Genomic DNA, 41,730 nt, shown 5'->3' with positions numbered 1-41,730 from the left:
AATAAATTAAAGTCAATCATTCAACAAATATAATTAATTCTATCATTGATTACTTTAATTAAATCACCAAAACAATACGCCACATAAATTATATTAATATCACATAAAATGACATAATTTAATTTTATCATGAAAAATTCTGATAAATCTCACACATCGATAAACCGAATGAATACCATCAGAAGCTACATTAGAAACCTCTAAATCCAGTCGCTAAACCTACCGCGTAGAAGCTGTGAAATGGATAAATACCAAAACAAATGGATAAATCCCCCTTACCCCTTGTAAATCATTGGCTTTCATTTATAAATTCAACTTTTGGGTGAACATCTCCATAACCTTTCATTAAAGCCCAAATTCTGCGATTAGTATCAACATCTTGAGATAAAATGGTGACATTTTGGTTATATTATTTAGATCGAACTCTTGTGTTGAATGAAAATCCCAGCCATCACATATCCATCACACAAATATAATAACTATCGCTTAGGAGTTGAGCTATGCACTGTTCTTTCAATATAAATAACAATAATGAGAGCTTGCAACTGATCTACAATGAAGAAAAAATATACATAAAAAGAGACAGTAATAAGATATCAGAGGAAACTCTTAATAGTAAAGAGAGTTTTGTTTTCAAATATCTTATTGAACACTCGTCAATATCAAACCCTCAATCTGCACGAGATGTTGAAGAATCTTTTAAATTACACTTTGACGAAGAGTTTAGCTTATACGCGTTAAAAAACATTATTGCTTCTATAAGAAAGAAATATCGAAGCTTATGCAAAAAAGCGAAGGTAGATAATAATAGCGAACTTATCTCTAACCTTTATAAGGTAGGTTACTTTATCGATCTCGATAAAAGCTCAACCAACCGTATCGCACCAAAGTATGACATCAACCAGTTCAAGCCCAGCCAGTTCGAGATGTTGAAACTGATGTTCAACACCTATCATCGAGAACTGATCAAGGCTCTGATAGCCGTGTTCACCATCTCTTCCTTTTTCCTATTCGTTGTCTACTTTTTCCAAATCCTTTATACGACGAAGATTGCGAATGAATACAGTGAGAACACCAAACACATTGCAGCAGAAGTCATGGACTACGGTTGCGATAGCCACGGGGCTGTGCACTCGCTAAGGCACTCGCTCAACCTTGACTCTGTCGTCATGACCACACCTTATGGCTCCTGCTATATCTCGAAAACACGTTCTAAGATGATAGAGCTCAATCAAGTAGACGACTTCTACGATAGTGCTGACTTTGCCTATTCCCGCTTCATAGATACCGAGCACGACATTGAGATGGTTGCTCGAATATCTAAGCGCTCTATCGAAGCTCGATACAACAACTCGCTATTGCCTCTGTTAGTCGATTCTATCTCCATCCAGAAGAATGGTAACTACATCTTAAACCTTGGCGAAGAGAGTAAATCGATCTATCAAACCTCCCTACCAACGGGTGCAACCATCACCTTCTACAGTGACGACATTGTTGCGCTGTGGATTGCGCTTTCTCTGATACTCGCCACCCTGCTTTATCGCTCCTATATTCTGGGCTTTGTGATCTACCTGTTTCGTTGGAAACACATCTCCTTTGAAGAAGAACCGATCATCAACACCGAAGATAACAGCGTCCTCTATTACGAGTTGCTATCGCGTGTGCGTAACGTTGGCGTTTTAAGCTTCATCAACACCATGAGACGCACCAATTTACTCACCTTTCATACTATTTTACTCATCGAGACAGTCAGAAAAGCGAAGTTAAACAACAGCCATGAGATCTATGGTGTCAACGTGTGTCCGAGTGCTTTGGTAGGGTCGAACTTCGCAAGGCTCAGAGAGCATTTAGCCGCGATGGAAGCGAATGAGTTTGTCGTAGAGATTACTGAATATTCGAACATTGGCTATGGGTGTGAGGTTATCGATAACATTAAGGATATCAAAAAGCTTGGTATCACTATCGCTCTGGATGACTTTGGTACGGGCAATAACAACATCGAAATCATCAATGTTATCTCTCCGGCCTATCTAAAACTGGATCGTTGCTTTGTTAAGGATATCGAGTCAGGAGAGCATCATCAGGGTGTATTGCTCAATATCTCGGAGATTGGACGCCTATCAAATATCACAATGATTTATGAAGGTGTCGAGACGCGTAGGCAGCAATATATCTTGTGTCAGTTAGGCTACAACTTACATCAAGGTTACCTGTATAGCCGGCCTAATGACTCAAAGGAGCAATAGGCCCAGCCTAATAGAAATCTTGATCAGCAACCATTCCCTATTCAAATAATCATCGCTTATACAGCTGCTTGAGAGCCCACAAGGATGTAGGCTTCAAGTGCCCTCCCCACCAAACGTGCTTTATCTAAACATAAAAATACCCGATGCACTTTCATAAAATCCTTGCCAACTCGAATAAATAGGTTAGTGTTATACACATGTATATCACCATGCAGTTTTAATTATGACCGAATGGAAAGACGACCAGCCGATCTTTAGGCAGCTTGCCGCCAAGATCAGTGACCAAATTCTTCAGGGTGTTTGGCTAGAGCTACAAGCATTGCCCTCTGTGCGTGCGGTTGCCGCCGATCTCAAGATCAACCACCTTACTGTCATGAAAAGCTACCAGTTACTGGTGGATGAAGGCTTGGTAGAGAAAAAACGCGGCCAAGGCATGTATGTGGCCGAAGGGGCACTTCAAAAATTGAAAGAGTCCGCACACCAATCATTCATCAACACACAGATCCCAGCCATCGCTGAGACGCTAAGCATCATTGATATGAGTGTCGAAGAACTCGTGAAACAGCTAGCACAACATATAAAGGACAAGTCATGAGTACGTTACTTTCCGTGAAAAACGTAACCAAAACCTATTCAAATCAAGTGGGTGTCGAGAACATCAACTTTGAGTTAAAACCGGGGCAAGTGCTTGGATTGCTGGGCCATAATGGCGCAGGGAAATCGACACTGATCAAATCACTGCTTGGTGGACACAGCTATCAAGGTGAGATAGAGGTTAATGGCTACCACCCTATCCACCAGCATGCAGAACTCATGCTGCACTTGTCGTACATCTCAGATGTTAACGTGTTACCCGAGTGGATGACCGTTAAGCAACTGCTTAGATACACCCAAGGTGTACACCCTAGCTTCAACAAGCAAAAAGCAGAACAGACGCTAAGCAGCACCAACATCAAGCTCTCTTCGACTATCAAGCAGCTTTCTAAGGGAATGAAGGTACAACTTCACCTTGCGATCATCATCGCGACTGACACCCAAGTGTTGATCTTAGATGAGCCTACACTTGGCCTAGATTTACTGTACCGCGATACTTTTTATCGCCATCTACTTGAGTGGTTCCACGACGGCGAACGCGCCATGATCATTGCAAGCCATGAGGTTTCAGAGATTGAACATTTATTAACGGATGTTCTGATTTTAAAACAAGGCCATTGTGTGCTGCAAAAGAGCATGGAAGACATCGAAAATGACTATTTCATTATCGAAGTCGCAAATAACCATTCAAGCGAGATACAGAAACTCAACCCACTGACCTCGCAATCAGGGCTAGGCACTACTAAGTGGTTATTGGAAGGTCAATACAAAGCGCAAGTTGAATCACTGGGTAACATCTATAACGTTGGTCTCGCAGATCTATTCCTTGCAACACAGACGGAGAAGGCATAATGCATCCAAGTTTTTACATGCTAGAAAAAGAACTCATCGAGCACAAAATTAACACTCGATTGCCTCTGTTTGTCGCGTTATGTGGTTTCTTACTGTTCGTTAGTCTGTTCTTCAATGGCGCAGCGCAGCATGAGTTTTTCTTCGAAATGCAAGTGAACGGTGACGTGAGCGACATCCACAGAGAGTTCGCACAAGACCTCAACTCAGTGATCTACTTTGGCGCGGGCCTTATTTCACTGATCCTATCAACGCTTTACATCCCTAAAACGCTGCGTAAAGAGCGCCAAGAAGGCAGTTCGATGTTTTGGAGAAGTATGCCGGTATCTAACGCAATGACTCACGGTGTGAAACTCGGCTTCGGTTTAGTGGTGATTCCGGCTATCTGTGCATTGTTAGTACTGTTCGCAGATTTTCTATTCTGGATATTGAACGTCTCAAGTGAACAACAACTGGCGCTATTGGTTGAACAACAATCTCTGTTTTATGTGCTGAGCAACTGGGTCGTGTTTTTTGGACGAATGATGTTAGTTGCACTGGTTTTATTGCCACTGGCAACCGTCACTCTAGCGATTTCGCAGCTGGTAAACTCTCCATTGCTTGTCATTTTCATCTCAAGCTATGCGATTAAGTTCCTCTCTGTCGCAGTGTTTGGGTTCTATGGCATCAATGACTTCCTATCTCTCATCGCGTCATTACCAATGAATGTACTCATAGCAAGCAACCCATTAAGTGCGATTGCAGAAGCGCCGATTTTATCTTTAGGTATTTACGCACTGATCGGTGTTGGTGGCTATCTACTGAGCCTAAAGCTAAATAGAACGGACGATGTGAGCTTAAAGACGCTGTTCCAACGTTAGAGTCTATCCTAAGCACGAGCCTTTATCGGGCAGTCACATCAGATATCAAAATCTAAATCAAAGCTTCTGAGAAATCGGGAGCTTTTTTATTATCAAGACGTTAACGAGTACAGGGATGCGATAACAAGGAACAAGGAACAAGGAACAAGGAACAAGGAACAAGCTTTAGTTTGGGGTAACAGGTTTAACAAACGAAGATAAACTTAGAGGAGGTATTAATGAGCTGACATTGAATTGCATTGTTGTTAATGCCTGCCAGCTCTTTGGGGATGATTTCGTTAGTCGCCGACCAGATGAAGGTCCTTGAGAGTGCTAATGAAATCAGTTTGTTGCGTTTTACATTTGATTAAGCTTTTCAGCTTTTAAAGCTCTACGATTAAAGCTTATTTCTTTGATGCTTCTTTTGACGTGTCTTTCCAGTATTGGATACGAACGCGATGAAGCTGTGCTCTTCTCATTTTTTTCATAAGGGATATTTCCTTTTCTTTAACTGCTCTTCATGAGCTATTTTTATTGCCAACCATTCGAATCTAACGGTGTTTGATGCCCAGTTCAATGATACAAATCACAAAATATATAGAGTTTTTAGTACCATTTACATCAAAGTATGACCTAGATATCAACTATGGCTCAATTCAATCCTATGAGCCGCTGTTCAAAATTAAGGTTAGTTCTCTCAGATGACAAATTCATTTCAGTATCAATACAGTTCAATGATACTAATTTAATAGACCGGACCAACGCTGATTTAGTTCCAGTGTCTTATCATTTGTTGATTACATCACCTTTAAAGTTACGGTGTAACTAAAAAATACATTCAATGTGAACTAATAATCGCCACATTAGCCTATACGTTACAACATCAAAATGGGATTATGTTTGTAACGGATAGAGCTTTTGATAGAAAAAAGCCGTAATGGACCAAATTAAATAGACGTAATTAAATGGACGTAATTATGAGTAAAGTAATTCTGCAAGGGCATATTCTAGTGCCAGACAACGACCTAGAAGCAGTGACACATGCCTTGGTTGTGCACAAAGAACTGACACTAGAAGAACCTGGTTGTATTGTGTTTCGAGTCAGTCAAAGCACGCTTCAACCTAATCGCTTTGAAGTGTATGAAGAATTCACTAGCCGAGAAGCATTCGAAATGCACCAACAGCGAGTAAAAGCCTCTGAATGGGGTGAAATCTCCCAGAACGTGACACGTCATTACCAAGTCACTGATGTTCCGACATCATAATGATACATCCGCTAGCCAAACGCATCGTCACGTTGATCAAACAAGATCCCTTACGAATGAAGGTTTTAGACTGTGTCGCTCAGTTGGATTTGCCGCAGTGTTATGTCGCTGCGGGCTTTGTGAGAAACCTCGTTTGGGATCACCAGCATGGTTATGCCTCCCCGACTCCATTCAATGATATTGATGTGATCTACTTTGATCCCATTGATACCTCTTACGAATCGGATCTTAGATACGAGGCTCAGCTTAAACAACGGTTCCCCGAACTGAATTGGCAAGTTCGCAATCAAGCCTACATGCACACTAGAAATGGGGATGAACCTTACCAAGGCTCATTGGATGCGATGAGTTATTGGCCAGAGAAAGAAACCGCCGTCGCCGTGAAACAAAGCCTCCATGGAAACATCGAGTGTATTTCTGCCTTTGGCTTAGAGAGTTTGTTTGATTTGCAAATCACACCCAATCCAAAGCGTAGCCGAGATATCTTTGATCAAAGAGTGCAATCCAAAGGTTGGCTAACCCAGTGGCCCAAGTTAACGATGAGTCACAGTTAACTAGCAGTCGAATTCAAACGCTAAAACCATTGACTAAAAGTCCAATCAGATCGAACATGCCCCACTTATTAGCTTATTAAGTTAGTAATTAACCAACTCATCAACCACGCGTGGCGACTAGCTGCTACGCTCTCTCGTCATACTGAGTAACGACCATGAACCAACAATACATGCTGCAAGCACTCGAAGCTTCGCGCCAAGCCTTACCTGATTGCCAACCAAACCCGCCAGTAGGCTGCGTTTTGGTGAAGAACGATAAGGTGGTGTCTGTTGGGTACACGCAAAAAGTCGGCGGAAACCACGCCGAGGTTGAAGCACTGAATAGTTATAACGACAAAACGGACGGAACAATGGAGGGGGTTACCGCTTACGTAACTTTAGAGCCATGCTCTTTTGTTGGCAGAACTCCCGCTTGCGCCAATACATTGGTTAAAGCAGGTGTAAAACACGTAGTCGTGGCGATGCTAGACCCAGACCCTCGCAATAATGGTCGTGGTGTTGCGATCCTTGAATCGCACGGTGTGAAGGTAGATGTGGGGTTATGCCAAGCGCAAGTGAGCACCTTTTTAGCCCCTTACCTTGGTAAGTCCTAGATCTTAAACAGCCAGTATTAGTTCAATTTCACTCGATAAAGCGGATTGACTGGCTTATCGACAAAATACGACCAAATATGATCGTAGACGGCATGTTGGTTGGGGAACGGCGCTAACGCTTTTGCTTCTTCTAAATTACACCAGCGGTACTCGGTGTGTTCGTCATTCAGTTCAATCGCTTGGTTGGGTGGGCATAGCACCGCAAACACAGGGATTAGCTGAATCACATTCACGTGCGCCTCATAAAACTGCTCCAGAAACTGCGCGTTATACAAAGCTTCCACTTTAATTTGGGTCTCTTCTTCAAACTCGCGCACGATAGCCTGCCAGCCTGTTTCACCCGCTTCAATCGAGCCTGCGACGTGACACCAAAACTCACCTTTAACACGCTTCATTAATAGCATTTTCATTTGTCCGTCGCTCTCTGAAATAGCGACACCGGAAACAATCGAAGTATTGAGTGGAATCATAACGTTACCTTAGTTTTAATAAGAGGGCGGCAAGGCTACCACCCTTGGTTTGTTAAATTGTCTTCTATGATTAAAAACGAGAAGTTACTCATCAATTAATGGCGTTCAAGCCATAACTCATGGGTTCAGTGTTAACCATCTCGCTTAGCTATCCTGTAATAGAACCATTTCTTATTTGAGGCGCTTTTCGATAAAGAGTAGAATCGCCGCCTTGTACTGTGTTTAACGTCTCTAAACATACACAGTAGACTCACAACCATTTATCACCACGATATAAGTATTAATACGACTATGCACTCATCAAAACCAACGCACGACTCAGAAAACAGCCACACACCTGAGCATTGCTTCACTCGTTTTCAACAGCCGATCGAGTCATATTCGTTGCCTGAGCGTTTCACATTCCCGTTCTACTACGAACCGCACCCACTGTGTGAAATCGCTTCTCATCAGCTTCAACAATATCTAGAAACTCAAACCGACTGGCAGCATGACTTCGGACTGGATTCTGACGCTGGTCGCGGCAAAATGTTTGGTGTGTTATTGGTGAAAAGCCCTGAAGGTGAATTGGGGTACTTCTCTGCTTTTTCAGGGAAAATCGCCGACCAAAACCTACTGCCTCACTTTGTACCGCCCGTGTTCGACATGCTCAGCAGCGACAGCTTTTTCCATCAAGACACAGCCGACATGATGGCTGTCAACGCTGAGTTTAAAGCGCTGCAAGCAAATACTGAATACCTTGAATTGTGCGAGCAACTGGCACAGCAAAAAGCGCAAGCCGAGCAAGAGATTGAAGCTCAACGTCTATTGATTATTGAAGGCCGAAAAACGCGTAAAGAACAACGTGAACAAGGTAAAGAAAACCTTGATGAGCAAGCTTTCGAACAGCTAAATAATGAGCTAAACAAAGCCAGTGTTGCCGACAAGAACCAGCAGAAGTACCTAAAACTTAACTGGGAACAGACCCTGCAAGTGTTGCAAGCTAAAGTTGATGTGTTCAACACTCAACTGGCTGAGCTAAAAGAGCAAAGAGCACACATTTCTCATCAGCTTCAACACAAGTTGTTTTCACAATACGCTTTCCAAAATGCGGAAGGAAACGTTGAAGACCTTAACCAAATCTTTGAAAACACGCCAAACAAGATACCACCAGCTGGCTCTGGTGAATGCGCTGCGCCTAAATTGCTGCAATACGCGTACTTACATGGTTACACGCCACTGGCATTGGCTGAATTTTGGTGGGGCCGCTCTCCAAAGTCGGAAATCCGCAAGCACAAGAAATACTACGCTTCTTGTCAGAGTAAATGTGTGCCGATTTTAGGCCATATGATGAAAGGCCTAGAAGTCGATCCAAACCCATTGCTAGAGAACCCAGCAGAAGGCAAAGAGCTGGATATTCTGTTCCAAGATGAGCACATCGTGGTAGTACACAAGCCAGCAGGTTTTCTATCCGTGCCGGGTAAAACCATCAAAGATTCCGCCTACACACGTGTTCAAGAAATGCATCCCGATGTTGAAGGCCCATTTGTGATTCATCGCTTAGACATGGCGACCTCTGGCATTCTAATCTTCGCTCTCACACGACGTGCGAACAAGAGCTTACAGAAGCAGTTCATTACTCGTGAAGTCGAAAAGCGTTACGTGGCAATGATTGAAGGCGTTCTAACAGAAAATGAAGGCTATGTTCGACTACCATTACGTGGTGATTTGTATGACCGCCCTCGTCAAATTGTCTGCTTCGAACACGGCAAGCCAGCAGAAACCAAATGGGAAGTGATTGAGCGAAACGGGCAAACCACTAAGGTTTACCTGCATCCTAAAACAGGGCGTACACACCAGTTGCGTGTTCACTGTTCACACCAAGAAGGCCTTAACATGCCTATCGTGGGTGATGGCCTATATGGCAATAAAGCCGACCGATTGCACTTACACGCAGAAAGACTTGCGCTGCACCACCCAGTCACCAAAGAGTGGATGGAATTCCAGTTCGACGCTGAATTCTAAAATCTCTCATTAGTACCGAGCTTTGATAAGGAGTCACAACCGCTTGTGGCTCCTACCTCTTTTGGGTATATATCCACGCTTATTGCACTACATCAAGATTCACTTTGTTGTGAAGAGTAGCATGCCCACCTTCTTCTCTCCTTGAGGCCTTTGATATGTCATCAGCTGCTTTGAATTTACAACCTAACAAACTGACTTCCCCATTAATTGCGACTCAAGCACCGAGCTTGAAGCCACTTACATCCAAAAAGCCAAACTTAAACTCGGCAATGCTTAACTTAATTGAAGAAGTTAAAAACGAACTCCCACTTTACGAGTCAGAGACGTTTATCTGTGGTCCAAAAGGAAATTGCTCGGGTTGCTCTAAGAAACTACTTGAGATGGTCGACAGCGAGTTAATGTATTGGGAGCACAGTATTTCCATTGGCCAAGGCCCTAACTTCGAAGAACTGCGCCGCTTTGGTAAACTATGCAGCAGCGTTCGACGTGGTTTAGAGCGTAACGGTTTAGTCGAAAAACGCCCAAAGAAAAGATAACAAGCCAAGTCGATAATCATTACAATGTGTCGCTGGCGATTACAAGCTACACTGCTACTAACTGATTGAACTCGTTAGCTATAAAAGCAATAATGTTTTGTAATACAATTCAGTGCACAGACCGACTTCGTAGATTCGAACTCATTAGAGATAAGTTCATCGTTACTTTCACCATATTCTTGAACGACTCTATCCTTCTTGTCTGACGTGCCTTAGCCTTCTGTATAGCAATATCACACCAATTAAAAACCTATTTTGGACAACGGAGAGCCACCTTGAAGAGACCACAACCAGTACTGGGAAAGACCGGTATGCTATTTTTTCTCGTCATAATAAGTGCTTTCCCTCCATTGACCATCGACCTTTACCTACCTGCGCTTCCGCAGATGGTCGACGTGTTTAATACTGACCGATCAATGGTCAACCTAACCCTGAGCAGCTACTTCGTTACTTACGCTATTGGTCTTTTATTTTGGGGGCCGCTCAGCGAGAAATTCGGTCGTAAGCCGATCCTATTAATTGGATTAGCGGGTTATATGGTCGCGAGCATATTGTGCGCGATGACCAATAGCATCGAACAGTTAATTGGTGCTCGTGTATTCCAAGCCTTTGCTGGTAGTGCTATCACCGTTATCGCTACCGCCATTGTCAAAGATCTTTATGATGGCCGAGAACGTGAAAAGATCATGGCGACTATCATGTCACTGGTGATCATCGCGCCAATGGTTGCGCCTGTATTTGGTGCCTTTCTACTGAAAATTGCGTCTTGGCGAATGATGTTCGTCACCCTCGCCATTTTTGGTGCATTTGCGTCAGTATTAGCTTGCTGCTATCGAGAAACGCTCGAAACCAAATACCAAGGTTCAATGTTCCGCTCCTGGGGAAGAATGGGCGTGGTCATGAAAAACAGCTCGTTCCTCAAGCTACTGGTCATTTTCTCTATCATACCGATGGCATTAATGGGCTTTCTTGCAGCGGGTTCTTATATCTACATCGATCACTTTGGATTGACCGAACAACAGTTTAGTTACGCGTTCGCATTCAATGCACTGTGCGCCTCATTTGGTCCAACAATTTACATGAAGTTGTCCTACCGAATGCCGGTTCAAAAGGTCATCTCAGGATGTTTTGCTTTATTAGCGCTTGCGGGAATCTTCACCCTAACCATTGGCGACCTGTCCCCTTGGTTCTTCATGTTCATCGCTGCACCAGCGACATTAATGGCGATCATCATGCGAGTACCGGGGACCAACTTGATGTTGAATCAACAAGATCATGACACGGGCTCTGCCGTCGCACTGATACAGTTCTTCAGCATGATTTGTGGCTCGCTTGGCATGGTATTAGTTTCAATCCGCCCAGAGTCACTGATTGAAAACCTAGGCTTTATCCAATTATCCATCGGTACGCTAGGCGGCCTGATGTGGCTAATGGTCAGAAACAAAGAGTTCGTGACTAATAAGCTGAATTAAAGCTCTCAAGCCTAATTGTCATTCACACTACAATAAACTTGAAAACCGCTATAACGAAATTAGAAACCGTCTACATAGGCGGTTTTCTTGTATTTGAAGACGTACATTGAATTTTCAAGCCATGAGTTTCACGCACAAAAAAGCTCCTATTAAGGAGCCTTCTTATCAGAGCCAGTGAGCACTCAGTTTGGTCAATTATTACTAAGCTTGAGCCACTTGACGTGCTGGGTGTTTAATAAACACAGCTACCACAGCAACGACTGCAAGCGCGAAACAGTAGTAAGAATTAGCCACGATATCCAAAGGCGATAAGTTAAATACCGAACCTAATAGCAATACCTGTGCACCGTAAGGCAATACGCCTTGAATCACACAAGAGAAGATATCCAATAAGCTGGCAGAGCGACGTGGAGAAACGTTATTTTCTTCAGCTAATTGGCGAGCCACACTACCAGACACAATAATCGCTACCGTGTTGTTTGCAGTACATAGGTTCACCATTGATACCAAGCCCGCAATACCCAACTCACTCGCACGGCCATTCGCTTGCTTAGAGTGTGAAGAGCCAAACGCACGAATCACACCACTTACCAAGCTAGTCAGGAACGCCAATCCACCTTGGCGACGCATTAGCTCACTCAAACCACCAATCAGCATCGACAGTAAGAAGATCTCCTGCATGTTGCCGAAGCCTGCGTAGATATCTTGAGCGTAATCCGTCATACCGTAGTTCTCAATAGAACCTAGGCTCACTCCACCCGCTAGCAAGATACCAATCGTCAACACAACGAACACATTCATGCCCGATACCGCAAGGATTAGGATAGTGATGTACGGAAGGACTTTCAGCCATTCAATTGGGCCTGTTTCAGGAACTTGAGTTGCTGTGCTGTTGAAAGCAAAGATAACAATCGCGATAAGTGCAGCAGGAAGTGCTATACGGATGTTCTCTTTAAACTTGTCTCTCATCTCACAGCCTTGCGAGCGAGTCGCGGCAATCGTGGTATCTGAGATGATAGAAAGGTTGTCACCAAACATAGCGCCACTTAGCACTACGCCAGCGGTTAGAGGAATACTCATACCAGCTGAGTCAGCAATGCCTAGTGCAACAGGAGCAACCGCAGCGATAGTACCCATAGAGGTGCCCATTGCTGTCGCAATGAACGCCGAAATAAGGAAGATGCCCGGTAGGATCATGCTCGTTGGGATAGCCGATAGACCAAGGTTTACCGTCGCGTCCACGCCACCAGAAGCTTTAGCCACAGCAGCAAAAGCACCCGCCAATAGGTAGATCATACACATTGCGATAATGTCTTTGTGACCCACGCCACCTAAGAACTGCTCAATCGCACGGTTCAATTTATCTTTGCTCAATAGCAACGCTAACATCACAGCAGGCAGAGCCGCAATCGGAGCTGGAAGTTGATAGAAAGCAAAATCGACGCCTTGTAGCGACAGGTATGTACCCACGCCAATAAACAGCGCAAGGAAAACGATCAGAGGGATAAGCGCCACTGCAGAAGGGGCAATTACCGCGTTAGAATTTTTTGAATTGGACATGGAACGACAACACAATAGAACAGGAAGGTGAGCAGACTAATGTCACACTTAGAACTTGTCAACGTCTAGACGTCTAAACGCCTAATTTAATGCAAAGTAATAAGAACCCTATTGAGCATCACGTAATAAAAAAGGCTATTTACTCATCAGTAAACAGCCTTTCGATAACAGATAGTGCGCCGCTAGAAGTTAGCGTTTCTGCTTGAACGTTACTTGGTATTCACCAATGCCTTCGTAGTGGAAGGTCGTTGGTTTATCGAATTCCATTTCCACGATACCGCAGTAAGAGCCCGTGATAATGGCTTCACCCGCTTGGAAATCAACACCACGACGTGTCATGTAGTTAATCAGCCAGTAAATTGGGCTTGGTGGCAGTGTATTCGGGTGCTTACCGTCGAATGCTTGAACTTGCTCGCCTTGAGTCACTTCAATACTGATCTCTGCAGAAGTGAACGCTTTTTCGCGATCAATCTCAGAGCCAATAAATAGACCTTGGTTTACTAGGCCATCGGCCAGCTTTTCATAGAACTCAGCGCCGCTGTCATCCGCAAAACGAGACTGCATTAACTCAAGTGCCATGTGGCAAGAACCAATCGCTTCGTTGATTTGCTCTTCGCTGTAGCCTTCTTGGCTTGCAGGCAGGCTCTTAGCAAGCGTAAATGCGATTTCAGGCTCAACGCGTACTACGCCGTTGTCAGCAAACAGTTCACAAACTTCGCCTTGTTGAACGCTGCCCGAGAAGATTGGCGCAACAACAAACTTGTCTTCAGCCAGAGGAAGTAAGCACTTCCAACCGCCGACTTTATCGCTTTTCAAATCGATCATTGAAGATTGGATCTTTAGCGCATCTTCCAAGTTATTCGGACGGTACTGTTCGTCCAATCTTGGTGCTTTGGTGCCAGCAACACGACGACTCAACAGTTCTTCAGCTGCTTGTTTAAATACATTTGTCATATAATACCACCTTTAGTTTTATGACCAGTATAATATCGGATTTCTTAAAGCTTGAATAGACAATTCAACAACGGTGCTACACCGAAAATTCAGCCATCAATTTTCGCATATTCTAGACGCAAACAACTGAAACTATTTTGATTTAAATGTAAAAAAGCCAGTAATTTGATTACTGACTTTTCGATGTATTACTGATGTTCAGGCTTTACTGCCCTTTCAACGTCTTCTTCAAATTCTGCATGAAGTTTCTGAAGTGAGGCATGAAATCAACAAACAGAGGGTGTTTTCTATCTTGCATCATCAATGGGCCTAACAAGCGAATGCTCACTCCTAGTCGCGCTGCTGATTGCTCGTCTAAGCCGCTGTCATGTTTGATCTTCTCAACAATCGCGAACATATCTTCTCTGTCTTCAATTTCAAACTGCATGGTTTGAAGTTCACGATCTTCTTTGATGTTCACTTCTTCGATAGTGATACGGTAGTTATTGTGTTTGCCTGTGAATGCTTTCATGTGGACCTCCTAAAATGCTTAAAAAGTGTTTTGGTTAGCTCTTCATGAATCGTTCGAGCTTAGGTTTAACCGTCATCGACATCACGACCATGATCGCAAGGCCAATGGGAAGTGCGGCAATAAATCCATTAAACCATCCACTGGTAAACGCCGATGTATCCGAAAATCCAATGTTATTTGCCGCTGTTACAAATGCCATCATGGACTCCATTATGAATGCCATGATCAGTCCTACGATCAGGTTGCGAACTTTCTCGCTATAAGTTGTGAACACTCTAGCAACGGCTTTGGTGACTAAAGCCATCATCACCGTGCCCATTGGCATCATGATCACGACAACAAGGGCTAACGAAGAAAGCCAGTTGCCAATAAATTCCTCGCCGAATCCGACATTCATGTAAGTCATCACAGCCGTTAAACTGCCGCCAATCGTCAGCATTAAGCTCATCATGACCAAAACTTTGTATAAAACCGGTGTGCCTTTTTGCTCAGGAAGAGTTGGCGTTAGAGTTGCTTGAATCGTCATATCTATTTCCTGTCTTGAATTTACGAACAATTAAGTTGATAATGTCAACTATAAATACAGTAGTTGATAATGTCAACTATATTTCTAAGGATAGTTTATGTCTGATAACACATCGCTAGAATCAATCTTTCGTCTAGTGCACTCTTTGAAACGTCAAATGAGCGAACAGATTGAGAGCTTAGACTCAGAGATCGCACCTATGAACATTCGTGTCATGAAGATCATTACTAAGAAGTCTCCATGTACCGCTATCGATATCGCACACTTCCTAGATCGTGATAAAGCACAGGTCACTCGGCTCATTAATGCCTTGATCAATCAGGAACTTGTGAAGAAGTCTCCGAACCCGGAAGACAAGCGCAGCCAGTTATTGGTTCTGACTGATAAGGGTCAAGAGATCATGAGTAAGGTCTCGGATATCGATCGAGACATGCTGAAGAGAATGACCAAAGGCATGACCGAAGACGAGTTAGAACAATTCAGAAAAATTGCGAAGAAAATGGCGCAGAACTTAGAAAGCTGATCTTAAAAATAAAACGAAAAAACGCCACCGAATCGTAAGATCGGTGGCGTTTCGTGTATAAGTTGGGTTGTACAGCTTAGTGGTTTAGCTATGTCTATTTGGATGACAGCTCTAATTCGATGCTAGTTTCCACCATGCCTGAACAGGTACAGGCTCTGAGATCACCAAACGTTCACCCATCACCGGGCTTACCATTTGTACATCTCGCTCTTTGCTTATCGCCAGTGCTTGTTCCATTGGGTCTTGCCAATCATGCATAGAAAGGTCGAAGGTACTGTTGTGGATTGGCATCATCACCTTACCTTGCAGATCAATGTGTGCCTGAACACTCTGTTCTGGGAACATATGAATATCCGCCCAAAGTGAGTTATACGCACCCGTTTCAACCATGGTTAAATCAAACGGCCCAAAACGGTCGCCAATCTCTTTAAAGCCATTGAAGTAACCAGAATCACCGCTAAAGAAGACTTTCTTGTCTGAAGCGTTAATAACCCAACTGCCCCACAGTGTTTGGTCACGATCAAGCAAGCCACGACCAGAGAAATGCTGTGTCGGTGTCAACGTGAACTCAATGTCTGAGGCCGTTGCCGATTCCCACCAGTTCAATTCGATGATCTTCTCTTTATCCACGCCCCACTTTTCCAACAGTGCGCCCACTCTTAATGGCACTAAGAACGTCCCTACTTTGTCGGCTAATACCTTCACGGCACCTTTGTCTAAATGGTCGTAGTGATCATGGCTGATCACTACCACATCGATGTCAGGTAGATCTTGCAGTGAGATTGGGGTTGGGTGAAAGCGCTTTGGCCCCATCCATTGCACTGGTGATGCTCGATCACTGAACACAGGGTCAGTCATCACTAGCTTGCCATCTAGCTTCATCATCACACTTGAGTGACCTAAGCGGTACGCAACGTCTTCTGTCTCTTCGATCAATTGCTCGGCTGTCATCGGAATCAAAGGCAATGCAGCACGTGGCACTGGCTCGTTTCTTTCCACAGTCACGTATGCTTTCAAGATTGAAAAAATATCAGACATACCCGATTTGTATTCCAACTCACTGTTAGCAAACTTCTTTGGAAGCTTATCTAGATTGTCGTTTGATTGTGAACCTGTGCTTACGATAGCGACCACGGCAAGTACTCCTAAAATCGGTAATAGATATTTTTTCATTGGTATCTCTTTAACCGTTGGGATAGACCCAACACATAAACTACACCGACTAGTTTATATGCCAAAACCAAAAAGTAAACCACCGAGTGTAATTTTTAATTTATCTAGACGTAAGCGTGTCAAAGTCGATTTTGGAAAAACCAATTTTGGCAACGAGTTAACTTAGTTATTTAGCTAGTAAGAAAGGTTAATCAGCAGACCATACATTCTTGAAATCTGGCCATCCCCAGTTGGTAATGGCCACGTTTTTCAAAATGCCTTGAAAACGCACGGTTTGTAGGTGATGGAACATAGGCACTAGCCAATAATCAGAAATCAACGTCGATGCAACAGGCTCCAACTCTGCCAAGTAATTCGGCAGTTCAACTGAGGCTTTGTGATGATCTAAGCGCTGTTTAAGCCAATCACTGTTCATCTCTCCGAGCGCGGAATGCAATACAGGGTCATTCATCAACCACGAAAACAGCGAAGATGGCGCATTATCATCGAGATTCAGGTTACACAATACCAAATCTTCTTTTAAATCGCCCCGCTGAGAAAGCAGCGCCAACTCTCGAAAGCTATAGGTGTTCACTTCAACTTCCACTCCATGTCGTTTAAGGATGTCCGACACGGAAATGGCACACCGATAAAGGGCATAGTAGTTATATACCGCAATGCTCAATTTCTTAGGCAACTCGCTCTCTCTGGAAGGCGTTCGATACAGCTTCTGCCAACTTGGCAATATGTTCTGAGCCAAAGAGACACTGAATAATCCTTGGTTTTGCTCCAGTTGCGCCAAAATAGCCTGAGGGTTTGCAAGGGCTGATAGGTACTTACGTTGCTCGTCGCTTAACGGATTCACTGCTGAGTTTTGATTGAACAGAACAAACAAACAACCATCTTCGATTCGACTACGAAGCCCGTCAGTTTCAGCCGAGACTAGCTCAGTGTCGCTTTTCCCTAATTGGTGAAAACAGGCGGAGTCTTCATAAGGTGACACCTGCATCTGGCTATCATCGAATCGAGCACTACCTGTCATCGACTCTTCAAACTGCCAAATAGTCACTTCATCGGTTAAAGAGCGACACCCGTAAAAGTGTTCGAATGCCGAGAGCTTGATGCGCTCACTATTGGTTTCAACCACTCTGAAAGGGCCAGTACCGATCACAGCATGAGACATTGAGCTCAATGGTAATGGTTCACGCATCACTTGCTCGGCGGGTTGAATCGAATACTTAACACCAGCAAGCAACCCCGCAAAACCTGTGTCCGCTTGGGTTAATTTAAAACTGATCCTTAATGGCTGCTCACTGTAGATGGAAGCGACATGATCTAACTCAGCTTGATAGAAAGGCAGAGCTTGTAGAGCAGTAAACAAAGCAACCAGCTGCTTGGCATCTACTGGCTGACCATCATGAAAAGTCAGACCGGGGCGCAGATAGAAAGTCCAAACCAGTTGCTCTGTGTCATATTCCCAATGGTGAGCTAATTCAGGCTTTAAATCACCTTTACCATTACACGTCACTAGGCAGCTAAAAACCTGTCTTATCAAAAATCGTTCGCTACTGCGGTGTATATGGTGCGGAAACAAATCCTCAAACTTACGCTTATAGGTTAATTGAACGTGCAGCAGCCCTTCACGCATGGTCGCGCCGGAAGTTTCTTGCAGTAAAGAAGCAAACACAGCGCGGTCATTATCCAATATGGAAAGTGCTTTTTCGTACTTGCCCTGCTCTATCAGTTTACTTGCAACATGCTGCGCCAACTCTGAACTGCTAAAACGCAGTGTTAAGTTAGAGCGTTGATTCCTGCCAACTTTTGGCTCCCACACCACCCATTCAGCTTGATGCATCTTACCAAGTAAGGTTCGAGCGTGACGCAAGCTTGTAAACAGCATATCCGCTACTTCGGCTAGGGTGACTGAATGAGAAATGTTTGGCTCGAACGACTCTAGCCGCGTGTAGTAACGCATCATTTTTAGATCAGACAAATAATGAACCTTTTAAAGATAGCTCTTCCTAATTAAGCCCATTATAAAACACATTCATCAAAAAGTAGTGTAATGCGACCAAAACAGGAACAACCAATAAAAATAACATCTGTTTTTTAGTTCCTCTTAATTATCCATAATGAACGGGTCAGCAACAAACCATAGGTTGTAAATAAAGCCTAACCAGAGAGAGTAATGACCATGAGAAAATACTATCTTAACAAGCTAAAAAGCACCTGCAGTAAGCTCGAAAGAGAAGCACTACGAACACTTATAGATCTATGTAACTGGCGTTATTAGTACACTTTTTAGCACCGAGTAAACGCGAGTTGGGTACAACCTAATATGCTCCTACCCCCAATATGAGTTAGGTCTCAACTCGCTTTTCCATTCCAATTCCCCTCTCAAGCCTGCTGTACCAATAGCTCACACAATCGATAAATTTCCGTTGTCGACTCGACAAATTTAATTCGTTTTCTTAGTTGAACGAAAAGCCTTAAGGTTCGCCCCGAAGCAAGCAAGGAGCCTCAGAAAAAACTGAAAGCTCAGCTAACAACTAATTTATTTGCAGTTACCAATCAGGTATTAACTAAGGAAACGCCATGCGTATCGCAATTCTTTCTCGCAACGAAAATCTATACTCTACCGCTCGTCTAAAGCAGGCTGGAGAAGCACGTGGTCATCAGGTCGATGTTATCGACACGTTGCACTGTGATATAGATATCGCGAGTAACAATCCGAAGATTCGCTACATGGGTGAAGAGCTACCTCAATACGATGCTGTTATTCCACGTATTGGCGCTTCCATTACCTTTTACGGAACTGCGGTTGTTCGCCAATTTGAAATGATGGGCACTTTTTGTATCAATGAGTCAGTAGCAATCAGTCGCTCTCGCGACAAACTGCGCTCACTACAACTGTTGTCTCGTAAAGGTATTGGCTTACCAAAAACAGGTTTCGCTAGCCGCCCAGACAAGATTCAAGACCTGATCAAAAACGTAGGCGGCGCGCCACTTGTGATCAAGCTTCTTGAAGGCACTCAAGGTATCGGCGTTGTACTAGCAGAAACAAACAAAGCAGCAGAAAGCGTTATCGAAGCGTTCATGGGCCTAAAAGCGAACATCTTGGTTCAAGAGTTCATTGAAGAAGCAAATGGCGCAGACATCCGTTGTTTTGTTGTTGGCAACAAAGTAATTGCTGCAATGAAGCGTCAAGCTGGTGAAGGTGAATTCCGCTCTAACCTGCACCGTGGCGGCACTGCTCAGCTGGTTAAACTAACCAAAGAAGAGCGCGCAACAGCAATCAATGCAGCGAAAATCATGGGATTAAACCTATGTGGTGTAGATATCCTACAATCTAAGAACGGCCCAGTAGTAATGGAAGTAAACTCTTCTCCAGGCCTAGAAGGCATCGAGAAAGCAACGGGTAAAGATGTAGCAGACATGATTTTCGAATTCATCGAGAAGAAGGCAAAACCAAACGCTAACCGTACTCGTGGCAAGGGCTGATTGAATACCGATAACTCATGATTGGAAAGAAAATGAACAATAAAATGATCATAGGGAATACCGAAGCACTTTGCTTACCAGAGTTAGGGATAACTGGACTACATACACGTGTTGATACAGGGGCTAAAACCTCTTCTCTACACGTAGACAATCTACTATGTGTTAAATCAAATGGTGAGAAATTCGTAGAGTTCGACCTTCACCCAGACGTTTATCACCTAGAAGAGACGGTGCGCTGCAAGGCGAAACTGAAAACAAGTAAGAAAATTAAATCATCTAACGGCGAAGTTGAACACCGTTGCGTGATTGAAACCATGCTAAGAATCGGTGGTCAGGAATGGCCGATCGATATCACGCTAAGCAACCGTCAAGACATGACTTACATGATGTTGCTTGGACGTCAAGGCATGAGTGACAAAGTGATTGTTGACCCTGCGGGTGAATTCCTGCTGACTCACTAATCCGAGTCATCGTAACCGCTCCACAGGTTATAACTAAAGCTACTCACAACGATATAAGGCCAGTCTCATGACTGGCCTTATTGCTATCTATTTTTCTATTTCTACTTTCAGCTCTGAATACACGACTTTGCATTCAAGCTTCTGATCTATTTCTTCGATTTACCATGAGATTGAAAACCAAATCGCCCAATCGATAAAAGTAATTTCTTGGTTTTGATTTTCGTCACTCGCCAATGTGTAACAGGCCTTCTTGGGGCACTCATCAACAGGTGTTCAAAAGCCTTCTGACTGAAATCGACTTGCCCACCATGCGCCACCAGCAAGGTATCGAGCTGCATGTCATAAATGCGCGATACAGACGCTCGATACTTATTAGGGTGAAAGATAGGAAACGGCGGAATCAGCTTCTTCTTAACCTCGACCATTAAATCGGCCACATAAGCCACGCTGTGTGATGGGCAATAGACCGAGAGATCACGGTCGGTATGGCCCGGTGTTTCAAGAACCAACCAATCATCAAACCCTGGAATACTATCCCCATCAGACAGCTTGTAGTCCGGCTTTAACTTTCTTGAATACCATAGGTTTGCTTTAGGCTTGCCTAAGCGATTCGCCATCCACCTAGCAAGCGCTAAGTCGGTCAGGTGCATCAAAATGCCATCGATGCCGTGATACCAATCTTTGTCTCGGTTTGCTGCCACCAAGTTACAGCTCGTGAGCTTTCTGAGCTCGTGCGCTGCCCCTGCATGGTCAGGATGCATGTGTGTAACAACCACAGTATGTAGGTCGCTAAATTCACGGCCAAGCTCATCTTCAATGAAAGCCCTAAGATGAGGAATATCCGCACGGCACGCACCATCAAGTAACAGCAACCTATCTGGGTACTCTACGAGATACATGTCTTGGATATAGCCTTTGATGGTATGCAGCTGCAAACCCACTCCTTGTGATAATTCAACTGGTCAGACCTACACCATAGCAAACTCACATTTATTTGTAACAAATTTGTTAACTATAAAATCACATCAAAGTACCATGCTCTTCCGCTCTTTTATCGTGACGACAAAATACGTGATTTGTTGACCTAAGTTATTAGGACTATATATGCGCCTCTAATTTATTGTCTGAGTGCTATACATGAACCAACTAATCGATGCTCTTTCTACCCAAGGCTACTTTGTTTGGGATGACTTCTTAACTCATGAAGAAGTGGTGGCATTGAGGGATTGCATTCCAGAGAACTGGAAAAAGGCTAGGATTGGCCGTAACGATGAAGTAACGCGAGAGTCGACCATTCGTAGTGACAAGATTCAATGGGTGCGCCGCGATATGGGTCAGCCAGCATCTCTGTTCCTAGACAAAATGGAACAAATTCGTTTAGCGGCAAACCAAGCGTTCTTTTTGGGTCTGTTCGAGTACGAAGCGCACTTTGCTAAATACGAAAAAGGCGACTTCTACCAGAAGCACTTAGACTGTTTCAAGGGCAATGAAAACCGCCGCCTGACCACTGTGTTCTATATGAATGATGAGTGGACAGAAGAAGACGCTGGTGAACTTGTGGTTTACGACCTAAAAGACAACCACATCGCGACCATTCCACCAAAGTCAGGCCGCTTATTTGTGTTCTTATCTGAACAGTTCCCACACGAGGTACTGCCGACAAACACAGAGCGATTCAGTATTGCAGGTTGGTTCCGTATTAACGGCGTGAAAGACAACCAACTCGATATCGCACACTAGAACAAAGCCGATTATAACAAGCTCTAGCTTATTCAAAGCCTCTCCTTCGAGAGGCTTTTTTATGGAACAAATATTGAGCGAGTATTGAACAACATACCTCTTAAAAACCGCACGCAATAAATATTAAAACCATCAATAACTTTTCTCCTAAATGAAATCGAAATGAATCTTTCATATCAGTGAAACGGTTTAGCCACTTAAGTGAAATACGCCCTGTTCAAGATAGCTTCAAACGACACCCCTACCGTCTCGTTAACACTCTAATCCAATACCTCGACATCGATTTCATCCAAAAGGAAACGAAGATGAATAAGCTAATTTTGGCAGGCGTTCTTTCTGCGACAGCGGCAATGCCAGCGTTCGCAACGACTCAAGTCACTTGGTGGCACGCAATGGGCGGCCAGCTTGGAGAAACAGTAAACAAAATTGCGACTGACTTTAATGCGTCACAAGATGATTACGAGATCACGCCAATCTACAAAGGTTCATACACAGAGACCTTAACAGCCGGTATCGCGGCATACCGAGCAGGTGAAGCACCCAATATTCTGCAAGTCTTCGATGCAGGCGCAGCAACCATCATGAACGCGAAAGACGTCGCGAAACAGGTACAGGATATTCTGGTTGAGTCGGGTTACAACTTTAATTCAAACGACTACCTAGCGGGCGTTCGTAACTTCTATGCCGACAACCAAGGCAAGATGGTTGGTATGCCTTTCAACAGTTCGACACCGGTTCTTTACTACAACAAAGATCTTCTCGCGGAAGTGGGTGCAGACGCGCCTAAAACTTATGAAGAACTAGAAGTGGTCGCTAAGAAACTGAAGGCTGAAGGACACATCGCGTTTTCTCAATCTCTGACGCCGTGGATCATGTTCGAGAACTTTAAGTCTCGCCACAACCTGCCAGTCGCAGATCAAAACAACGGCTACGATGGCTTGTCCACTAAGATCATGTTCAACACCAAAGACATGATGATGCACGTTAGCAAGATGAAAGAGTGGTCAGATCTAGGTTACTACAAGTATTACGGCAGCGACTGGGATGCAAACCAAACCCCTTTCGAGCGCCAAGAAGTGGCGATGTGGATGGGTTCTTCAGGCTCATTCGGTGGCTTACGTAACCGCGTACCTTTCGAACTCGGCACCACATACCTTCCATACTGGAAATCGGTTAACCCAGACGCAGGCTTAACCTTCATTGGCGGCGCAGCTCTGTTTGCACTCAATGGCCATGACCAACAACAAGACAAAGGTGTCGCAGCGTTCTTTGATTACCTGACTAAGCCTGAAACTCAAGTCTACTGGCACAAAACCACTGGTTATGTACCTGTAACAACGGCTGCCTATGAGCTAGCGAAAGAGTCTGGCTACTACAACGAACAACCAGATGCAGAAGTGGGCGTTAAGCAGCTAAGCCTAAAATCGGGCGAATGGACTAAGGGCTACCGCTTAGGTTACTACCCTCAAATTCGTGAAGTGATGCATCGTGAGTTCGACAATATCTTCGCTGACCGCTCTAGCGTCGAGAATAGCCTAGATAAAGTCGAAGATGAGAGCAGCAAACTGCTGAAACGCTTCGCTCGTACGATGAACTAATTTAGCTTTTTAACCAAAGCAGATTACTGAGCTAAAGGCTTAATAAACCAAAGCCGTTCATTGCTCCTCACCATTTGTCACTGCGTCATTAAAAACGTAATGGCAAGGTGTGAGGAGATTCTTCACTAGCGCCATTTCTTGCTCCAAAAACTACAACTCAACTGGATGCATTCCTTTGCTATAGCGCTAGTGCTCACCGTAACTAACAGTGATAACAGTCACTAATTTTTGGGGATTACCCTGTGGAACGACGTCAGCAATTCTTTCACTCTCCGCTGCCTTACCTATTTTTGGCGCCTCAGATACTCATCATTGCGGTTTTCTTTATCTACCCAGCGGCAAAGGCAGTTTACCTGTCCTTCATGCTAGAAGACCCTTGGGGCACCTCTTCCATCTTCGTGTGGTTCGAAAACTATCAGATGCTATTCGAATCGAGCGAGTATCTGAACTCGATTGGCTTCACATTAATGTTCGCAATCGTGGTCTCTTTCTTATCGCTTGCCTTAGCGCTGCTGCTCGCGGTTAAAGCCGACAACATCATTCACGGACAAGGCGCTTACAAGGTCACTCTTACTTGGGTTTACGCGGTTGCTCCTGCGATTGCAGGCGTAATCGGTGCTTTCTTGTTTAACCCACACATTGGCGTGTTTACCGAGATATTTGCGGTTATAGGCTGGGACTTTAGCTTCCAAACCGACCCTTTAGATGCCACGTTTGCTCTGATTTTGGTTTCGGTTTGGAAACAGGTTTCGGTGAATTTCATCTACTTTCTGGCTGGGCTTCAATCGATCTCTTACGCCGTAAAAGAAGCAGCGATGCTGGATTGTATCAGTGACTCGAAACGTTTCTGGACCATCACTTTCCCACTACTCGCGCCAACTGGATTTTTCCTACTGGTCATCAACCTCACCTACTCGTTCTTTGAAACCTTTGGCGTAATCGACACCATGACCAATGGAGGCCCGGGGGGCGGCACAACGTCGTTGGTGTACAAGGTGTATCGAGATGGTTTTGTTGGCGCAGATTTAGGCGGCAGCTCTGCGCAGTCAGTTGTGTTGTTGCTACTGGCACTCACTCTTACATTTATCCAGTTTCGCGTTGTAGAAAAGCGTGTTCACTACTAGCCCACCACAGCTAGGTTTTAACGCGACAGGAGTTATTTATGAAAAGTAATAAGGTCTATGACCACCTAATTCTAATTGCTGGGATGCTGTTCATGTTGGTCCCTATCTGGCTAATCTTCGCCAGCTCGACGCATAACCCGAACACCATTGTCAGCGAAGGCCTGCAATGGGTACCAGGCGATAACTTTACGGCCATTTATAGCGAAGCTTGGAACAAAAGCATGGGCTTCAGTGGCGAAGTCACCGCCAGCAAAATGATCGCCAACTCGATGATCATGGGGCTAGGTTTTGCGATCGGTAAGATCATCATTTCGATGATGGCTGCGTATGCTTTGGTCTACTTCAGACTGCCTTATGCTACAGCTTGGTTCTGGTTAATCTTCGTGACGCTTTTGCTGCCATTAGAAGTGCGCATTATCCCTTCCTATGAGGTTGTCGCTGGGCTTGGGCTTCTTAATAGCTACACAGGTTTAATTCTGCCTTTGATCGCCTCAGCCACCGCGACGTTCTTTTTTAGGCAGTTCTTCAAAACCATCCCCGATGAATTGTTAGAAGCCGCTCAGCTAGATAACGCAGGTCCATTTCGATTCTTTGTCGACATCTTATTGCCACTGTCTAAAACCATGATTGCCGCAATCTTCATCATCATGTTTGTGGTGGGTTGGAACCAATATCTGTGGCCAATCATGATGACCACGGACGAAGGCTACAACACCATCGTGATGGGCATCAAACAAGTACTCAACAACATCAATGAAACCAGTTTACCGCGCTACGACTATGTTTTTGCCATGGTGATTTTAGCTATGTTGCCACCCGTTTTAGTGGTGGTTGTATTTCAACGTTGGTTTGTAAAAGGGCTAGTAGAAAGTGAAAAATAATAACGACAAAAATCAAATGAACGATAACCGCATTCAATCACTCGCTGAGTACAAGATGTCTCACCTGCATTCTCACCAAGCTATCCACAAAAATACAGAGGACACCCCGATGCCAAAGTTAAAACAAACGTTAGGGCACACCCAAGCCACTCACAACCATACGCACAAAGCACCTACCATGTTAGGCATCAAAAACTTGGTAAAGACTTATGAGAACGGTCATCGTGCAGTGAAAGATGTCTCGCTTGATATCGAAAAGGGTGAATTTCTTGTGTTGGTTGGCCCATCGGGTTGCGGCAAGTCTTCTATCCTACGTTCAATAGCGGGGCTGGAAAGTATCTCTGGCGGAGAGATTCACTTAAGTGGCCGCCGTGTTGATAACGAAAAGCCAGCTCAACGAGATATCGCAATGGTCTTTCAAAATTACGCACTCTACCCTCACATGACGGTATACAAAAACCTCGCTTATGGTTTAAAGAACCGAGGTGTCAGCCAACACGTAATTGAAGAAAAGATTGAGAAAGTCGCCAAGACACTAAAGATCGAAGAATACCTAGATCGCAAGCCAGCCAAGCTTTCGGGTGGTCAGCGCCAGCGCGTTGCTATGGGACGAGCGATTGTACGCGACCCTCAACTGTTCCTGTTTGACGAGCCTTTGTCTAACCTAGATGCCTCATTGCGCGCTCACATGAGGTTAGAAATCAAAAAGCTACAACGCGAGCTAGGCGTAACCAGTGTTTACGTGACTCATGACCAAGTCGAAGCCATGACACTGGCAGATAGAATCGTGGTTCTCAACAAAGGTCAGATAGAACAAGTCGGCACACCAAGAGAAGTCTACCACCAGCCTGCCAGTACCTTTGTGGCAAGCTTTATTGGCAGCCCCGCGATGAACTTCCTTACTGCCACGCTCGATGATGGCTATCTTGAAATCGGTGATCAACAAATGTACCTGCCAGAGTACGCGCACGTTAAGAACGCGACTATCACGCTTGGCATTCGCCCTGAACACTCTGAGGTTTGTTCCGAATTAAAAATGAACACCTTGCCTCTCGAACTGCGTATCAGTGTGGTTGAGCCATTGGGGCCGAATCAATTGGTTCATGGCCTTGTGAACGACCAACCCTTTATTGCAGTGACACCCGAAACGACGCTGTGCCAAGCCGTCCCTCTCGGGCTAAGCATTAATAAATCCAACCTGCATATTTTTGACAGTCGTGGGAAGCGTATTCAGCCGAATAACTTTACTTCACAAGAGTCACGCGAAGAGACGACAAGCATAACGACGGCTCTCGCTTAATCGAGTACACTGATATTTAATGCGTTTTTACGGTGCGTCTTTAAAAAGGATTAATTATGTCGTCTATCATCGTAGGTCATCGGGGTGTAGCAGGTACTCACCCAGAAAATACCAAAGCAAGCATTGAACAAGCCGCTAAACTTGGCTTGAAATGGATTGAAGTAGATATTCAGCCAACTCAGGATGATCAACTTGTGGTTTGTCACGACCACACCCTTGAGCGCTGCAGCGATGGCAAGGGTCGTGTCGACGAACACACCCTTGCAGAACTGCGTCAGCTCGATTTTGGCAGTTGGAAGTCTGAGCAGTTCGCTGGTGAAAGAATATTGACGTTGGAAGAGTTGCTCGCGCTTGCTGAACAGCATGATCTCAGCGTGAACTTAGAGATCAAAGTCGACAGGCGACATCAAGCGCCTCATGTCGTTGATTTGCTGCATACCGAGTTGATTCGTTCAAATCTAGACACCGACAGAGTGCTGCTTTCAAGTTTCAGCCATCAAGTCGTTTCTGAAATGGCTCGTCACCTGCCGAGATACCGCGTAGGTCTGATCACAGAGCAACTGACTCAAGCCGACTTGATGTTGATTGACGAGGTTAAAGCGTTCAGCTGTCACATGAACTACGAGCATGTGAATCAGAGCGATCTTGATACACTCAGTGAAGCAAACATCCAAACATGGTGCTACACAGTAAACGATCCGTCTCACTTCAAATTCATCTCAAAAGTAGATGCCGTATTCACTGATTTTCCGAATCAATTTACCTCTATAAATTGACCAAACAAATACCGCAAAAACAACCCCGAGAGACTTTAAAATTAACTCTCGGGAAACCTTAAAATTAGGTAGCAAACACAAGTGAGTAGGAGTACATTCCGCTACTCACTTGGTTTCATTAGCTCGCTCTATACAGACAGCTTCATTGGTTACTTAATTTATGGATCTCATTTTTAGTCCAACCTTCCCAATTTTGGGTGCAATCTTCATTTTCGCCGCTATTGTTCGTGGCTTCTCAGGTTTCGGTTTCACCTTAGTGGCATTGCCATTAAGTGCGTTATTCGTGCCTGTTATCGAACTGGTTCCTGTCTTCATGTTGATCGATCTCCTAGGCAATGTTCAATTACTGCCTAAAGTTCGAAAACACGTTAACTGGCGCTGGGTTTTAAAGGTATTTATCCCTTGTTTTGCCTTCACACCAGTCGGCTTACTTCTGCTTAAATCCGTTAGCCAAGACACGATCATCTTGATCATCAGTGCCTTCATTTTTGCGTCTGCACTTATGATCTACAAAGGTTTCCAGTACAAAAGCGAACCTAGATTTACTCCCTATATTCTAGGAAGCCTTGCGGGTGTAATGAACGGCGCGGCTTCGATGTCAGGGCCTCCAATTGGCACTCATGCATTAGCAAGCCCAGTCGGTCCGCACATTGCCAGAGCAGGCCTGATAGCCTTCTTTGTATTGGCTGATTCCACTGCGTTTGTTTCGGCATCTATCGCTGGGTTAGTCGACCGCGATGTAGTTTGGCTGACTCTCGCGCTTCTACCAAGCAGCATGTTTGGCGGTTATGTGGGTTCTAAACTGTTCGAAAGATTTGGTGGAGCGAAGTTTAAGCCAGTCACCATTGCATTGCGGATTGTGATTGCAATATTCAGTGCAGGTCGAGTCTTACTGTAACGGCTTTAGCGTTTAATTTTGGACGTTGCTTTTACGAATTGGTTTCGCGAATTGATTGCGCTAATTGACTGCGGAAAGTGATTAAGAAAACTGGGTACCAATGACTACCATTCGATATGGATAGGGGTACCCATTTTTACAAGTTGGAGAAACTCATCCATATCTTGATTGGTTAACGCGATACAGCCATCCGTCCAATCAAAACTTTGAATAAAGCTCGGCGAACGACGCTCGCCGTTTTTGATGCCATGGATTTTGATGTTTCCTCCAGGATCTACATCATTTTGCTCTGCCCATTGCATATCCGAAGGTTGCGGATAGTTAATATGTACTGAGCGATAAAAGTCCGACTCTTCCATCACATAATCGAGCTGGTATTCCCCTTCCGGCGTTCGGTTGTCCCCTTCAAAGCGTTTATGCCCTTTCGGTTGTTTGCCTAGCGCAATACGAAACTCCTGAATCACCTCTTCACCTTTTAGCAGATACATCCTACGTTTCGATTTATCGACTTTAATTAACGTAACCACTTGCGACAGCGAATCTATCTCAGATGCGCTATCCGGTACGTTGTAAAACTGTCGAGAGGAACTTTGAGGTGGACGTTTCGATGACCCTTGAGAAAACTGAGCTACCTTTTCATCAGGGCTACTGTTAAGAACATCATCCACAATAATCACATGCTCGGAGTTTGAGCTCGTGGAAGAGGTTGAGTTAGATGAAGACGTTGAGACACGTTGAGAATGAGCCGGTGCAGACTCGAATACGATGGTTTCGATAGCGGTCGCGTCAGAGACTATTTTCTCGACCACGACTTGCTCAGCATTCGCGTTCGAAGCCACAAACAGTAAACACAGTGATAAAGGCAGAAACAGACGCACCTTTAGATCTCCTCAAAACGCATGGACATGGTTCGTGACTGAGTTTCCATTCCTAACGACTCATAGAAACCCTGAGCTTGTTGGTTAAACTCCATTACCTCCAACCTAAGTTCTATCGCTCCTCTCGCCTGCGCCCATTGATTAAAAGACTTCATTAACGCTCGACCAGCACCTTTGCTCTGAACCTGATCGTTCACCACAATCGTATTGACCCTTGCCACCTTGTGCGGCTGAATAAAACTGACGCCTTTGTTCTGCGTTACCTTACCCGCTAAAAAGCCAACGACTTGCTTGTCGTCTACTGCAACCAAGAAAGCGCCAAGTGGGTCAAGCATCAAACCTAACCAATACTCTTCACTGTCGGCCAAGCCTTGTGACGCTGGTGCAAATACCATAGGCGCACCAAGATGATGTTGACGGTTTATCTGCTCAGAGAGCGCTAAGATCGCGTTAATATCAGTTACCTTGGCCGTCCGGATTTGCATATCATCACCTTGTTTGAATTCAATAACACCTTAGCAAAAATGGCTTAGTTGTGCACCGTTACACTGGTCAACTCAGACGCTCTGTGAAGGCTGAACATTAATATTAGGCACTATGTTTAGGGAAATTGTTCCGTAAATCTCAGGCACATTGCCAGCCGTTGAGTGCTACTATCTCTGCAGAATCAATATACTAACGACGACTAACGACTGGATACCTATATGATTAAGTTTGCTGTAATTGGAACCAATTGGATTACACAAAAGTTTGTTCAAGCTGCGCACGAATCTCAATCGATGCAACTTGCTGCGGTTTACTCTCGAAATCTAGACAGCGCGGCACAGTTCGCCCAAGAATTTGACGTTGAAACCACGTATGACTCACTCGACGCATTGGCCAATGACAACACTGTAGAAGCCGTGTACATCGCTTCCCCTAACTCACTGCATTGCGAGCAATCTATCTTCATGATGGAACACGGCAAGCATGTTATCTGTGAAAAGCCGGTTGCATCAAATATTGATGAAGCAACACGCATGTTCGAAGTCGCTGAGAAAAACGGTGTGGTGCTGTTTGAGGCGTATAAATCTCAATTCCTACCGAACTTTAAGCAAATTCAACTTGGGTTAGAAAAGATTGGCAAGGTACATAAAGCACACATCAACTACTGCCAGTATTCATCGCGCTACCAAAAATACCTAAACGGCGAGAACCCAAATACCTTCAACCCAGCTTTTTCTAACGGCTCATTGGTCGATATTGGCTTTTACTGTGTTGCCGCGACAGTCGCGCTATTTGGCAAACCTGAAAACGCACAGGCTTCTGCAAAGCTACTTGATTCAGGTGTCGATGCTCATGGCTGTGCGATCTTCCAATACCCTGAGTTTGATGTGACCCTTGCGCACTCCAAAGTCAGCGACTCTTATGCGCCAAGCGAGATCCAAGGTGAATTAGGGGCGATCATCATCGATCACATCGCTGAATGTACTGACGTTAAGATCCGCTACCGCGATGGCACGGTAGAAAACCTTACTCAAGCACAAAGCGAAAACTCCATGAGTTACGAAGCGCAGGCCTTTGCTAGCTGCATTGCTGGCGACAACGCAACACAAGCGCAGGCCCAACTGCGCGCTTTAACGGTTGCGAAGTTAATTACAGAGATGCGCCAACAAGTTGGTGTAGTGTATCCAGCGGATAAATAACGTCACAGCGTAAGTTAACAAACTGATTTTTAATACATAATTATTTATACATAACTGAATTTAATCTTTACGACAAATAACCGGATTAGTTGATTGAGGTCCCATCTGTTTAAATCCGCGTTCGATATCTATCGTATTTATTTAATTTATTGAAGGTGTGTAAAGTGTTTTCAGTTGATGATCGCGTTGTAGCAACAAAAGGTGTTGAACTAGGTGAAATGGTAGTAACTGGCCTAAGTGCTGGTGGCGGCTACGTTCACGTTACAACGGTAGAAGGCGCAATGACGCTTACTTACCCAGCGCAAGATCTTAAAAAAGCATAGTTTAACCACTCTGCCCTTTTAGTAGTCACTCTACTAAAGGTAACAAAATTGAGGCTTTGGCTGACTTCACTCTTCTGCATTAGAGTAAGCAGCCAGAGCCTTTTTTATGCCTGTAATTTACCCACTAGCTTTCTCATTCGCTTACTCGTTACAATAAAACCGCACTCAACTGACAATAGAATTAGGCAACGAGTTTCTACACTAAGTGCTTATTCCCATCGTTCTCTTGATATCCCCGAGCACTTAATCGCAGTGAATAGTTCTTGTTAACAAAGGCTTATTGTCTGCGAAAGTTTCTGGTACATTAGCATCATCTTATACTAAGAAAGACCCGAATGAGGGAAGCTATGAAGCTTTACATTTACGACCACTGCCCTTTCTGTGCAAGAGTCTCCTACATTGCTCAATCGCTAGGCTTGAACATTGAGCTTGTTTCTGTCGATTATGATGATGCCCAAACCCTTATCGATCTGATCGGTAAAAAGATGGTGCCCGTCTTACAAAAAGACGATGGCTCTATCATGGCAGAGAGCCTAGATATCATCGCGTACTTCATGGACTTGAAATCAAGCGATGAGCAGCGTGTGCCATCTGAGCAAGTGACTGTGTTCCAAACTCGCGCATTCCCTCTTACTCAACAGATTGGACGCCCACGTTGGTGGAACCTCGACTTGGCTGAATATCGCTCTTCTGGAGCCAAAGAAGCTTGGCGTGCCAGTAAAGAGACCGAAGGTTTTAACTTTGAAGAACTGTTAGAAAAGACGCCTCAGTTCGTTCAACTGATTAACCCATTACTGAAAGATGCCGAACTCTTACTGGATCTAGAGAATGGTGAGTCATCACTGCCTCTAATCGATCAAGCGGTGTATTTCTCGATGCTTCGTGGCTTTTGCGTAGAACCAAGCATCAGTTGGCCACCAGCACTTGAACGCTGGTTAGAAAAGAAAAGCGAAACGCTAAAGCTGTCTTTACTTCGCTAGAAAGCTATCTCGATTAAGAAAACAAGCTCTGACTCGCAAGCGACTACAACGAGCACAAACAAAAAATCGAAGCTCTCAGGTGTAAACTGCGAGCTTCGATTTTCTTTTATCTGGCCATTCTATTTCTCTAAGGCTTTGTCTTACAGCAGACGCCTTCTCAAACCTGTTCGCTCCAAGATTCGTGTCGAAATTTCTTCAACCGATAGTGAAGAGGTGTTGATGTAAGGTATTGCTTCTCGACGGAACATCGCCTCTACCGTTTGCAATTCATACAAACATTGTGAGTCACTGGCGTATTCGCTGCCTGCTAAGCGGTTCTCACGAATTTCAGTGAGCCTTTCTGCATCAATGGTCAAACCAAACAGCTTATGTCGGTAGATCTCAAACTCTGGCAACAGCTTTAAGCGTGCCAAGTCATCGTGGATAAATGGGTAGTTTGCTACGCGTAAGCCAAACTGCATCGCCATATACAAACTTGTTGGTGTTTTGCCACTTCGAGAAACACCCAACAAGATGATGTCGGCTTCTTCCAGCCCTTTTAGCGTGATGCCATCATCATGCGCGAGCGTGTACTCAATCGCAGCAATACGGTCGAAATACTTCACCGAGTCCTTGTTTACACTGCGTGAGCGCTGCAACTTAGGAACAGGCGCCATCTGAATGTCATCCTGTACTTTCTGCACGATGCTCTCTAACACGTCATAACAGTGCGCGGGCGCTTCTAGCAATTTGGTTTTGATATCAGGTATCACAATCGAAAAGAACACTAGCGGTTCTAATCCGGTATCACGATACGAAATTTCAATCTCTTTTAATAAATCAGAAAGTTTGTCCTCACTTTCCACAAACGGAAAGGTTTTTTCATTGGCTTTAAAAGGGAATTGACCTAGAACAACATGCCCTAAAGTCTCACATGTTATGGCCGTTCCATCAGAAACATAGAATACATCACGACTTTGGATATCAATTTGCATTTTTTATTTAATGTTTAAAATTATTTTGAGTAGGATGGGAACCATAATATATATAACGAAACCCTGCTGACTATTACGTCCCCCACAGCTTTAAAAAATAATTTACATTTTTTTAAACTGATACGTAATCGTTTGCCTTTAAATCCCTACAATGCTTGCTATGTTTCTGGAGAAATAAATGCAAAATAATACCCTATGGTTCAATGGCCTATCCATGGAAGATGTCGACAAAGTCGGCGGTAAGAACGCCTCACTGGGCGAGATGGTTTCTAACCTGTCCAATGCTGGTGTTTCTGTACCTAATGGTTTTGCTACCACCTCTTATGCGTTTAACGACTTTCTTGACTACAAAGGTCTTGATGAGCGCATCCACCAACTACTTGATGAACTTGATGTTGAAGACGTTGACGCACTGCGTAAGACAGGTGCAACGATTCGACAATGGGTTCTAGACGCACCCTTCCCAGAATCACTAGAGCAAGACATCCGTGATAACTACCGCGAGCTAATCGAAGACAACGAAGAATTGTCTGTAGCTGTGCGTTCATCTGCAACCGCAGAAGACCTTCCAGATGCTTCATTCGCAGGCCAGCAAGAAACCTTCCTTAACGTGAAAGGCATCGACGCGGTACTCGAAGCAACCAAGCACGTTTACGCGTCACTGTTTAACGACCGCGCTATCTCTTACCGTGTACACCAAGGCTTTGACCACCGTGGCATTTCATTGTCTGCGGGTATACAGCGCATGGTTCGCTCAGACAAAGCCTCTTCAGGTGTGATGTTCACGCTTGATACTGAGTCTGGCTTCGACCAAGTGGTATTCATCACCTCTTCTTGGGGCTTGGGTGAAATGGTTGTACAGGGCGCAGTGAACCCAGACGAGTTCTACGTTCACAAGCCAATGTTAGAAGCGGGTCACTACCCAATCGTTAAAAAGACGTTTGGTTCTAAGTTGATCAAGATGATCTACTCGACCAATCAAGAAATCGGCAAGCAAGTCGATATCATCGACACCGACACTCAAGAGCGTAACGAGTTCTCACTCAACGATGAAGAGATCAAAGAGCTAGCAAAACAAGCGATGATCATCGAGAAGCACTACCAACGTCCAATGGACATTGAGTGGGCGAAAGATGGCATCGACGGCAAGCTTTACATCGTTCAGGCTCGCCCAGAAACCGTATGTTCTCAAAGCGATCAAAACGTTATCGAGCGTTACGAGCTAAACAATAAGGCGGATGTCTTGGTTGAAGGCCGCGCTATCGGTCAGCGTATCGGCTCTGGCCCTGTTCGCTTAGTTGATTCTCTAGACCAAATGTCACTGGTTCAAGAAGGCGACGTGCTGGTAACTGACATGACAGACCCAGACTGGGAACCTGTGATGAAGAAAGCGTCTGCGATTGTGACTAACCGTGGTGGCCGTACTTGTCACGCTGCGATCATTGCTCGCGAGCTTGGTATCCCAGCGATTGTTGGTTGTGGTACAGCAACAAGCAGCCTAAACGATGGCGATACCGTGACAGTGTCATGTTCAGAAGGCGAAACAGGCTACGTTTACAACGGCGAACTCGATTTTGAAATCAAACGTTCTGAGGTTGATGAGCTACCAATGCTACCAACCAAAGTAATGATGAACGTGGGTAACCCAGATCGTGCCTTCGACTTTGCACAAATCCCGAACGAAGGTGTTGGCCTTGCTCGTCTAGAATTCATCATCAACAAGATGATCGGTATTCACCCTAAAGCGCTGCTTAACTTCGATGCACAAACGGATGAGCTAAAAGCGGAAATCAACGAACGTATTCGTGGCTACAAAGATCCTATCGATTTCTACGTAAGCAAATTAACAGAGGGCATCGCGACCATCGCTTCTGCATTCTGGCCTAAGCGTGTGATCGTACGTATGTCTGACTTTAAGTCGAATGAGTACAGCAACCTTGTAGGCGGCAAAACATTTGAACCACATGAAGAGAACCCAATGCTGGGCTTCCGTGGTGCATCTCGTTACATCTCACCAGTATTCGAAGACTGTTTCGAGCTAGAAACTCAAGCGATCAAACGTGTTCGTAACGAGATGGGTCTTAAGAACGTTGAAATCATGATTCCATTCGTTCGCACGCCAAGCGAAGCAGCATCGGTTATCGACATTCTGGCTAAGTTCGACCTACGCCGTGGCGACCAAGGTCTGAAAGTCATCATGATGTGTGAGCTACCATCGAACGCAATTTTGGCTGATGAGTTCTTGAAGTACTTCGATGGCTTCTCTATCGGTTCAAACGACATGACACAGCTGACGCTTGGCCTAGACCGAGATTCAGGCGATGTGGCACACCTCTTCGATGAGCGTAACCCAGCCGTGAAAGCAATGCTGAAAATGGCGATCGATGCGGCAACCAAAGCGGGTAAATACGTGGGTATTTGTGGCCAAGGCCCATCTGACCATGACGACCTAGCAGAGTGGTTAATGGAGCAAGGCATCAGCTCTGTTTCACTAAACCCGGATACGGTTATCGATACGTGGTTGAAGCTAGGTAACGTTGCTAATAAATAAGTAAATAAGTAAATAAGTAACGCTTCACGCGGTACCTTAACGACAAAAGCCAGTCACGTTGACTGGCTTTTTTAGGTTCTTTCCAAATTAGCTGGCTAGAGCGCTAGAAGTAGTATCTCACACCAACCCAAGCTTCGGTTTGCCAACCATTCGGCATTGGCACACCTTTCACATCAACATCCGCTTTGGTAATGTCATAGCGCGTATTCAACCACCAAGTTCTTGCAGTGTTCATCGGCACATTTAACGATGTTTTAAATGAGAAGTTTTGCATGTCGATATCATCACCAGAAAGATCTTGCCACTCAGGAACCAAAGACACATAAGCGCCAGAGTCACCGAGATGCTTCGCGGTAATCAAACCAAGCGAGTATCCCGTTAAATCATCTTTAGATGAAGTGACGCCAGGGATCTCCATACTACCAGTCATCAGTCCTGCTCTTGGAAATACCAGGAATCCACCGGTATAAGCTGGATTAATCGCAACAACACCGCCAACCGACAATAAGTCATTTTTAATACTGTTGCGCGTATTAATATAATCTAATGAAAGACCCACTTTAGGCGTAGCTTTCGTCCCTGTTTCAAAGACGTGGAAGTACTGAATTCTAGAGTTGCTGTACTCTGTACCGAATTTGTCTGGATCGCGAAGCGCTGTGTTGCTTTCATCGACAAACGTCCCTTCGGCCAGTAGGGCAAACTGCTGACCGTTTTCTAAACCGCCAGAAACTTGCCCTTGAAATTGGATATCTGAACTACCATTCAGCATCAATGCAGCTTGAGTATAAACTTTAGTGACATCAGCAGGATCGATAACACGTTCGGAATCTGAATCGGCATGTGCAGGAAGGGCTAGACCTAAACTCAACGGGATTAATAGAGCAAACTTTTTCATTATATCTCTCGAAAGTCGTTTGCTTCCTCCTTGAAGCCTGGAACATCCTGTTAGGTAATAAATAGATTACTTGTCAGCAAGTAGTTTTGCTGCCGAACGCATTAGTGCAGGGCCTTTATTCTCACCAAAACCTGAGTGGTATGGGTTGGTTGAGAACATCACACCCACAAAGTCACGTGCAGGATCGATGTAAATAAATTGGCCTAGGTTGCCACTTTTCGACATTGCACCGTCATTGAAAATGAAATCAAATTGGTATGCGTTGTAGTCTGCTTTTTCGTTGTATGCGTGCAGTGAACTGCTCTCTTTGCTAGTACCTACGAATGCTTTTGGATCACCGCCGTTGCGGATACGATCAATCACAGCTTGTGACACCACTGGCTCATCAGCCACCGCTTTCCAGCTAGGTGTAAATAGTGTTCCCCAGCGAGCCATGTCTTCTACCGTTGATGAAACCAAGCCAACCGCGATCGCCATGCCATCTGGCGTCAAGTTGAATTGCATTGGTTGACGTGCGTGCACTTTTGACCAAACACGATCTTCGAATACTTGAGTCCAAGTTTTGTTCTCAACGTTTTCAACTAACTTAGTCAGCACCATTGTGTTGATAGATGCGTAACGGAAATGGTCACCGGCTTTTTCACCTTCCAGTTTCTGTGCACCTTGAGCCACTTCCATCCAAGTTTCCATTTCACCCGTTTTTGCACGAGGTGAGTTAAACGATGCCGCAAAGAAACGCACCACATCAGAGTCTGGGTTCAAGATAGACTCTAATGTCTCTTCATTGTCTAGCGCGGTCGACATGTTCAGAACTTGGTGTACTGTGATGCCATCCCAGTTCGTTCCTTTCAATTCAGAAACATACTCAGCGATCTCTTTTTCAGGGTCGACTTTGCCCTCTTCCACTAACATTGCGATCACTGTGCCAACCGTCGTTTTTGCTGTAGATGCCCAAACGTGCGTATCTGTCGGCTTCATACCTGGGTAAGCTTCGTAAACGATCTCCCCTTTGTGAATCAACATAAAGCCTTGGGTACGGAACTGTTCATCCGCCAAGTACTCATCCATTGTCAACTGACCTTTGCTTTCAGTATCAACTTTCAGTGCAGCGAGTCGTGGGTCGATATTTTTGACTAAAGGCTTGTACTCTTCGTTTGGAGCCGCCAGTGCCGTTGGTAGAAACTCACTCATGTGCATGTTGTAGTAAACGCTGTGGTCGCCGCCCATCTGCCAATGAAAGTTATTGAATAACTCACGAGCTGAGTCAGTAAAACTTGGGGTAAATGCTGTGCTCGCCTCTTTCACGGTCAAGGTAACTTGAGCACCTTCAACTTTCAGAGCTTCTTCAACTGGGTTTGCTGCAAGAGCAAATGATGATGGGGTCGCTAACGATACTAGAACGGCAATGTGTTTAAGTTTCATAATTGTTCTCCTGTTTGGGTTAGGAAAAGTATAGGGAGATGCGCTACACTTAATTAGGTCACTTGATGACATTTAATGGTAGGCACAAAACAATGAAAGCATCATCGAACACCACCAGCATACTGCTCACTTCGACCAGTAACATTGCTCCATATATTCAGTATTGTGACAAACATAGACTGGATTGGCGCACCGTCGCCGTTGCGTGCGGTCTACCCATTGAACTGACACAATCCAATCAATGGCTTCCTACACAAGACGTGATTCGCTTCATTCATGGCCTTGAGCGTAAGTTTGGCTATTCGATAGGGATTGAGGTTGGACGTAAGGCCTCTCTAGAGCAATTGTCACCTGAGCTAGACCGAAAAATTGAACAATGCACTTCTCTCGAGCAAGCGGTACGCTGCTTGATTACTGAAATATCGACCTTAAGTAATCACGTCACCATATGGACGGAAAAAAGCGATGGATTGTGGTGGCTGTGTCATCGAAGTTGCTATCACCCATCGACCTCAGGTTTTGAACAAGCAGAATGGTTTCGCGCCCTGACCGTGATTAGCCTATGCCGTAAGTTCATTGACAGTCGCTGGCAACCATCACACGCCAAGTTGGTCTCTAAGAACAACAGCGCACGTAAATTACCTAAGCATTTCTTTGATTCTGATATTCAGTTTGAAGAGCAATACGGTGCGTTCTCGATTCCGCTGCCCGATGATTATCGTGCCATTTCAGAACGAAATAGTACCCAAGATTGGCATCACGCTGTCGAGATATTAATAGACACCTATGCGACTCTACCTTGGTTCAATATTGAGTGGTTTGCGACCATGCTCGGCATGACAAAACGAACGCTGCAGAGAAACCTGAAGAGCAAAAACATTCTCTTTAAACAAGCCAAAGAACAAGTTCGGGAAGCTAAAGCAAAACAGCTACTTGAAGAGACCAACCTTTCTGTTCAAGACATCAGTTGGCAAGTGGGTTACAGCGACTTGAGTAATTTCAATCGTGCATTCAAAGGTTGGGTTGGAGTCACGCCACCAAGTTATCGGGATAAAGCGAAACATTAGAAATAGTCGAATGGAAAACCTTTAGACCCAATCCGCTAATATAAAACTCAGAAACAAGATACGACACCTTAAATTTCAATAAGCGAACGCATAAAGTTGCATTGCACAATGCTCACATACCGATGAAACTGTGCAAAGGTAATATCGATAGATTTAATGACATTTATTGGTATCGAGCTAACGTTACGTTATCCTTTACGCAATTCTTCATTGAGTGGATTGTCACTACGACAAACCTACCTTCAAGACTGATAAGAGTGTTATGAATTCTACGACCGCAACTCCCTCGCCTTCTCTTGGCCGACAACTCTATACAATGACATGGCCAATGCTGTTTGGGGTGCTCTCCCTGATGAGCTTCCAACTTGTAGACAGTGCTTTTATTGGCCAGTTAGGCGTACTGCCGCTCGCGGTTCAAGGCTTCACGCTACCAATTCAGATGATCATTATCGGGATTCAAGTCGGACTAGGCATCGCGACAACGGCTGTGATCGCGAGAGCTATTGGGGCTAACGAGATACGCTATGCCAAACAGCTCGGCGGATTAGTCGTTGTGATGGGCAGTGTGAGTGTCGCGCTGTTCTCGGTCATCATCTATCTGTTGCGTGGTCCTATTTTACAACTCCTCGATGCACCACCGACGGTACTACCGATCATTGATTATTACTGGATCTATTGGCTGGTAAGCTCTTGGACAGGCGCACTGCTCTACTTTTTCTACAGTGTGTGTCGTGCCAATGGTAATACCATGCTGCCCGGTTCGATGATGATCGCGACCAGCATCATCAACTTGATATTGGACCCGATTTTCATATTCACGCTCGACATGGGCATCAACGGAGCCGCGATTGCGACCATCTTGGCGTTCGGTGCGGGTATCTTTATCGTTGCTCCTAAGGTAACTAAGAAGCATTGGATGACATTCGACTGGCACGATCTTGATATCGGCAAGAGTATTCGTTCTATAGGAAACATCATGGGGCCTGCGATGATCAGTCAGCTACTGCCACCAGTCTCTTCGATGCTCGCCACCAAACTGCTTGCAGGCTACGGCACAGCAGCCGTTGCAGCTTGGGCGCTAGGTTCACGTTTTGAGTTCTTTTCGATTGTTGCAGTGCTTGCTCTGACTATGTCGATGCCACCTATGATTGGCCGAATGTTGGGAGAAAAGAACCTAGGGAACATACGTAGTCTTGTGAAGATTGCCGTGATATTTGTATTAGGGTTCCAATTGGTGATCGCACTGGTAACTTGGATGTTCTCTGGCGGGTTGGCAAATCTCATGACCAGCGAAGACGAAGTCTCGACCATTTTGAACTACCACTTACTTATCGTTCCTATCAGTTTAGGGCCGTTGGGTATCTGTATGCTGATGGTTTCTATCTCGAATGCGCTTGGTAAGTCTTATACTGCCTTAACGATATCAGCACTGCGCCTGTTCGCCTTCTTCTTGCCTTGCTTGTGGATTGGTTCGCAGCTTGCTGGTATTGAAGGCCTGTTCTGGGGTGCCATGGTGGGTAATGTGCTTGCCGGTACATGTGCTTGGTTTATGTACCAACGCGCACTTGGGCAAGTCGAGGCTAAGCTTTCTAATTAATCAGTTAGCGAACTAAACGGCTTGCCAGCTAAACCGCTATAAAGTTATTAAACGAAAAAGCAGCCACTTAGGCTGCTTTTTTAGTTTCAGACTTAAAATATATTGGGGTTAGACTTGCTCAAAGTAAGCCAAAAACTCACCGCAATCTTTTTGGAATGGTGGCAATATTTCTGCTAGTGTTTCATCATCCCAATGCCACCATTCAAAGCTTTCTAATCGCTCGGCATAGCTAGGAGCATCAAACCGAGGACGCAGTTGCCAAACGCAATCGAGTATGGCGGTACGCCTTAAGCAGCGGTTGCCAACGAAAACAATCAACATAAATGAGTTAATCATTCCATTGTATCAAAGTACTTCACCAGCCTAAAACTGCAGTACTTCAGTTTCATTCGGGACCATTTTAAAAGGAAGTTATACCAATTAAAGTAAAA

Annotated in this window: 40 protein-coding genes; 26 read left to right on the top strand and 14 right to left on the bottom strand. The window is 44.7% G+C overall.

Translation table 11 applies throughout. The annotated features are described in order from the left end of the window. Nucleotides 1-500: 500 nt before the first annotated feature. From AB4209_RS00820 to AB4209_RS00790, 7 genes are all read left to right on the top strand, one after another. Complete coding sequence (locus AB4209_RS00820; RefSeq protein WP_372054471.1) at nucleotides 501-2,246, top strand: EAL domain-containing protein; 1,746 nt, start codon at nucleotides 501-503, stop codon at nucleotides 2,244-2,246. Nucleotides 2,247-2,469: 223 nt separating this feature from the next. After that, nucleotides 2,470-2,841 carry a GntR family transcriptional regulator gene (locus tag AB4209_RS00815; RefSeq protein WP_017060587.1) on the top strand — a complete coding sequence of 124 codons (372 nt, stop codon included), beginning with the start codon at nucleotides 2,470-2,472 and terminating at the stop codon, nucleotides 2,839-2,841. Next, the gene (locus tag AB4209_RS00810; protein WP_372054469.1) at nucleotides 2,838-3,692 is read left to right on the top strand and encodes an ABC transporter ATP-binding protein; all 855 of its coding nucleotides are present in this window, start codon (nucleotides 2,838-2,840) and stop codon (nucleotides 3,690-3,692) included. The genes AB4209_RS00815 and AB4209_RS00810 overlap by 4 nt, the downstream gene beginning before the upstream one ends. Beyond that, on the top strand, nucleotides 3,692-4,549 hold the full coding sequence (locus tag AB4209_RS00805; RefSeq protein ID WP_017060585.1) for a hypothetical protein: 858 nt from the start codon (nucleotides 3,692-3,694) through the stop codon (nucleotides 4,547-4,549). The genes AB4209_RS00810 and AB4209_RS00805 overlap by 1 nt, the downstream gene beginning before the upstream one ends. A gap of 956 nt (nucleotides 4,550-5,505) precedes the next feature. After that, entirely contained in the window at nucleotides 5,506-5,793 is a 288-nt protein-coding gene (locus tag AB4209_RS00800; RefSeq protein WP_017060584.1) for a putative quinol monooxygenase, read from the top strand. Next, entirely contained in the window at nucleotides 5,793-6,347 is a 555-nt protein-coding gene (locus AB4209_RS00795; protein ID WP_372054467.1) for a nucleotidyltransferase family protein, read from the top strand. Before AB4209_RS00800 ends, AB4209_RS00795 begins: the two co-directional genes overlap by 1 nt. A 155-nt stretch (nucleotides 6,348-6,502) precedes the next feature. Further along, nucleotides 6,503-6,940: a bifunctional diaminohydroxyphosphoribosylaminopyrimidine deaminase/5-amino-6-(5-phosphoribosylamino)uracil reductase RibD gene (locus AB4209_RS00790; protein WP_136982879.1), complete on the top strand. Its 438-nt coding sequence runs from the start codon at nucleotides 6,503-6,505 to the stop codon at nucleotides 6,938-6,940. A 17-nt stretch (nucleotides 6,941-6,957) separates the two neighbouring features. On the opposite strand, the gene AB4209_RS00785 is transcribed toward AB4209_RS00790, so the two are convergent. Next, complete coding sequence (locus tag AB4209_RS00785) at nucleotides 6,958-7,410, bottom strand: NUDIX pyrophosphatase (RefSeq protein ID WP_017060581.1); 453 nt, start codon at nucleotides 7,408-7,410, stop codon at nucleotides 6,958-6,960. 291 nt (nucleotides 7,411-7,701) lie between these two features. Here AB4209_RS00785 and AB4209_RS00780 point away from each other — a divergent pair, with 291 nt between their 5' ends. From AB4209_RS00780 to AB4209_RS00770, 3 genes are all read left to right on the top strand, one after another. Next, the gene (locus AB4209_RS00780) at nucleotides 7,702-9,414 is read left to right on the top strand and encodes an RluA family pseudouridine synthase (RefSeq protein ID WP_017072196.1); all 1,713 of its coding nucleotides are present in this window, start codon (nucleotides 7,702-7,704) and stop codon (nucleotides 9,412-9,414) included. A gap of 155 nt (nucleotides 9,415-9,569) precedes the next feature. Then, entirely contained in the window at nucleotides 9,570-9,950 is a 381-nt protein-coding gene (locus tag AB4209_RS00775; protein ID WP_372054465.1) for a hypothetical protein, read from the top strand. A 311-nt stretch (nucleotides 9,951-10,261) separates the two neighbouring features. Continuing rightward, nucleotides 10,262-11,422, top strand: a complete 1,161-nt coding sequence (locus tag AB4209_RS00770; RefSeq protein ID WP_372054481.1) for a multidrug effflux MFS transporter — start codon at nucleotides 10,262-10,264, stop codon at nucleotides 11,420-11,422. A gap of 201 nt (nucleotides 11,423-11,623) precedes the next feature. Here AB4209_RS00770 and AB4209_RS00765 read toward each other — a convergent pair whose 3' ends face one another. The 4 genes from AB4209_RS00765 to AB4209_RS00750 all read right to left on the bottom strand — a co-directional run bounded on the left by AB4209_RS00765 (nucleotide 11,624) and on the right by AB4209_RS00750 (nucleotide 14,973). Continuing rightward, complete coding sequence (locus AB4209_RS00765) at nucleotides 11,624-12,982, bottom strand: Na+/H+ antiporter NhaC family protein (RefSeq protein WP_136979401.1); 1,359 nt, start codon at nucleotides 12,980-12,982, stop codon at nucleotides 11,624-11,626. Nucleotides 12,983-13,171: 189 nt separating this feature from the next. Beyond that, nucleotides 13,172-13,936, bottom strand: a complete 765-nt coding sequence (locus tag AB4209_RS00760; RefSeq protein ID WP_017060576.1) for a hydratase — start codon at nucleotides 13,934-13,936, stop codon at nucleotides 13,172-13,174. A 205-nt stretch (nucleotides 13,937-14,141) separates the two neighbouring features. Continuing rightward, the gene (locus AB4209_RS00755) at nucleotides 14,142-14,447 is read right to left on the bottom strand and encodes a DUF3861 domain-containing protein (protein WP_017060575.1); all 306 of its coding nucleotides are present in this window, start codon (nucleotides 14,445-14,447) and stop codon (nucleotides 14,142-14,144) included. Nucleotides 14,448-14,481: 34 nt separating this feature from the next. After that, entirely contained in the window at nucleotides 14,482-14,973 is a 492-nt protein-coding gene (locus tag AB4209_RS00750) for a DUF2798 domain-containing protein (protein ID WP_017081271.1), read from the bottom strand. A gap of 97 nt (nucleotides 14,974-15,070) precedes the next feature. On the opposite strand from AB4209_RS00750, the gene AB4209_RS00745 reads away from it, so the two are divergent. Next, nucleotides 15,071-15,496, top strand: coding sequence for a MarR family winged helix-turn-helix transcriptional regulator (locus AB4209_RS00745; RefSeq protein WP_372054463.1), 426 nt, complete (start codon nucleotides 15,071-15,073; stop codon nucleotides 15,494-15,496). Between the two features lie 111 nt (nucleotides 15,497-15,607). On the opposite strand, the gene AB4209_RS00740 is transcribed toward AB4209_RS00745, so the two are convergent. Together AB4209_RS00740 and AB4209_RS00735 are read right to left on the bottom strand one after the other, a co-directional pair. Next, a complete protein-coding gene (locus AB4209_RS00740; protein WP_029235615.1) occupies nucleotides 15,608-16,669 on the bottom strand; it encodes an MBL fold metallo-hydrolase in 1,062 nt (353 codons plus the stop codon). A gap of 187 nt (nucleotides 16,670-16,856) precedes the next feature. Further along, nucleotides 16,857-18,641, bottom strand: a complete 1,785-nt coding sequence (locus AB4209_RS00735; RefSeq protein WP_372054461.1) for an SgrR family transcriptional regulator — start codon at nucleotides 18,639-18,641, stop codon at nucleotides 16,857-16,859. 602 nt (nucleotides 18,642-19,243) lie between these two features. Here AB4209_RS00735 and rimK point away from each other — a divergent pair. Both rimK and AB4209_RS00725 read left to right on the top strand, forming a co-directional pair. Then, nucleotides 19,244-20,149, top strand: a complete 906-nt coding sequence (rimK, locus tag AB4209_RS00730; RefSeq protein WP_372054459.1) for a 30S ribosomal protein S6--L-glutamate ligase — start codon at nucleotides 19,244-19,246, stop codon at nucleotides 20,147-20,149. A 32-nt stretch (nucleotides 20,150-20,181) separates the two neighbouring features. Beyond that, nucleotides 20,182-20,610 carry a RimK/LysX family protein gene (locus tag AB4209_RS00725; protein WP_017069208.1) on the top strand — a complete coding sequence of 143 codons (429 nt, stop codon included), beginning with the start codon at nucleotides 20,182-20,184 and terminating at the stop codon, nucleotides 20,608-20,610. Between the two features lie 146 nt (nucleotides 20,611-20,756). Here the strand turns inward: AB4209_RS00725 and AB4209_RS00720 are convergent, their stop codons facing one another. After that, the gene (locus AB4209_RS00720; RefSeq protein ID WP_372054457.1) at nucleotides 20,757-21,545 is read right to left on the bottom strand and encodes an MBL fold metallo-hydrolase; all 789 of its coding nucleotides are present in this window, start codon (nucleotides 21,543-21,545) and stop codon (nucleotides 20,757-20,759) included. Nucleotides 21,546-21,747: 202 nt separating this feature from the next. Between AB4209_RS00720 and AB4209_RS00715 the strand changes: the two genes are divergently transcribed. The 7 genes from AB4209_RS00715 (at nucleotide 21,748) to AB4209_RS00685 (ending at nucleotide 28,927) form a co-directional block, all read left to right on the top strand. Next, entirely contained in the window at nucleotides 21,748-22,350 is a 603-nt protein-coding gene (locus AB4209_RS00715) for a 2OG-Fe(II) oxygenase (RefSeq protein WP_050711798.1), read from the top strand. A 305-nt stretch (nucleotides 22,351-22,655) separates the two neighbouring features. Beyond that, entirely contained in the window at nucleotides 22,656-23,948 is a 1,293-nt protein-coding gene (locus AB4209_RS00710) for an extracellular solute-binding protein (protein WP_372054455.1), read from the top strand. A gap of 242 nt (nucleotides 23,949-24,190) precedes the next feature. Next, on the top strand, nucleotides 24,191-25,072 hold the full coding sequence (locus tag AB4209_RS00705; RefSeq protein ID WP_372054453.1) for an ABC transporter permease subunit: 882 nt from the start codon (nucleotides 24,191-24,193) through the stop codon (nucleotides 25,070-25,072). A 38-nt stretch (nucleotides 25,073-25,110) separates the two neighbouring features. Continuing rightward, nucleotides 25,111-25,953 carry a sn-glycerol-3-phosphate ABC transporter permease UgpE gene (gene ugpE, locus AB4209_RS00700; protein WP_017071585.1) on the top strand — a complete coding sequence of 281 codons (843 nt, stop codon included), beginning with the start codon at nucleotides 25,111-25,113 and terminating at the stop codon, nucleotides 25,951-25,953. After that, nucleotides 25,943-27,253, top strand: coding sequence for a sn-glycerol-3-phosphate ABC transporter ATP-binding protein UgpC (gene ugpC / locus AB4209_RS00695; RefSeq protein WP_229648254.1), 1,311 nt, complete (start codon nucleotides 25,943-25,945; stop codon nucleotides 27,251-27,253). The genes ugpE and ugpC overlap by 11 nt, the downstream gene beginning before the upstream one ends. A gap of 56 nt (nucleotides 27,254-27,309) precedes the next feature. After that, the gene (locus AB4209_RS00690) at nucleotides 27,310-28,029 is read left to right on the top strand and encodes a glycerophosphodiester phosphodiesterase family protein (protein WP_372054451.1); all 720 of its coding nucleotides are present in this window, start codon (nucleotides 27,310-27,312) and stop codon (nucleotides 28,027-28,029) included. A gap of 160 nt (nucleotides 28,030-28,189) precedes the next feature. Further along, on the top strand, nucleotides 28,190-28,927 hold the full coding sequence (locus AB4209_RS00685) for a sulfite exporter TauE/SafE family protein (RefSeq protein ID WP_372054449.1): 738 nt from the start codon (nucleotides 28,190-28,192) through the stop codon (nucleotides 28,925-28,927). A gap of 104 nt (nucleotides 28,928-29,031) precedes the next feature. Here AB4209_RS00685 and AB4209_RS00680 read toward each other — a convergent pair whose 3' ends face one another. Both AB4209_RS00680 and AB4209_RS00675 read right to left on the bottom strand, forming a co-directional pair. After that, nucleotides 29,032-29,805 (bottom strand): murein L,D-transpeptidase family protein, encoded by a 774-nt coding sequence (locus tag AB4209_RS00680; protein ID WP_372054447.1) that lies wholly within the window; start codon nucleotides 29,803-29,805, stop codon nucleotides 29,032-29,034. Between the two features lie 2 nt (nucleotides 29,806-29,807). Continuing rightward, a complete protein-coding gene (locus AB4209_RS00675; RefSeq protein WP_017064907.1) occupies nucleotides 29,808-30,290 on the bottom strand; it encodes a GNAT family N-acetyltransferase in 483 nt (160 codons plus the stop codon). A 219-nt stretch (nucleotides 30,291-30,509) separates the two neighbouring features. Here AB4209_RS00675 and AB4209_RS00670 point away from each other — a divergent pair, with 219 nt between their 5' ends. The 3 genes from AB4209_RS00670 to grxB all read left to right on the top strand — a co-directional run bounded on the left by AB4209_RS00670 (nucleotide 30,510) and on the right by grxB (nucleotide 32,793). Then, nucleotides 30,510-31,490, top strand: a complete 981-nt coding sequence (locus AB4209_RS00670; RefSeq protein WP_372054445.1) for a Gfo/Idh/MocA family protein — start codon at nucleotides 30,510-30,512, stop codon at nucleotides 31,488-31,490. A 164-nt stretch (nucleotides 31,491-31,654) separates the two neighbouring features. Further along, complete coding sequence (locus AB4209_RS00665; protein ID WP_004733064.1) at nucleotides 31,655-31,813, top strand: hypothetical protein; 159 nt, start codon at nucleotides 31,655-31,657, stop codon at nucleotides 31,811-31,813. 347 nt (nucleotides 31,814-32,160) lie between these two features. Then, the gene (gene grxB / locus AB4209_RS00660; RefSeq protein WP_102331980.1) at nucleotides 32,161-32,793 is read left to right on the top strand and encodes a glutaredoxin 2; all 633 of its coding nucleotides are present in this window, start codon (nucleotides 32,161-32,163) and stop codon (nucleotides 32,791-32,793) included. A gap of 140 nt (nucleotides 32,794-32,933) precedes the next feature. Here grxB and AB4209_RS00655 read toward each other — a convergent pair whose 3' ends face one another. Next, complete coding sequence (locus AB4209_RS00655; protein ID WP_017060559.1) at nucleotides 32,934-33,767, bottom strand: pyruvate, water dikinase regulatory protein; 834 nt, start codon at nucleotides 33,765-33,767, stop codon at nucleotides 32,934-32,936. A gap of 178 nt (nucleotides 33,768-33,945) precedes the next feature. On the opposite strand from AB4209_RS00655, the gene ppsA reads away from it, so the two are divergent. Next, nucleotides 33,946-36,318 carry a phosphoenolpyruvate synthase gene (gene ppsA, locus AB4209_RS00650; RefSeq protein WP_050645846.1) on the top strand — a complete coding sequence of 791 codons (2,373 nt, stop codon included), beginning with the start codon at nucleotides 33,946-33,948 and terminating at the stop codon, nucleotides 36,316-36,318. Nucleotides 36,319-36,421: 103 nt separating this feature from the next. On the opposite strand, the gene AB4209_RS00645 is transcribed toward ppsA, so the two are convergent. Together AB4209_RS00645 and AB4209_RS00640 are read right to left on the bottom strand one after the other, a co-directional pair. Continuing rightward, on the bottom strand, nucleotides 36,422-37,213 hold the full coding sequence (locus AB4209_RS00645; RefSeq protein WP_017060557.1) for a hypothetical protein: 792 nt from the start codon (nucleotides 37,211-37,213) through the stop codon (nucleotides 36,422-36,424). Nucleotides 37,214-37,279: 66 nt separating this feature from the next. Next, complete coding sequence (locus tag AB4209_RS00640) at nucleotides 37,280-38,635, bottom strand: serine hydrolase (protein ID WP_017060556.1); 1,356 nt, start codon at nucleotides 38,633-38,635, stop codon at nucleotides 37,280-37,282. 92 nt (nucleotides 38,636-38,727) lie between these two features. Here AB4209_RS00640 and AB4209_RS00635 point away from each other — a divergent pair, with 92 nt between their 5' ends. Together AB4209_RS00635 and AB4209_RS00630 are read left to right on the top strand one after the other, a co-directional pair. Next, nucleotides 38,728-39,702 carry an AraC family transcriptional regulator gene (locus tag AB4209_RS00635; protein ID WP_017071579.1) on the top strand — a complete coding sequence of 325 codons (975 nt, stop codon included), beginning with the start codon at nucleotides 38,728-38,730 and terminating at the stop codon, nucleotides 39,700-39,702. 262 nt (nucleotides 39,703-39,964) lie between these two features. After that, nucleotides 39,965-41,299, top strand: a complete 1,335-nt coding sequence (locus AB4209_RS00630) for an MATE family efflux transporter (protein ID WP_372054442.1) — start codon at nucleotides 39,965-39,967, stop codon at nucleotides 41,297-41,299. A 108-nt stretch (nucleotides 41,300-41,407) separates the two neighbouring features. Here the strand turns inward: AB4209_RS00630 and AB4209_RS00625 are convergent, their stop codons facing one another. Beyond that, complete coding sequence (locus AB4209_RS00625) at nucleotides 41,408-41,635, bottom strand: phosphonate metabolism protein (RefSeq protein ID WP_371973534.1); 228 nt, start codon at nucleotides 41,633-41,635, stop codon at nucleotides 41,408-41,410. Nucleotides 41,636-41,730 lie beyond the last annotated feature (95 nt).

Source organism: Vibrio sp. 10N.286.48.C11, from assembly GCF_041469805.1.
GTDB classification, from domain to species: Bacteria; Pseudomonadota; Gammaproteobacteria; order Enterobacterales; family Vibrionaceae; genus Vibrio; species Vibrio crassostreae_C.
Note: the sequence above shows the minus strand (reverse complement) of the source record. Positions and strands in the feature narration are given on the sequence as shown.

Excerpts from the sequence above, each read along its gene's own strand:
- AB4209_RS00820 (WP_372054471.1), top strand. The coding sequence starts at position 501 with ATGCACTGTTCTTTCAATATAAATAACAATAATGAGAGCTTGCAACTG.
- AB4209_RS00815 (WP_017060587.1), top strand. The coding sequence starts at position 2,470 with ATGACCGAATGGAAAGACGACCAGCCGATCTTTAGGCAGCTTGCCGCC.
- AB4209_RS00810 (WP_372054469.1), top strand. The coding sequence starts at position 2,838 with ATGAGTACGTTACTTTCCGTGAAAAACGTAACCAAAACCTATTCAAAT.
- AB4209_RS00805 (WP_017060585.1), top strand. The coding sequence starts at position 3,692 with ATGCATCCAAGTTTTTACATGCTAGAAAAAGAACTCATCGAGCACAAA.
- AB4209_RS00800 (WP_017060584.1), top strand. The coding sequence starts at position 5,506 with ATGAGTAAAGTAATTCTGCAAGGGCATATTCTAGTGCCAGACAACGAC.
- AB4209_RS00795 (WP_372054467.1), top strand. The coding sequence starts at position 5,793 with ATGATACATCCGCTAGCCAAACGCATCGTCACGTTGATCAAACAAGAT.
- AB4209_RS00790 (WP_136982879.1), top strand. The coding sequence starts at position 6,503 with ATGAACCAACAATACATGCTGCAAGCACTCGAAGCTTCGCGCCAAGCC.
- AB4209_RS00785 (WP_017060581.1), bottom strand. The coding sequence starts at position 7,410 with ATGATTCCACTCAATACTTCGATTGTTTCCGGTGTCGCTATTTCAGAG.
- AB4209_RS00780 (WP_017072196.1), top strand. The coding sequence starts at position 7,702 with ATGCACTCATCAAAACCAACGCACGACTCAGAAAACAGCCACACACCT.
- AB4209_RS00775 (WP_372054465.1), top strand. The coding sequence starts at position 9,570 with ATGTCATCAGCTGCTTTGAATTTACAACCTAACAAACTGACTTCCCCA.
- AB4209_RS00770 (WP_372054481.1), top strand. The coding sequence starts at position 10,262 with ATGCTATTTTTTCTCGTCATAATAAGTGCTTTCCCTCCATTGACCATC.
- AB4209_RS00765 (WP_136979401.1), bottom strand. The coding sequence starts at position 12,982 with ATGTCCAATTCAAAAAATTCTAACGCGGTAATTGCCCCTTCTGCAGTG.
- AB4209_RS00760 (WP_017060576.1), bottom strand. The coding sequence starts at position 13,936 with ATGACAAATGTATTTAAACAAGCAGCTGAAGAACTGTTGAGTCGTCGT.
- AB4209_RS00755 (WP_017060575.1), bottom strand. The coding sequence starts at position 14,447 with ATGAAAGCATTCACAGGCAAACACAATAACTACCGTATCACTATCGAA.
- AB4209_RS00750 (WP_017081271.1), bottom strand. The coding sequence starts at position 14,973 with ATGACGATTCAAGCAACTCTAACGCCAACTCTTCCTGAGCAAAAAGGC.
- AB4209_RS00745 (WP_372054463.1), top strand. The coding sequence starts at position 15,071 with ATGTCTGATAACACATCGCTAGAATCAATCTTTCGTCTAGTGCACTCT.
- AB4209_RS00740 (WP_029235615.1), bottom strand. The coding sequence starts at position 16,669 with ATGAAAAAATATCTATTACCGATTTTAGGAGTACTTGCCGTGGTCGCT.
- rimK (WP_372054459.1), top strand. The coding sequence starts at position 19,244 with ATGCGTATCGCAATTCTTTCTCGCAACGAAAATCTATACTCTACCGCT.
- AB4209_RS00725 (WP_017069208.1), top strand. The coding sequence starts at position 20,182 with ATGAACAATAAAATGATCATAGGGAATACCGAAGCACTTTGCTTACCA.
- AB4209_RS00715 (WP_050711798.1), top strand. The coding sequence starts at position 21,748 with ATGAACCAACTAATCGATGCTCTTTCTACCCAAGGCTACTTTGTTTGG.
- AB4209_RS00710 (WP_372054455.1), top strand. The coding sequence starts at position 22,656 with ATGAATAAGCTAATTTTGGCAGGCGTTCTTTCTGCGACAGCGGCAATG.
- ugpE (WP_017071585.1), top strand. The coding sequence starts at position 25,111 with ATGAAAAGTAATAAGGTCTATGACCACCTAATTCTAATTGCTGGGATG.
- AB4209_RS00690 (WP_372054451.1), top strand. The coding sequence starts at position 27,310 with ATGTCGTCTATCATCGTAGGTCATCGGGGTGTAGCAGGTACTCACCCA.
- AB4209_RS00685 (WP_372054449.1), top strand. The coding sequence starts at position 28,190 with ATGGATCTCATTTTTAGTCCAACCTTCCCAATTTTGGGTGCAATCTTC.
- AB4209_RS00675 (WP_017064907.1), bottom strand. The coding sequence starts at position 30,290 with ATGCAAATCCGGACGGCCAAGGTAACTGATATTAACGCGATCTTAGCG.
- AB4209_RS00670 (WP_372054445.1), top strand. The coding sequence starts at position 30,510 with ATGATTAAGTTTGCTGTAATTGGAACCAATTGGATTACACAAAAGTTT.
- grxB (WP_102331980.1), top strand. The coding sequence starts at position 32,161 with ATGAAGCTTTACATTTACGACCACTGCCCTTTCTGTGCAAGAGTCTCC.
- AB4209_RS00655 (WP_017060559.1), bottom strand. The coding sequence starts at position 33,767 with ATGCAAATTGATATCCAAAGTCGTGATGTATTCTATGTTTCTGATGGA.
- ppsA (WP_050645846.1), top strand. The coding sequence starts at position 33,946 with ATGCAAAATAATACCCTATGGTTCAATGGCCTATCCATGGAAGATGTC.
- AB4209_RS00645 (WP_017060557.1), bottom strand. The coding sequence starts at position 37,213 with ATGAAAAAGTTTGCTCTATTAATCCCGTTGAGTTTAGGTCTAGCCCTT.
- AB4209_RS00640 (WP_017060556.1), bottom strand. The coding sequence starts at position 38,635 with ATGAAACTTAAACACATTGCCGTTCTAGTATCGTTAGCGACCCCATCA.
- AB4209_RS00635 (WP_017071579.1), top strand. The coding sequence starts at position 38,728 with ATGAAAGCATCATCGAACACCACCAGCATACTGCTCACTTCGACCAGT.
- AB4209_RS00630 (WP_372054442.1), top strand. The coding sequence starts at position 39,965 with ATGAATTCTACGACCGCAACTCCCTCGCCTTCTCTTGGCCGACAACTC.
- AB4209_RS00625 (WP_371973534.1), bottom strand. The coding sequence starts at position 41,635 with ATGATTAACTCATTTATGTTGATTGTTTTCGTTGGCAACCGCTGCTTA.